This window comes from Nostoc sp. CHAB 5836, assembly GCF_020829445.1.
Classification (GTDB): Bacteria; Cyanobacteriota; Cyanobacteriia; order Cyanobacteriales; family Nostocaceae; genus Nostoc.
In genome coordinates, this window is record NZ_JAIVFV010000029.1 from 1 (window position 1) to 56,829 (window position 56,829).

Here is a 56,829-nt window from a genome sequence, read left to right on the forward strand (position 1 = left end):
CACGGTTTAATCATATCTTCTCTTATTTCAACATCCGTTAAGACCCCTGAGAGATTAGACAAGGAGCTAGAAACCTCGTTTTGATGTTTCAAAACAAAAGTTGTTGACCCAGCTTCCCTGGTAAACCATTCGTAACTAATGAGAAATCCTACCCGTCTAACAGCATCTTTTTTTGGTTCAAACGCCATTTTGCTGATTCCTATAGATTGCGATATTCAAGCTTATACTTAAATCATCTCAAACTTTATATGTTTTGTCAATACACGCTACTCAATGAAAATATTGTCATCTTCCCCCGCTAAACACTGCCTTGGCTACCACATCATATTTTGCCCAAAGTACCGCAATCAGGTACTTGAGGGGGCAATAGAGGTAGAGTTGAAACGAATCCTTGGTGAAACCTGCCAAACCTACGGATGGACGCTTCACGCGATTGAGATCATGCCTGACCATGTTCATGTATTCGTACAAGCAGACCACACCACAGCACCAGTGGAGATTGCAAAAACAATGAAATCAATCTCTGCTGTGCATATATTCAGCACGTTTAAAGATTTGAAAAAACGCCGCTTTTGGGGATCTGGTTTGTGGAGCGATGGAACGTTTTACTCTTCTGTTGGTGGTGCGTCGGAGGAAGCAGTTAAACAATATATTGCAACACAGAAGCAACGCGGATAGTGTTAAATTAGGGGGCATTGAACCCCCTAATTTAACCGCGCTTACATCCCCCCCCACAAGGGGACGGGGTTTTACGCACGTTCAATAAACTTTTGCACTCCAGCTTTAACTGCTGCATCGATCAGATTTTTATTACCAGGATAATCTGCTCTTTCTCCATCTGTTGGTAAACCGCCAATTGTACTAATAACGGTGTGAATAGGTTGATCTGTTAGCATTGCGCGTTCTACATCGCTAACATTCAAGGCATCTCCCAGAACTACCTCAATACCAATTTTTTCTAGTTCAGTAGCAACTACTGCTGTTCTCAGGAGTGCTTTGACCTTTAGTTCTTGCGCTGTGAGATATTGAGCAATTTCTCGACCAACACCGCGACTTGCTCCAGCCAGAAAAATATCAGATGCACTTGTCATAAAAATACTCATTTACGCTCAAAGGATTTTATCAGAGGATTGGCAGTATTTAATAATTGCTCAAGGGACTGAGATGCTTCTGGTTGGTGGCGAACATGAGTGTCAATAAATAAACTAATGATTTCAGCCATCAGCAAACGGAAGCTTTCTTGGGGTTGGGTGGCGGGAAAGTCCAACAAGAGTGTATCTAGGGTGGAGTCTGGCTGATCAACTATGGAAAAGTGATTTGCCCCATCCAAAAGTACTAGATAGCTGTCATTTCGTCCGCCAGTCATTGCTTCTTGGAATGTACGGATGACTGGGGTGGTAGTATTTCCAGGACTTACACCGTAGCGATCGCTATTATTCGCAATTACTCCATCGCAGGTTCCTCCCATCAGTAGAAGTGGTAAGGATTCTGGTAAGGGCAAAATAGTGTCTGCTTTGTACCCCAATGATAACGTTGCCATAGTGTGTACACCATAGCCAAAAGATGCTGCAACTTGAGGGAAAAAATGAGGATCAGCATTTTCGATTGCTACTCTACCACCTCCGGAATGTCCACCTAAAATTATTCGTTGCAGGTCAAGCATTCCAGCTAAAATACCCTCAGACTGTAACTGTTCCACTTTTGCTAACAGTGTTGGCAAAGCCGAAGCAGTGGGAACAGTACGATAAATTGTTGATTTGCTCTTTTCAAAATCAACCCCTGGAGTCAAACTAATTATTCCTGGTATAATTTCCGCAATCCAGTTAAAGAGAATCACCACTAGTCCACGTTCAGCGAGTTTAACTGCCAACCATTGATATTGTTGAGCATCACAGTTAAAGCCGTTGAAGAAAATCACTACTGGAAAAGGTGCTTTTTCTAAATCAACTGGCAGAAGTTCCCTATTTCTTTCTACCTTACCCCTCGACATGTGTACTGGATAAAAAACTTTTAGGTGAATGGTATCGTAAGGAGACTGGAAATCCTCGATTTTAGCAGCTTGGAAAAAAGCACGAACTGTCATCTAGTTTTCCTAATATCATTTTCAGAAAATTTTCTTTAAGTACCATATCCAGAGAACCAAAACCCAAAGGTTAAAATTAGCCAATATTAATCACTTATGTCAATTTCAGATGATTTACCCGATAATGTTTCTAGAGAAACAGTATCTCGTTCTCCATCCCCGTTAGAATTAACTGACAACAATTAATTCTATAGGAATCGGGTTTGATTTTTGAACAACATTAAGTATTTGTAGGGTGCGTTAGCGACAGCGTAACGCACCATTCTTAAGGATTCGGTGCGTTACGCGAAACGCACCGAATCCTACGTATCTGTTCAGAAATCAAATAGTAGTCCTATATATACTTGAACTGCATCAGTTAATCAAATGTCTGAGTGCTATACATTTATCTATTTTAGGACTTACGCAAGTGTCACAAAAAATAAAAGCTTTTAGTTTGTAGTCAGGGCTACCCTACGGGAACGCTTCGCGAACAGCCCTGATGAAAGAGGACTAAAGTCCTGACTACAAACTCCAAATAATATGCCAGTTGCGTAAGTCCTATATTTCTTGGAAACATCTGTTAATAGCTGTGTTTTATTAGACTGCTAACATTACTGAATTTTTAATTAACTAAGGTTATAAACTTGAGTAATTGCATTGGTATAGCTTACCGTAGGTATGCAACAGTTTGCCGTAGGAATGCAGATGGATTGGATTAGCTTACTCAAAGCTCAACAAAGTGACTTCCTTCAACGTGTGAAAAAACCTAAAACTTATGACTTATCTTTACTGGAAAGTCAAGTTAAAGGTTGTCACACTGAGATTATGGCATTTTGGGGTGAGCCTTTGGCTAGACTTCAGGAGCTTTCTCGCCAACAAGCAGAAGTTATCGCCAAAAATCCGCCGCCGACACCGCCTGAATATCCTGAACCTCCTGACTGGACGATACCTTTTCCCAAATACTTTGAACAACAAGCCCAAGATTATCTTTTGCGAGAGCATATTGTTGATCGGGTAATAGCTGAACGCTTGGGCAAATTGGTCAAAAAGGTGTCACAAGATACCTTACAAAATATGATTTTAGATGATGAGGGAAATTTATCCAGCGAAAGCAAATTCTCTTATTTACTCAAAGATCATCCTCAGCTAAGTGTCCGAGTTTACGTTGCTGATGGCGAAAGTTTTAATGGTATTAAGAAAGACAAAATTAGGTGGTCGATTACTCAAGAAGATTTGAAAAATCACCAAGTATTAATTTTTCTATGTTTGTTTTATCCCTCTACAGGTAATTTAGGTTACGAGAAGCAAAGCATAATAACAGGTTTTTTGCCGACAAATATACTTGAATTGACTGAACCAAAACTGTATGTAACTCCAAGCAACTTGTTGTATGCAGGGGGGTTAAGTTGGTATTTAGAATCACTTATTGACAAAAAAGACACGTCGCCAGTAATTAATCAGAGGGCGATCGCAGATACAATACAAACTTTACCATCAGAGCATTGCCTCAAGGATATAGTCGGTGACTGGGAATGCTGGCAGACTTTGCAAGGACACAGCAGAGGGATTAATTGTCTAGCTTTCAGTTCTGGGTGTAACAATGGCAAAGCCTTACCCATATTGGCAAGTGGTAGTCGTGGAGAGACAAAACTCTGGGATTTAAGCAAGGGTGAATTAATAGAGACATTATCAGAATATCCTTGGGTGATATCTGGGGTGGTGGATGAAGTGAATTCCCTGGCTTTTAGTTCCGATGGACAAACTTTAGTGAGTTGCGGTGCAGATTCGACAATTAAGCTTTGGCACGTAGGCGCTTTAGACTTAATAGATATTTTGCACAAACATAATGGGGTAGTGCGGTGTGCTGCCTTTACCCCAGATGGCAGAATGTTAGCTACAGGCGGAGATGACAGAAAAATTCTCTTTTGGGATTTGATGCAACGTCAGGTTGCGATCGCACTCTCTTTAGATGATACAGCAGCTCATTCCCTGGTTTTTAGCCGAGACGGGGAAATTCTGGTGACAGGTAGCTACCGCAAAATCAAAGTTTGGCGCACCTCACCCCAAACGGGAATCAAAAGTTTAAAGGATGCACAACCGCTACATACCCTCATGGGTCATTCTCACATCGTGCGTTCCTTAGGAATCAGTGCAGATGGTAAACTGCTGGTGAGTGGTAGCTGGGATCAAACAATTAAAATTTGGCAATTGGAGACTGGGGAATTACTGCATACTCTTAAAGGACATCGAGATAGAGTATATGCGATCGCGTTAAGTCCCGATGGACAAATTATCGCTAGCGGTAGTGCTGATAAAACCATCAAGTTGTGGCATCTACAAACTGGGGAATTGCTGGGTACTTTTACAGGTCATACTCATATAGTCACAGCATTAGCCTTCACAGCTTCCGGTGAGATGTTGGTAAGCGGGAGTTTGGATAAGACTATTAAAATTTGGCAACGGAGTTAGGGGTTAGGAGTTGCGAGTTAGGAGTTAGGAGTTAGGAGTTAGGAGTTAGGAGTGAGGAGTTAGGAGTTAGGAGTTGGGAGTTTTTGTCTCCCCTCCCCGCTTGCGGGGAGGGGATTAAGGGGTGGGGTGCAATGACTGTGGGAATCATAACTAATTATGCGGACATGATATCAGATAACGATCGCACTTTCTGCCAAAATCTTTGTAACTTAGCAATCAACTAAAATCAAACTAAAGCTATTGTCGAAGCGGTAGAAAAAAGGCGGCTATGACGGTAATTACCTATAAATGGACAATTGAACGCTATCACCGAGCAATAGAAGCAGGGATTTTTGATGACCAACCTATTGAACTATTGCGCGGCGACCTCATAGTTATGCCCCCAGAACGAGAACCCCATGCCTACTACAATACCGAAGCAGCTGATTATCTTCGCACACTGCTGGGTGAACGGGCAAAAATTCGCGATGCCAAACCCATCACCCTACCCAACAATTCAGAACCCATCCCGGATGTTGCTATTGTCAAACCTCTCGGCGAGGTCTACTTAGAACACCACCCTTACCCTGAAGACATATTCTGGATTATCGAATTTTCTAAGTCCACCTTGAGCAAAGATTTAGGTGATAAAAAAGACATCTATACAGAAGCAGGCATTGCTGAATATTGGGTTGTCAATCTCAAAAATTCTCAGTTGCTAGTATTTCGAGACTTAAAAAATGGGCAATACACAACAGAATTGACACTAACCACAGGTACTATTGTCTCCCTAGCTTTTGGTGATGTATCAGTCCAAGTTCAGCGCCTCGTGGGTTTCCAAAAATAAAACCATCCCCTTTATGCTATTTGCTTATGGCGATCGCAATTCGACCCGAACTAACTTTAGATGAGTTCCTCAAACTGCCAGAAACTGAACCAGCATCAGACTTTATCAACGGAGAACTCATTCAAAAACCAATGCCCCAAGGTGAACATAGCCGACTACAGACTAAATTTTGTAATGTCATTAATAACGTAACTGAAAGCCAAAAAATTGCTTACGCTTTCTCAGAACTGCGCTGTACCTTCGGCGGTGCTTCTATTGTCCCTGATGTGTCTGTGTTTCGCTGGGATAGAATTGCTAAAACTCCATCTGGTAGAATTGTTAATCGCTTTGATATTCATCCTGACTGGGCAATTGAGATTCTTTCCCCAGACCAAAGGTTAAAAAAAGTATTGAGTAAATTATTCCATTGTTCGCGCAATGGTACTGAACTTGGCTGGTTAATCAACCCAGAAGACGAAAGTGTGCTAGGAATTTTTCCTGGACAGCGAGTGGAATTATACGAAGGTACTGATAAATTACCTACTCTTGAGGGTATCGAGTTGGAATTAACAGCTCAAGAGGTTTTTGGTTGGCTGAGTTGGATGTAATCTTACAAGGGACTTCTAAATATTAGGAAGGAAGGATGAGACGCAAGCTAATAGACATCTGCGAAAAGGAATTGTTTTGACGTAGCAGTGCTACGTCAAAACAAGAATTCTGGGTAACGCATATTTAATTTCACTCCTATAGACATCTCCGGAAATTAGGTTTTAACCTAGACAGAGTAAGCGTTTGAGATTCTTTTTCGGAGATGTCTTATGTCTAATGCACATAATTAAGATATTCCCTTCTATGCTATTTGCTTATGGCGATCGCAACTCAACCCCAACTAACTTTAGACGACTTTCTCAAATTACCAGAAACTGAACCAGCATCAGACTTTATCAAGGGAGAAATCATTGAAAAACCAATGCCTCAAGGTGAACATAGCTTGCTCCAGGCTACTCTTTGCGAAACAATTAATGGCATAGCTAGAAGTCAAAAAATTGCTTTGGCTTTCCCAGAACTGCGTTGCACCTTCGGCGGTGCTTCTATCGTCCCTGATGTCTCTGTGTTTCGCTGGGATAGAATTCCTAAAACTCCATCTGGCAGAATTGCTAACCGCTTTGAAATTCATCCCAACTGGGCAATTGAGATTCTTTCTCCAAACCAAAGGTTCAAAAAAGTATTGAGTAAATTATTCCATTGTTCGCGCAATGGTACTGAACTTGGCTGGTTAATCAACCCAGAAGACGAAAGTGTGCTAGGAATTTTTCCTGGACAGCGAGTGGAATTATATGAAGGTGGTGATCAATTACCCATTCTTGAGGGTATGGAATTAGAACTGACTGTAGAACAAGTTTTTGGCTGGTTAAGTTTGACGTAAAAAAGCGATCGCATTTCCTAAAGAAAGTTGAAAACGATTGTATCTGTAGGTTTATTGTAGAAACTGGACGGTACAACGCAAATTCGTACCACAAAAACTTGTATGGCGTACTTTTATGGAAAATCAACTAGGACTTGTTCTGAAACTGCTGTTACTCTCGGCTTTGTTATCGCTATTAATTAAATATGCAGCGCCAAGTGTATCAATTGCGGCAACAGCAACCAACGCGTTGATTATAGTATTGTTGCCGATTGTAATTATAGCGATCGCACTACTGTGGCGATTCCAAGCACAGAAACAAAATTAACTCAAACATCCACGCACAAGTTCCTAAAATCAGCTAACCTAGCTGAATTAACAGAAAATTGCATATCGCCAACCGTTGGGAGTCAGCCTGTGAACCTCGGTCAATGGATCGGCTTAATCGCCATACTTCTTTCGTTATACATCCTGTGGCAAATTCGGGAAGTGCTTTTGCTAATGTTTGCCGCAGTTGTGTTAGCTACCACCTTAAATCGGCTAGCAAAACGCTTCCAACGCTTTGGGATAAAGCGTGGATTCGCCGTCCTCCTAGCAGTAGCTATATTTTTGGCAGGCGTTGTGGGTTTTTTCTGGCTAATTGTGCCGCCATTTGCACAGCAGTTTCAAGAACTAACCAATCAGGTTCCTAAAGGGTTTGGACGCTTTAATAGTTGGCTTGATGCCCTGAGAACTCGTATTCCTGACCAGTTAGTTCCTTACATCCCGGATATCAATGGCCTCATCCAACAAATACAGCCCTTCGTCAATCGGCTACTCGGAAACTCCTTTGCCTTTGTATCTGGCTCTTTGGAAGTCGTTCTCAAGATTTTGCTAGTGTTGGTTTTAACAGGAATGCTATTAGCCGACCCCATAGCTTATCGCAAAGTATTTGTGCGGCTTTTCCCCTCATTCTATCGGCGGCGGGTAGATGGGATTTTAGATCAATGTGAAGTCTCCTTGGAGGGATGGATTACAGGCGCTTTTATTGCCATCTGTGTAGTGGGGCTGATGAGTTTCGTTGGCTTATTAATTTTGGGTGTCAAGGCAGCACTAGCTTTAGCGGTTTTAGCGGGATTTTTTAACTTGATTCCCAATCTGGGCCCGACGATGAGTGTCATACCAGCAATGGCGATCGCCTTCTTGGATGAACCTTGGAAAGCGATCGCTGTCTTGATTCTCTACTTTATCATTCAACAGATTGAGAGTAATTTCATCACGCCCGTTGTCATGGCGCATCAAGTTTCATTGCTACCAGCCGTAACCTTAATAGCTCAACTATTATTCGTGACTTTTTTTGGATTTCTCGGATTATTTCTGGCGTTACCTCTAACTGTTGTCGCTAAGATTTGTTTGCAAGAAGTGTTGATTAAAGATGTTTTAGATGAATGGGGGAATAACCAGAGAAAAGAAACTGAATTGGTGATAGTTTCTGAATCTACCGATGATAATTGGACGTCAGAAAATCCAGACATTAATCAGGAGCAATCGATTGACGATGATATCTTGAAACAAGAGTAAGCAAGTTTGTAGTAAGAACTTCAGTCCTTATTTTCTCAGCACTAAAGTCCTAACTGCAAACCCTAAAAACTAGCTTTACAAAGTACTATGAGCATTGACAGCGTCGGAATTACTGACATCATTAAAAGCTTGAGTGATTTACAAACTCGCTGTAAATTGCATCAAGTAGATGACGATTGCTTCTTCCATTCATCAGCTACAAGTCAATACACTTGGGTTAAGCATTTCCTCCTTCTCTCTGTGTTCTCTGCCCCTCTGTGGTTCGTAAAAAAAAGAGTTTCAGCCCTTTTGTGAACCGTATTGAGCTATAAGTCAATACGCTTGGGTTAAGCCTAAAACTCTCAGTAAAAGTCAGTTTTTTTAACGAACCGCAAACGCGAGTGCGTCTCCCCCTGGGAGAAGGACGCCAAGGACGCAAAGAGAAGAAAGAAATGCTTAACTGAACTGTATTGAGCTATAAGTAAGTCGGGAAAAATAAACTAAACTAGATTACGAAACGTAAATACACTTGAAACCCTTACAACCCACATTCCGCACTTCAAAATGTATTATCTCTATTTTCAATAAAAATTCCTAATAATGTTCAAATTATTAAGTATTAATATTGAATCCTATTGGCAACTTATGTTGTTGTTTTAACCATCATTAAACAGGTTTCGGAAATCTACGCGTATTACACAATGAAGTGCGGAAAGCCGGTTACAAATGACCAATACTTCGACTCCCTTCGACTGCGCTACTTCGGCTGCGCTCAGTACAAGTCAGGGCGAGTCGCTCAGTACAAATGACAAATGACAAATGACGATCGCCACTAGTTAGCTTTATTTGCGTCCTTCTACTTCATTACCTCTGCTGCTGCTTTATTTGACTCATTAGATGAAGCTGATTCTGGCTTCTCTGATTGTGTCTCACTCGTTTGTTGCAATTGGTTGAGATGAATATTATTCACTTGAACAATAAAGTATTCTAGAGCCTGACTAGCCTTTTGTTGCTGTTGGGTTTCCTCAGACAGATCATAGCAACGATAAGCCGGAGTCACGCCCAATATAAATTTCTCTTGTTCAGCTTCTAATAATTCAACGGCTGTATTAGCAGCAAGGGAATTCTTCTGAAAAGGAAAAGAAGTAACTATACTAGCAACTATAGAAGCAATAGCTGGGCAAAGCACAGGAAGCCACTTCAGCCAAGCTTGTCCTGCTTCTAATTTGTCTACCAGAACTAAAATTGGTGTGACTCCTGATAAAATCACTGTCGCAATTTGCAAACTATAGTAAAGATTCCTTGATACACTCCTAAGTTTTTTATAATCGTCAATTAAATCTTGGCAGTATCGTAAAGCCTTCCCTCTTGTCAGAGTTAGCGTATCTTTGTCCCAGGAATTAGGATTGGTCAATAGATAACTATAAAGTTCAGCTTTTTTGGTGAGTTCAGACTGATAAGCGGCCTTCTTATAGTTCTGAAATACTTGTCTATTGAGGAGCAACAAAAAAAACAAAAAAGTTAGAGATACCGCCCCAGAAATTACAATTCTTTTATCATCTGAAAGAAAAATAATCACTAGTCCAGCAGAAACAAAAGCTGCAAGTAATAAATACTCAATCACCTTCAAATTAAACAATTTTTTCTCATCTAATGGAGAGGATAAAATTTCAATTCTATCAGAAACCTTATTTTGTTTTTGTTGCTCAAAATTAGTTAATTCCGAAGTAGTCATTGCCTCTTATTCAATTCGTTATTGGGTGAAATGTAGCAATAAAATGAATAGCAACAAGGAAAATTGCTTTGATCAGGTAGCTGAGAATTCAGGTTATGTGGAAAAGTCCACCAAAAACCTAACCCCCTAACCCCCAACTCGTCGCGGGAAGGGGGAAATTAAACCAATTCGCAATTCGCTTTTTCGCCCATTCGCAATTACGTTTTGTGATGGGGATTTAGACCCCGACACAAAACGCGCTGCCTATATTGCTGGGGACTTAAACCCCCAAAGTTCGTTCAAAGTCTCTCTCCTTTTAGGAGAGAGATTTAGAGAGAGGTTTTCCAGATGCCGTGAAAATTCAGGATCAGGTAGAAGTCAAGATAAGTTTGTCAGAGAGCAGCTTCACTATGGCATCTCCTTTCATCTCCCATTTTGCGATTGACTAGTTGGCTTAAAATGTTTTCCCAAAGCCAGAAATGTTTATTTTGGTTGAGGTAAAATCATTTAAATTCAACAAGTCTAGTCAATGCTAACCATACATACATCTGATTGACAATACCAGACTTGTTTTATAGTAATTTTACGTAGACAAAAAAATCTTTTAGACAAAGTTAGCTTGCTTGCCCCAAAAAATATATGATTTGCTAAAACCAAAACCTCACAAACCTAACCCCTAGGGCGTGTTTTCAAACTGGTTGTATCCTAAAAAATAGGTGATCGCAGGCATAGTGTGTTAATGAATCGAGGCGAGTTAAGTAACGAACAGTGGGAGAAGTTAAAACCGTTACTTCCACCCCAAAAACCCCAAACTGGTAAACCAAATCATGACCACCGCTTGGTTGTCAATGGCATCCTATGGATACTCAGAACTGGGGCACCGTGGCGAGACCTGCCAGAACGCTATGGAAAGTGGGAAAGCGTGGCTACACGGTTTTATCGATGGCAAAAAGCTGGGGTTTGGAATCAAATCTTAGAACAGCTTCAAGCGATCGCTGATCAGCAAGGAATGCTTGATTGGGAGATTCATTATGTCGATGGAACAGTTGTACGCGCCCACCAACACGCCGCAGGTGGAAAAAAAGGGGCGATGAAAACGAAGCTCTAGGACGTTCTCGTGGTGGATTCAGTACAAAAATACACATACGTTGTGAGGGGAAAGGCAAACCAATAACTTTTATTCTTACTCCAGGTCAGCGTAACGAGTCGATTTTTCTTGAACAATTGATGGAACAAGGAGCAGTCAAGCGTTCTGGTCGGGGTCGCCCACGCATTCGCCCTTTGAGATTAGTCGGAGATAAAGGTTACACAGGTCGTCGAATACGCAATTATTTACGTCGTCGCGGTATCCGTTTGACAATTCCACGACTCTCTAATGAACCACGTCGCGGTTCGTTTAACCGTGAAATCTACCGACAACGCAACATTGTTGAGAGAGCTATAAACCGACTCAAACAATTCCGGCGCATTGCCACCCGATATGAAAAACTTGCAGCAAATTATACAGCTATGATTACGATCGCCTCCATTCTTTTGTGGTTATAGTTTGAAAACACGCCCTAGCCCCCCTTCCCTACAAGGGAAGGGGGGTTTCAAAGCCTCTCCCCGAAGCGGGGAGAGGAATGGAAGGGGGGTTTCTAGTACAGACGCGATTAATCGAGTCTCTCCCCATTCCCCATTCCCCATTCACCAGGAAGCGCTAGCACTGATAAGATGCGAACAATTGCAGAAATTAACGAGAAAATCAGCCGCCAACGTGCGGTAGTGTTGACAACTGAAGAATTAAAAGCGCGAGTTGTAGAAATCGGTGTTACTAAAGCTGCTAAAGAAGTTGATGTAGTTACCACTGGGACGTTTGAGCCGATGGAATCAAGTGGTGCAATTATCAATCTGGGACACACTGACCCGCCGATAAAAATTCGTCGTTGCTGGTTAGATGGTGTACCAGCATACTCTGGTTTTGGGGCAGTAGATTTATATTTGGGTGCGAGTAGTGCTGTAGAGACGATGGACGGGGAAGAAGTCCGAGAACGCGGCGGCGGTCATGTAATCGAAGATTTGATTGCTGGTAAATCCATACACGTAAAAGCCCAAGGACAAGTAACAGATTGTTACCCCAGAGCAACTTTTGAAACTGCTGTCACCAGTGAAACGATTAATCAGTTTTATTTATTTAATCCGCGCAATCTTTATCAAAATTTTATTGTTGGTGTAAATGGTGGCGATCGCCCCCTCTTTACCTATCTCGGCCCTTTACAACCACGTTTGGGGAACGCCGTTTATTCTAACCCAGGTGCGATTTCTCCCCTACTCAACGACCCCGATTTGCAACTCGTTGGTATCGGTACTCGAATTTTTTTAGGCGGCGGTATTGGCTATGTAGCTTGGGAAGGTACTCAGCACTTCCCTTTACAAAAGCGTTTAGCTAATCGCACACCGATTGGCCCTTCCGCCACTTTAGCTTTAATTGGTGATGCCAAGCAAATGAATGCCCATTGGGTAAGGGGTTGTTACTTCAAAAGTTATGGGCCCTCATTGATGTTAGGCGTTGGTGTCGCACTTCCTGTATTAAATGAACAGGTAATTGAACACTGTGCCGTCCAAGATCAAGACTTAGTAGCCCCAATAGTAGATTTTTCCATTCCCCGGCGTGTCCGTCCCACCTTTGGTTTAGTGAGTTACGCCCAACTCAAATCTGGGCGGATCACCATTGAGGGCAAAGCTGTACGCTCTGCCCCCTTAGCGAGTTTGTTTTTTTCTAGGGAAGTTGCCCTAGAGTTGAAAAAGTGGATCGAAGCAGGTACTTTTACCCTTACAGAACCAGTTTCGCCAATTCCGATGGAGCGATCGTTCCTACCCCAAGATCGGCGGACGGATTTTTGAGGGGGATGAGGGGGATGAGGGGGATGAGGGGGATGAGGGAGTTAATTTTTTTCTCCCTACTCCCTCATCTCCCCCTACTCCCCATTCCCTACTCTTGAGTCGGTTTTGGTCGCTTTATCGGCTTAGGAGCAGGCGTTTTTGGTATAGGCTTTGACACCACAGAGGGGTCGCCACTTGAGCCTGTTTTCTTGATGGGACGAGGGGTTTCGCCACTGCGTCTGGGGGGGAATGGTTTTCTACCACCAGCACCAGCACCACCGCCAGCACGAGGGCCACCTTTGAATGGTGGTCTGCGTTTTTTGGGCAAGTCAGCGATCGCCTCAGCTTTTTCTACCACCAAAACGTCAGCTTCTCGCTTAGCTTGGAAGTCCCAGAATTTTCCCACTGCTTTGGTGGTCAGCACACCCCTCAATTTCAACTTAAAATACTTAGGTTTATCAGTTGATTTGCGTGGAGCCTGCCTAATTTTAACTACCAAGCTTTTAGCGTCAAAAGACTGGTAGACTACTTCACCACGAACAGAAAAACCACCATCTGCAACCTCTGATGAGGGGATCAGGGCAGTTGTACTTAGTTCAGAGTTCTCGGATAAGCCATCATCAGGTGTCTGTAACTCTTGCAACTCAAAATCTGACTCGTCCTCATCTGTTGAGTTTTTAGCCAGATTTTCTGGCTCCCAAACTCCGACGATTTGGATGTGCAAGGTATCATTTTCTTGTCTTGTACGTGGATACACTACCCACAAGTGTTCTTTTTCTAAGTCTAGATGATTCTTGACTAAGCTCATAATCCGGCCTAGGAGGACGGCATTGAGTTCTACACCATCTGCGGTCAGCAGCGTACCTTGAGTAAATTGTTCGCTACTAGCATGATAGCGACCCCGGACTAACCCGATCGCTCGATATTGCATCGCCTCACTGGGGGGCGGAATCGGTTGCTGTCGATTGATTAAGTTCCCATTTGAGTCAGTCTCAATGGAGTTGACAGGCGAGTTTTCAGATTTAGAGGAGTGGGCTGCTGCTGTATGAACATTAGCGGCTGCCTCTATGTTAGTTGGGCCCTGGTTAGAGGCAGAAGAATTGGAAGATTCAGGCAACGGCATCAGGTCGGAATTCATAAAAACTCCTTGCGGCGGAGACACATCCCATTGTGGGATTTTATAAAGGCATCTGGAAAGAGCATTTGTGCGACTGATGAAAGTATATTGGCTTTTCACAAAGTCACACCAGGGTACTCTGGACAATCCTAAAGGCGCTACATTTAGTGTATAAACACTAAATGTCTAATTTAGCGGCTTTACACTAGTTTCGGAAGCATATCATAGGTACAATTCTGACGGCTCCTCCTAAAGTCATCACTTACTTTAGCAGTCTAAATAGTTAATTGTTATAAAATTCACAGGCAATTGGCGGTATTCCGCAAAGTTTTGGAAATTTTTAACTTTACGACTTGTGTAAATGATCATGTCATTAAAATTCAGGAGAAAGACAAAACTGTGTCTCAAACACGCAATCGCTGGATAGTTCAAGTCATCTTGGTGCTGGCAATTCTTGCTTTTGTGGGTGTTTCGGTGATTCCCATCATTGGAGCATTTAATAATACGCCACCCTCAAACCAGAATACTGCTAGCACCAGAGGCAGTTTGACCCCCTCTGACCAAAAATCCAAATTGGAAGACGAAGTCCGGGGTTATGAACAGGTTTTGCAAAGAGAACCAGAAAATCAGGCGGCGCTTAAGGGCTTATTACAGGCGAGGTTGCAACTACTGAATCAAAAAGAAAAAACTGAGGTTAAACCAGCTGATATCCAAGTTGTCATTGAACCCCTAGAAAAGCTAGCGAAGCTGAATCCTCAACAATCAGAATATTCAGTGCTACTAGCTCAAGCCAAACAGCAAATTGGCGATCGCGAAGGAGCTGCTCAAGCTTATCGCTCGATTTTGGAGACAAAACCAGGCGATTTGAAGGCTTTGCAAGGAATGGTGGATCTGTTGATGAGTCAGCAACGCCCCGAAGCAGCCATTGGTTTGCTGCAAGAAACCCTCTCTAACGCAGCCCAAGCAAATACAATTCAGCCTGGAAGTGTAGATACAGTAGCCGTGCAGGTGCTGTTAGGTTCTGTTCATGCTTCCCAGAAACGGTACGATCAAGCTAGCTCTGTATATGACCAGGCAATTAAGAAAGATCCCAAGGATTTCCGCCCCGTTATGGCAAAAGCCATGCTCCTGAAACAACAGGGCAAAGAGGCAGATGCAAAACTTTTATTTGATAGCGCCGCAGCTTTAGCACCTGCTCAGTACAAAGACGTAATTAATAAGGCAGCAACGGTTTCCCCCGTTCCAAGTCCTGCTGCATCTCCCACGCCTTCACCTAAATGATGGGTATTGGGCGTTAGGAGTGCTGAGTGCTGAGTTAGGAGTTAGGAGTTAGGAGTTAGGAGTTAGGAGTTAGGAGTTAGGAGTTAGGAGTTAGGAGTTAGGAGTTTTGTTTATCTCCTTGTCCCCCTGCTCCCCCTGCCCCCCTGCCTCTTCCCTCACACTCCCTCAATGGCAGCAACGACACCAAAGACTAAAAACAGGCATCCGCCAATAAAGGTGAGTTGACGCTCAGAAATGCGTCCGGCAATCATTTTACCGCCGATAACTGCGATCGCAGCACAAATGGCGTGTCCTAAAATTGCACCTATTGTGACTCCAACTGGGTCATTACCTGCTGCTAGGGCAATGGTGGCAATTTGCGTGCGATCGCCCCACTCTGCCATAAATGTCAACGCAAAGGCTTCTATGACTATTGCCAACCCAGTCTTTTGCTTTGGCAATTGCAAATCTGCTTGTTTCACCGCAGCTTCGGCTTCTTCTACAACTTCTGTATCACAAGCAGCAGCAGACATCTTGCTGGCGTCATACAGCAGCTTTATCCCAAAGGCAATAAATAAAGCTATTTCAGCATAATGAATATAAACTTTTGGTAAAAAAGATACCGCTTGTCCAAATAGCACCGAAAGGATTGTCATCGCCGCTAAAGCAGCTGTCACACCGATAAATACCAGCCGGCGCGGGTGGTGCATCGCCAAAATCACAGCAATAAAAAATGTTTTATCGCCTAGCTCTGAAACTGTAATTAATAATAAACCTGCGGTAAAAGCTGTTAACACTCTCTCAAGCTCCTAAAGAATCGTTTCCCGATGTGAAGCTTGATGAGAACCAAAAGACCTCACCAAGTTTACACTTTTCGGTGTGAACTTAGTGAAGGTCTCGCTTTCAAATATTGATTATTTGCCATCTGAACCAGGCTCATCGCCAGTATGTTGATTCAGATGTACTGGCTTTTAAGTTTTTTTGCCAGCAGCTACTCCCCTTCTACGTGAGTAGAATTATACATTTTTTATAGGTAGAAGTCAAGGAAGTAGGAGATGGAGAGCCATTAGTGTCAACTTAAGCTAAAAGTAGCTTAACTCACACACCTCGAACTAAAGTCCTTTGGCTTTTGGCTAAAGTCTACTTCAGTAGACTAAAGATTTTTGGCTATATTTATAGGACTTACGCAATAACTCTAATGAATGTAGAGACGTAGCACTGCTACGTCTCTACAAGGGTTCTGGGTAACGCATATTTAACTCAATTCTGTGGGTTAAAGTCCCTCAGTTCTATAATCGGTAAATTTTATGTTGGGATTATATTTCGACTTACTTCGACTAGCAAGAGTACAAGTCGCTCAATAACCAATCCCCGTTACAAAACTTAATTTACTTTCCTTGTGCCGTCCTTCCCTGCGGGACGCTACGCGAACGACTACGCTCAGGAACCGCGTAGTCGAGGTACGAATTATTTTAATTTGTACCAGATGTCTATTAAAGCAGAGTTGCGAACTGGGGAAGCATTTATCAATCTCAATCAGTTTTCCACCACTGCTTCCTAGCTTGTAGGCTAAAAAGTTAGTGAAGAGTCCATTGAGGGTGGGGAGTTCCACAATTCCGTTAAAATTGCACGATTTCTGCATAGCTTAAAACTTTTCTTCGTACCATTCGATTATGAGTGAGGTTCCCATCTAAAAATGTGATGACTGGGATCACACTTTGTGGCCTCCCTGTTTAAAGATTTAATGTACAAGTAGGTTATAACTGTATTCTTTTGGTTAAGAGTTATCTATGATGATGATACTTCAGAAAACTTACAGTAAAAAACCTATAGGCTCTTCAAATTTTAAGTTGATCAGTGTAAGCTAATTACATACATGTAAGAATCCTATTTGATTTCGGAAAAAAATGCAGTACATATGCATTGCCTTCTTTTGTGTTCCCTGTTCCCATGTTTGCTCTGTACGTAAGTAACTTCAAGAATCAAATCGGATTCCTACACGTCTGTGACCAAACTCTTTGAAAAACTCGCGATCATTACGCTCTGGGAGGTTGTAACAAAAATTACATAATTGTTTGAAGTTACCTCAAAGATGCTAGACACGGCTAGAAAAAGATGAACTTTTGTATCTTGCAAGGAAACCAAGCAATATTATGTTGTTTAACTGAGACTTTGATTGACATTAATAAGATCTGAAAAAAATCATGTATTTTCGAGTTTTTATCATCTCTTTAGTCTAGATTTATCGAAGCCAGCTTTTTAATCCTGGAGGTTACGCCCTTGAGACTGAAGCTACCCCCGGAGGTAGCAGAGCTGTTTAATTGGATCACGTAAAGATTTCGTCAATAGTATCAGCGTGAAATTTGAAGAAGTGGGAAAAAGAAAAATTACCCCTTCAAAAAATTTAAGTGCTTTTCCATAGGGTTTCGTAGAGAAGCCTTGCCTTACCATAGGCTGTTAGAGACTTAGACGGCTAAACTAAAAACTAGTGCCTCTCAGGCAATTAAACAGCCCTCCTGGAAGTAATATCCAGTATGCAAGAATGGCGAAAATATCGGCTCAAACCGGGGCACTAAATCCATGCTGTGTAAACCTCAGATTAACCTTGTAGGGTTAATCTAAACTATGTAGTCGTGATATTTTTTCTGTCAGACTTTGATCACACAACTGTTACTGTTATAGCTTCCGTCTGCTCATAATCTACGAGTTAATCCAAGGTGGACACGATTATGTCAGAGCATTTTAGTAACGGCAAGTATTGATTCTGATTTATATAAACAAACAAATATGCATTTGACAAAGCTTTTTCCTGCCACCCTCAGTATTACTAAGCTTAGGGTTTCCTCGCCGCAAAAATGGTATTAAATAATACTGTTTGCTGTTTTTTTTCAATTTAGATAGGGAGATTAGAAAATGCCACCAGTGCTTCCTGAGCAATATGTAGGCGAAAAGCTGTTGCACACCTTGGGTGCAAAGCTTTCGGAAAAAGAATTACAAAACTTGCTGGCAGAAATGGAAATTGTGGAGCCATCAGTAGCAAAGGAGTTCTGGCAGTCTGCACAAACGAATCCCGGTATCTACATTATCCTTACAGGTAAAGTCCGACTGTTGGATGGCTCTGAGAATTTAATCACTAGCTTTAGTGCATGGTCTATTTTCGGCGAATTGACTCTGTTTCCCCAAGCTAACTTTAGTCCTTATGTAGTTAGAGCTTCAACGAGCTTAAAACTTGGCTATTTCAGGCAAGATGTATTGCAAACATTGATAGACAAGTATCCTAACATTCGCGATCGCCTTTTTGCCCGTGCAGAACTCTGGGATTTGCTGTTGTTATGTCGTCAAACTTCACAATTTCCCTGCCATACATCACAAGTTCCAGGGATGCTCACAGCTTTATCTCTGTTTGAGCGACACCAGCTAGAACCTGGCTCTGTAAGTCCACAAATATCCGAAGATTCGCAATTGTGGCTATTGTACAGAGGTCAACTGCGGCATTCTCAAGGCCATTCTTTGACACCAGGCACAATCTTTGCTCAACCAAAACAAGGTGATTGGCAAGCAACGCAACCAACCATTGCTTACATTCTGAAAAACGAACATCGGCAAACAGCATTAGAATACTTCCCGGAGTTGGGAGAGTGGGGAGTGGAAAGAGACGCCATTAATCCGGTTTCTACTGGAGAGTGGAAAGAGACGCCATTAATCCGGACTCTACCAAGAAGTGGGGAAAAAACTTCCCAATCTCCAAAAGCGAAAATTATTCCTTTTCCCCAAAAAGAGAAACAGTCAGAACAACAGGCAAAAAAGTCAACTTTTTACTTTCCCAGCCCGAAAGTGCAAGTGAGGCATTGGTGGAAACGCCTTACCAAGAGCTATCCCTTCTATGCTCAACAAAGCGCTGCTGATTGTGGCTCTGCTTGCTTAGTAATGATTGGTAACTATTGGGGCAAGCATTTTAGTATCAATCGCCTCCGGGATATGACCAACGTCAACCGCAACGGTGCATCTCTCAAGGCGATGGCAGCAACAGCAGAAAACCTGGGTTTTGCTACCCGTCCAGTGAAAGCCACTCTTGATAAATTAACAGAACAACCTTTACCTGCAATTGCCCACTGGCAAGGCAAACACTTCATTGTTGTCTACGAAATCACGAAAAAGCGCGTGATTGTATGTGACCCGGCTCTTGGTCAACGCAGCCTGACAAAAGCTGAATTTCAAGCAGGTTGGAGTGGTTATGCATTGTTACTACAACCTACAGCCCTATTAAAAGATACTAAAAACGAAAGTAGAAGCTTCTGGAAGTTTTTTGAGTTAATCAAACCTCACTATCGGACACTATTAGAAATATTTATAGCTTCGATATTAATCCAATTATTTGGTCTGGTAACGCCAGTATTTACCCAGCTTTTACTTGACAGAGTACTTGTGCAACGCAGCGTTACAACCTTAAACGCCGTTGGTTTGGGAATGATTGTTTTTGGGTTGTTTGGTGTCGCTGTCAACGCTCTACGGCAATATCTCTTATTTCATACTGCTAACCGCGTTAGCATCGCCCTACTTGTAGGTTTTATCAAACATACCTTCCGCTTACCTCTTTCCTATTTCGAGTCGCGTTACGTTGGAGATATAGTCTCGCGCATCCAAGAAAACCAGAAAATTCAGCAATTCCTCACTGGTCAGACACTCTCCATCTTGTTGGATATGCTGACATTGGTGGTTTATCTGGCCTTGATGTTCTCCTATAGCTGGCGGATGTCATTATTCGTGCTGTTTACTGTCCCGCCATTTTTTATCTTGGCCTTCGCCAGCACAAATATTTTGCGCCGCATCTCCAGAGAGATTTTTAATGCAGGTGCCAAAGAACAAAGCTATCTGATCGAATCTCTAAGCGGAATTCGTACCGTCCGCTCATTGGCAATTGAGCAGACTGTGCGCTGGCGTTGGGAAGAGCTGCTAAATGACTTGATTAAAAAAGCTTTTAATGCTCAAATAATTGGTAATCATCTGCAAATTATCAGTGGCGTTATCCAAATATTTGTGAATACTGCATTGCTGTGGTACGGAGCGACTCAGGTAATTAATGGCGAACTCACCATTGGACAATTAGTTGCTTTCAATATGTTGGTGGGTAACGTCTTGAGTCCTTTCCAACGGCTGTCTATGCTCTGGAATCAATTGCAGGAGATCGTGATTTCCACCGAACGGATTAATGATGTGTTGGAAGCAGAACCAGAGGAAGACTTAGAAACTAAACCTCGGAAGTCGTTGGGTAAACTCCACGGTCATATTCGCTTTCAGAATGTCACCTTTCGCTATCACAAAGAAAGTGAGACTAACGTCTTAGAAAATCTTAACTTTGAAATCCAGCCAGAACAGATGGTAGCAGTGGTGGGGCGCAGTGGTTCTGGAAAAACAACCCTGAGTAAGTTGATTTTAGGTTTATATCCACCCACAGATGGCAAAGTACTCATTGATGGTTCCGACATTACGACTGTTTCCTTGCGATCGCTCCGTTCTCAAGTTGGCGTTGTTGACCAAGATACTTTTCTATTTGGTGGGACTGTTAGTCAAAACATTGCGATCGCTCATCCCGATGCTTCTTCAGAAGAAATTATCCAAGCCGCTAAATATGCCGGAGCCGATGATTTTATTCAAAAACTACCGATGGGTTACGAATCCGAAATTGGTGAAGGCGGCGGTATGCTCTCTGGTGGACAGCGCCAACGACTAGCGATCGCTCGTGCTTTGCTGGGAAATCCTCGGTTATTACTGTTTGATGAGGCCACCAGTCACCTAGATTCGGAATCAGAACGAATTATTCAAAATAATCTTAAAACAATTCTTCAAGGACGCACAAGTGTCATTATTGCCCATCGCCTCTCTACAGTCCGCAATGCTGACTTGATCTTGGTTTTAGATCAAGGCATTTTGATAGAGAGCGGTACTCACGACGAATTAATCGCGAAAAAAGGTCATTATTACTACCTGAATCAACAACAAATGGCTCAAGTTAGTTGAGATGGGGCATATGGGGTATGAGGCATTAATCATTAATCAATTAAGTACGTTGGTGCGAAAAAAGTCAACTATGTTACGAAACGCAAATAAGCTTAAAACCTTTACTAATGACAAATGACCAATGACAAATGACCAATGACAAATGACAGCCTTAGCCAGTTAACTTTAATTGCGCCAACCTACTTAATAGTTCTCTTCTTCCCCCATTACCCCTTATCCCCTCCAGAGGCCCCACCTTCTCCACTCCCATGTACTATCGGAAACAAAACCATGCCAAATTCCAATAGGTCATCCCCACTTACCGAAGATGAGTCAGATGAGTCTCAAAGTTACACACAGCAAGAGGAATCGGTAGAGCTGAAAGAGCAGATAGAGGCAGAAAACAACAGTCAAGATTTGTACTACGGTACTGAAGGATTGCTCAATGCCTTACCTCAAATTTGGACTCGTGGTTTGTTGTATGCACTCATCGCCTTTGCTGGTCTGTTCTTACCTTGGGCAACTCTCTCGAAAATAGATGAAACTGGTAGTGCCAGAGGGCGTATAGAACCTAAAGGTGCAACTCAAAAATTAGACTCTCAAGCTGGTGGAAGTGTCAAAGCAGTTAGGGTCAAAGAAGGAGATACAGTCAGAGCTGGACAGGTTCTAGTGGAGTTGGAGTCTGATGTCTTACAAACGGAACTACAACAAGTTCAGAGTAAATTGCAAGGGCTACAAAATCGGCAATCCCAACTCGAACTGCTCAAAAATCAACTATTAATGTCAACTAACCTCTTAGAGCAACAAAATAAATCCCAAGAATTAGAAAAAATAGCTCAAGTTAACCAGGCCCAGCAAAACCTGGATGCCAAACTCAGTAGCTATAACCTGCAAAAGTTAGAAAAACAAGCATTAGTTAAGCAAGCAGAGCAGCAGATTTATACTACTCGTGATGATCAGCAATCAGCTAAAACCCGTTTGAGTATAGATTCTAGGCAAATTGAACGCTTTAGCAAACTCGTTAACGATGGCGCGGTTTCTGCAACCCAAATTGATCAACTGAAAAAAGAAGAACAAGAAAGTAAACGACTCTATAAGAGGGCTATATCAGATATCAAACAAGCACAATTGCGCTTGGGGGAAGAGCAAAATAGTTATCAGATAACGATCAAAATGTTGGAGTCTGATATCAAACAAGCAAAACTCCGACTGCAAGAAGAACAAAGTAGCTATAAAAGTGCCATGCAAGCCGGAAAACTGGCTGTAATGAAAAATCAGGAGCAGCTAAAAGACCTACAGACGCAAATCACAGCAGTGCAATCAGAAGTGGCTCAAACTAAAAGCCAGATTACATCTATAAGAGTTCAAATTCAGCAACGAATCGTGCGATCGCCGACTAATGGGGTGATTTTTGAATTACCCACCACTAAGCCAGGAGCGGTAGTTCAACCTGGTCAAAGGATTGCCCAAATCGCGCCCAAGAATGCAGACTTCGTGCTTAGAGCAAATATTCCTAATCAAGATAGTGGTTTTTTGAAGGTCGGACTGCCAGTTAAAGTCAAGTTTGATGCCTATCCCTTCCAAGAATATGGCATTGTGCCAGGGAAAGTTACTTGGATCTCTCCTGACTCGAAGGTTAACCAAACACCTCAAGGGAACATCGAAACCTATGAGTTAGAAATCACTTTAGATCACCAGTATGTCGAAAATGGCAACAAACGTATTCCATTAGGTGCCGGTCAGACAGCTAATGCTGAAGTGATCATTCGCCAACGCCGGGTGATTGACTTTGTTTTAGATCCATTCAAGAAACTGCAAAAAGGCGGTTTAGAGATGTAGTTGAGAGAGAGCGATGCTAGGTTAGCAATTTCTTTCTTTCTTCTCTTTGCGTCCAACTCTTACGAGGCGCACTCGCGTTGGCGTCCTTCTCCCAGGGGGAGACGCACTCGCGTTTGCGGTAGCCTGCGGCAAGCCGAAGCGTCTACGTTAAAAAAACTCAATGCCCAATACCCTTAATTATTGGAGATATCATGTTATGCCCCACAATCTGACCATTTCCAGTTCAGATATTATTCACAGTCTCAAACTTTCCTGTCAGATACCTGATGTGGTGGAAGCGATCGCATCACAAAGCATTATTGCTGAAGCAGTTCAAGAGGCTGGAATTGCAGTCACACCAGAAGAATTACAACAAGAAGGAGATGATTTACGGTTCGCCAAGAAGCTTGTCAAAGCTAAAGATACTTGGACATGGCTAGAAAAACACCACTTGTCTGTGAATGAGTTTGAACAATTAGCCTACAAAAACATCCTTTCGCGGAAGTTAGCGAATCATTTATTTTCTGCTCAAGTGGAAAAGCACTTTTATGAACACCAACTAGATTATGTCGCCGCCGTTACCTACGAAGTCGTTTTCGAGGATCGAGACTTGGCTTTAGAGCTTTTTTATGCCCTAGAAGAAGGCGAAATCAATTTTCCTGAAATCGCTCGTCTATATATCTTAGAACCAGAACTCCGCCGTGCTTATGGATATCAAGGACTCCAATACCGCAAAGATTTTCGTCCCGATATTGCAGCAGCTGTATTTGCTGCTGCACCACCAGCAGCTCTCAAACCGATTACGACACCCAAGGGAGTGCATTTAATTTGGGTGGAAGATATTATTCAACCTCAATTAGATGAACAGTTGCGCCAAAAAATCATTACAGAATCATTTTCTGATTGGTTAAAGCAACAAATAAACGCGATGAAAATAGTTATTCAGATTGACTCTGATGGATCACAGGAGGAATTGGTAGATATTTTATTCACAAAGACTAAATAATTTAGGAATTTCTAAATGTTTTTGTAACTAAATGCTTTCTCTGACTTAGGGTAGATGTTTCTGCCTTTAAAAAATGTTAAAGGTAGTGGTATCCCTCGCTTAAAATGTTAAGATTTTACCTTTTTCGGATTTTGTAAATACATCCGCAGAATGATCTTTTCGTAATAACAAAAAAGAAGTTAAATACCTAAAAACTTTTCTGGACAGCAATAAATTCAATCATTGCTTCAATTTGTCATGAGATGTTTGACAATTTTTATTAATTATATTTGCGATGAGTTTTACTGCAATAGATTAATTATTCTAATCAAAAAAACATTGACTTATTCAAGTAATAAAGTATAGTGATGATGTGGCAGCAAAAAAGGATTTCTTTGCGCCAAAGATACCCAAAAAAGTTACAAACTTCGGGAAGAAATCAAATGATCATTTCTGATCTCAACTACTTGGAAAATACCTCCGAAGAAATTTTCGGTGGTCGTGGAACTAACATCAACAACTTCTACACTGCAACCAAGACAGTTACAGCAGATGTTAATGAAGCGTTCACCAAGACAGTTGACACTAACTTGGATGGTTTACTAGGTAATGTTGCAGAATTAGTTGTTAGCTCTGATGCTAGTGGTCCCAATACCTTCACCAGCGTTATTGGTGGTGTACAAACCGAACCTGGTCGCTCTGAGACCTTCGTTAACGCTATTTCCGCTAACCTAAACTGGTGCTTAATATTTGATCCAACTGGATTAATTAAGCCCAAGCCTGAAAACAAAAACAGGCTCATTAGAGCAAACATACCCAAAAAAGTTACAAACTTCAGGAGAAACTCAAATGATTATTTCTGATCTCAACTACTTGGAAAATACCTCCGAAGAAATTTTCGGTGGTCGTGGTACTAACATCAACAACTTCTACACTGCAACCAAGACAGTTAGAGCAGATGTTAATGAAACATTCACCAAGACAGTTAACACTAACTTAGGTGGTTTACTAGGTAACGTTGCGGAATTGGTTGTTAGCTCTGATGCTAGTGGTAACAATACCTTCACCAGCGTCATTGGTGGTGTACAAACCGAACCTGGTCGCTCTGAGACCTTCGTTAACGCTATTTCTGCTAACGTCTAACATAGACTAGTATTTAATCCAACTGGATTAGTTTAGCCTAAAGCGAAAGCAGGTTAGAGAGAGTATGAAAACCAACACTCCATAGCAATTGTTTTGTTGGGTTATTTCGTACTCTACTCAACCTACTATTTAATGTTAAACAATTGCTGAAAACTATAAGTAGTAAAAATAGTTTTCAGCATTTCTCTCAATTCAAGTCAATGCTAACACAGCTAATCAGATAGTTGCAAGACTTAGGTGTTTATTGCAGGTTATCTCTTTTTGCTTAACTAATTTTGGGGGTTTAAGTCCCCTGCAACCATCAAGCAGCGCATTTGGTATCGGGGTCTAAATTCCCGTCACCAAACGTAATTGCGAATTAGTTTACATAGACATCTCCAAGAAAGTAGAGACGTAGCAGTGCTACGTCTCTACAAGGGTTCTGAGTAACGCATATTTAATTTCTACCAGATGTTTAATTGGTATTAGGAAACGCTATAACACCTATAAAGTTCAACATCTAATCACAACTGCCATATTTGAGATTTAATATTCTGCTAAGTGGGTGGGAAAATTTATAAGTATATCATTGCGAGTGTAACGTTCGCGTAGCGTCTACTAGAGAAGCAATCACAAGGACTTTGATGGGTTTACATTTTGTTACATAGTTAGGTTAATTCCTGCCTACCTACTTGTCTCTAAAGTCAGTATGCTATAGCTAGCACGATAAAGAGGAAATGTCATGATCAGTACTTTTGTCACAGGTCTCTCCTACGTCAATACAAGTGGTGCTGGTGGTAGCATAAACGTCAGCAGTACTTCCCCTAGAGGTTCGAGGATTAATAGGAGTCAACAAATTTTCCTACCTGGAGGAACATCGAATAGAAGTATCGTGGTAGCGAGAAATTCCTTCACTACAGATGATGGCAACGATTTGCTATTGGGAATTCAAGGTAATGGTACTTTCGTCGGCAACTTAGGCACTGATATAACTACTAGAGATGCTGATGGCAGTTTATTTCTAGGTAGAGCAACAACTTCTGCTTCCGGGCGTGCTAATGTAATCAGTGATTACAATGTATCTTTAGGTGATAGTTTTGGCATCATAGACAACAACAACCTGCTAAACAGCTTCTCCTTTGTAGCCTCCAATTCCATAGGTAATGACCAATTTAACTCCAGTGTCCAATCCCAGAATAGTTTCTTCCTGGGAGGGGTTAGTTTCATCGATTTTTAGGACAGTTTTTACAAATATTTTTGGTGAAAACAATAATTTAATAATTTAGCAACGCAGTTACTCATCAAAAATAGGATAGAGGATGTTTTAAAAGTTCTACTGTAGGTATCAAAACATTTTAGATTGCCCTAAATCCACGCCACTTGCTCATGGTGGAGACTCGCAAGACCACAGTGGTTCCCCTTAAAAAGGGCGGTAGGGGGGATCAATAAGTGCCTAAAATCACAGCCAAATACTTTTAAAACATCCTCTTTTTTAGATGATTATCCACTAGACATTGCCAACTTCAACCAAGAATTTGTGAAATAAAAAATATGGCAACTTTACAACAAACTAGCAGGAACGGTTCATTAAATGTCTCAAATGGAGACATTAATAGTGATAGGATCAGGAATCTTTTTGATCGTACTAACGAGATCTTGAACAGGAGAGACAGGAATGAAAATACATCTGGAGATACTAGTGGCATTTTACAAGGAACTAGTGGCAATGATGTATTAACTGCCCCAGAAGAAGAGACTAATACTGTTAATTACACGATTTTTGGTATTGGTGGTAGCGATATTTTGACCGGGGGAGGCGGTGATGACAAAATATATGCAGGTATCAGTGGTAATTCCTTATTGGATGGGGGTATAGGGAATGACAACTTGTTTGGAAGTCTTGGCAATGACACCCTGAATGGTGGAGGCGGTAATGATCTGCTGAGTGGAGGTCTTGGTAATGACTCGCTAAACGGAGATAGTGGCGATGATACCCTCCTTGGAAGTCTCGGTAATGACATCCTAAGTGGTGGAGGCGGTGATGATAGTATCTCCGCAAGTGTAGGGGATGACTTGGTTTTTGGGAATGTTGGCAATGATACCCTCGATGGAGGTCAGGGTAGTGACGTAATATTTGGAGGCGATGGTAATGATAATTTGACTGGAGGCCCGAGTGGATCTCCCGATGCTCCTGAAGGATTCTTTGAGGATCAACTCGTTGGGGGTGCTGGGAGTGACACCCTGAATGGATTTGGCGGTGGTACAGAAGGCCCAGGTGGTAAAGGAAAATTATTTGAGAGAGATCAGTTGGTAGGTGGCGGTGCGGTTAACAGAAAGGGCGACCTCATAGATATTTCTGGCGATGGCGTGAAAGATGTATTTGTGCTTGGGGATGCAAAAGGCTCTTATTATACAGATGCTGGCGACAAGGATTATGTTAGGATTTTGGGCTTTGAGAAGGGTATTGATCAGTTGCAATTTAGTCCAGCTGTGAAGTATAGACTTAAAACTGCATCTGAGATCACTGATCTTGATACTTTGATTTTCGCTCGACTTCCTAGCGGTAATGACCTGATTGCGATTGTGGTAAACGTTGACCTGACTAGATCCTGACTAGATAAGTATGCCTCGTCATCAATAGAGGATGAAATTAATAATACCTTGTTTGTGGTCAAGAATAATCTAGATGCCTTTGCAGACTTCAACTAAGAATATAAATATTTAAGAGTATATACCGAATGGCACTAAGTGAAGATATAGACCTTGCTGTGACTGCTTTCCAGCCAGCAGCCGAGGAACTCATCCTGGGAGGCTCCGCCTCCAGCAGCTTGATGAAAGGCAGCAACCCTCTGGTGATACATTCCCATTAAACCTGGGAACGAAACTAAACAAGGCTTTGGACTGATCTTAGTGCCACTCGGTACATATTAGTAAAAGTTACAACTTGTTTGGAGACAAAAAATATGGCAACTTTACAAGGAACTAAGGGTAACGATAACCTTAAGGGAGGTATTGGTGATGACTTGATTTTTGGGGATGCTGGTAATGACACCCTCAATGGAGATCAGGGTAGTGATGTAATATTTGGAGGCAATGGTGATGATAGTCTGATTGGAGGTCTGAGCGGCTCTCCTGATGCACCGGCAGGATTCTTTGAGGATAATCTGGTTGGGGGTGCTGGTAGTGACACCCTGAATGGATTTGGCGGTGGTAAAGGAAAATTATTTGAGAGAGATGTGTTAGTAGGTGGCGGTGCGGTTGACAATAAGGGGGTCGTCACAAATATTTCTGGCGATCGCGTGAAAGATGTATTTGTGCTTGGGGATGCGAAAGGCTCTTATTATACAGCTGCTGGCGACAAGGACTATGCTACTATTTTGGGCTTTGAGAAGGGTATTGATAAGTTGGAACTTAGTCCAGCTGTCAATTACAAACTTGAAACTAAATCTCAGATAAGTCAGCTTGATACTTTGATTTTCGCCCAACTTCCTGGCGGTAATGAGCTAATTGCGATTGTGGTAAACGTTAACCTGATTACCTAGGTATGCCTCGTCATCAATAGAGGATGAGATTAACAATACCTTGGTTGTGGTTAAGATAATTTAGAGGATGTTTGAAAAGTAGTTCTTGGTGATGTATCAAAGCTAACTACTTTTCCTACAACCTTTTTAGGTACGATCGCCTACGTTCAACCAACATTATTGTTAAAGTAATGAGATTATGCGATCGCGACTCAACTTCACAAGATAGTATTGCATATACTCATACATCTTTCTATATAAAGCACATAAATAGGAGAAAGGGAAAATATCATGGGCCCACAAACACTATTTTTAAAACCAACTGTAAATCCAATTCCTAATCCCAAGCCTAACTCTGCTAACGCTAAAGGAGTTGCTTTATTCTCCAACTATAGTCAAAAGCCTTCAGGATCTTTGACTACCTCAGATATCAGCACCTTGGTTGAAGGTGGCGTTGCTACTGTTATGGTTCAAGCCGGAGCGGTTTTTAACACTGACCCGGCTTTTTCTTCGCTCTTTAGTAACACTAGTGGCATTGGATTAGATGGTTCTTTCTCAGGAACTGCTAAGAGTGTAATGAAAGTGATTGCTAATTTTCAAGTTCATGCCCATCAAAGCTTCTCTTTTGATTTTTCCGCAGATTTAGGACTAGAAGCTAAAGAAATTGAAAATCCCGCTATTGAATATAACGAGGCTAACGGAACAATTGCTTTCTTGGTGCTAGACACTACAAATTATCATCAACCTAGAGCATTAGATTATTTTGGTATTAAAGGCAATTTAATTTCTTCTGATCAAATTGCTCATTTGCACTATGGCAGCAGTCATAATGTTAGTATCGAAAGTCGCAAGCGAACTACGGATATTGATGGTAATAATGGCGAGGACTCCCTCATTGGAAAAGCCATCGGTAGTTATTATAACACCTTGAGCCATGACACTCAGATCACAATAGTACAAATTAATGTGACGGATATTACTTTATTAGCAGATAATTTAATCAACAATTTAGGTGAAGATGTTATTTACGGCACAATTGGAAAAGATAATATTAAAGGAAGTAATAGTGAAGATAAAATTTATGCCAGCTTTGGGGATGACAAGGTGGATGGAAGAAAAGGCGATGACACCCTCGAAGGAGGTAAAGGTAATGATACTCTAAATGGAGGTGACGGCAATGATCAACTTTATGGCGGTTCGGGTGATGACGTTCTGATTGGTGGTGAGGGAAATGATGTTTTGGTTGGTGGTGAGGGCTATGACAAATTTGTTTTCAACCCTAGCAATCCCTTGTCCACAAATCACTATTATGACAACAACTATAGCTTATTAGGAACTGGGGTTGATCTCAGTAACTTATTAGGAGGTAACTATGATCTCAGTGGTTTATTGGGAGGTAACTATAATCTCAGTAGCTTATTAGGAGATGAGTTGGATGTGCTTCAAAATTTGCAAGTTGGTGTAGATCAAACTTTCAACGGTGGCGATAACTTGTTGAAAGGTGAGTTTTATGCCGTAATTAAAGATTTTCAAGTTGGTGTGGATCAGATTGAATTGGCGGGTTGGGATGATATTGATCCTCAGACTTGGTTAAATGATGGCTTTGATCAAGGAAATATAACCAACACTAAAGATGGTCTCCTTTTCAATTTCGATGATGGAGGCATTCAAGGAACATTACTACTATCAGGTGTGACTTATAAGCAGTTTAGCTCTGAATCCCTAATATTTTCTTAAAGGTTGTTTGAAAAGTATTGGACTATGATTTTACGTACTTTCAGATCCATCCTAGCCCAATACGGTTCACAAAAGGGCTGAAACTCTTTTTTTACGAACCACAGAGGCGCAGAGAACACAGAGAGAAGAGAGAAAGAGAAGGAGGAAATGCTTAAATGAACTGTATTGCACCCTAGCCCCCCGAAAAAAGGGGAGAACCGGAATCTAAATCCCCCTATTGATGCGAGGTATTAAGAGCGACAATAGGACTTTTCAAACATCCTCTAAGTTGTATACAATTTTACTATTAAGTTATAAAAATTCGCAAAAGGTTGCATTACTTGATTAGCAATGAACACGAAAAATATATCAAATTCACAACTTAACTATCTCCTGAAAAAAGCGGTGCAAAAACACCGATCATTTCAATGGAATGAAGCTGAATTTTTATATAAGCAAATATTAGAAATTCAGTCCAAATCTGTAGATGAGAAAGACGAGACGAAAAAGGAATATCAAGCTTTAGTAATTAATAATTTAGGAAATGTATTTGAGCATCAAGGCAAGTTAAAGGCAGCTTTAGAAGCATACGAACAAGCTTTAACTCTGAAGCCGGACTACGCTGAAGCTCATTATAATTTAGGAAATTTTTTTCTGCAAAAAGGTAAGGTAGATGAAGCTGTAGAACGCTATCAGCAAGTATTAAAAATTAAACCTGATCATGTTGACGTTTATCATAAACTGGGTCATGCATTCAAGCTACAGTGGAAGTTAGATATTGCTGTCAAATATTATCAGCAAGCTATAAGCTTAAACCCTGATTATGTTGACGCTCATAACAACTTAGGACATACACTCTATGAACAAGGCAATTTAGATGCAGCTATAGAGTCGTACCAGCAAGCTTTAAGGCTTAACCCTGACTGTGCTTCAGCTAAATTTGGAATTGCTATTGGACAATTACCTATTATATATTCAAGTTTTGCCGAAATAATCTCTAAAAGAAATAGTTATCAAAAGGCACTTCAAGATTTAGCTGAAAATTATAACAAAGCTACCCCAAAAGTCTTAAAAAAGGCATTGGAAGGTGTAGGTTCAGTACAACCTTTTTATCTGGCTTATCAAGGTTTGAATGACCGAGATTTGCAGGAAACTTATGGGATAACGATAGCTAAAATTATGGCAAGTTGTTATCCTCAATGGAGCCAAAGGATTAATATACCAGAGTTAAAAGCTAAGGAAAAAATCCGGATTGGTTTTGTTTCTAGATTTTTTTATAATCACTCTAATTGGAAAATCCCTATTCAAGGTTGGGTAGAAAACCTCGATAGAAGTGAGTTTGAATTATTTGGATATTATACTGAAGCACAAAGCGATCGAGAAACTGTCAAAGCAGCGAAAATATTTGACAAATTTAGCCAAGGAACACTGTTACTAGAACAATGGGTTGAGAACATTCAGCAAGACAGGTTACATATCCTGATTTTTCCCGAATTTGGGATGGATCCAATGACAGTAAATTTGGGTTGTCTGAGACTAGCTCCGATTCAAATGACATCTTGGGGACACCCAGATACTAGTGGACTACCAACAATCGACTATTACTTGAGCAGTGATTTAATGGAACCAGAAAATGCTCAAGAACACTACACAGAAAAGTTAGTCAGATTGCCCAATTTATCAATATATTACACCCCTTTAGCAATTCAACCGCAAAGGTTGAGCAAAGAAGAAATTGGCATCAAAAATGATCAGATCATGTTTTGGTGCTGCCAATCTTTATACAAGTACTTACCGCAGCATGATGATGTATTTGTGCGAATTGCTCAAGATTTAGGTAATTGCAAGTTTGTATTTATTAAATATGAAAAAGGCAACTATGTGTTGAAAGTGTTCCAGCAGCGTTTAAGCCGTGCTTTTGGGGAATACGGGTTGAACTATCAAGACTACTGCATATTTTTGCCACGTATGGATACTAATAAGTTTGCAGGTACGACAGCGATCGCAGATGTTTTCTTAGATAGCATCGGCTGGTCTGGATGTAATTCTACCTTGGAAGCGATCGCTCACAATATACCAATCGTAACTTTGCCCGGAGAGTTGATGCGGGGACGCCATACTTTGGCTATCCTCAAAATGATGGGCATAGAAGAAACCATTGCGGCGACGAAAGATGAGTACGTGAAAATTGCCGTCCGTTTGGGACAAGATGCTGGATACCGTCAGCACATCTCCCAACAAGTTTCGGAAAATAAGTATAAGTTATATGATGATTTAAAACCAGTCAGAGCATTAGAAGACTTTTTCTTAAAGGTAGTCAACAAACCTCGCAGATTTACTGCATCAGAAGTAGCTGAAATCCTCCAGAATGCAGTTCAATATGAACGAGCTAATCAGCTAGCCGAAGCAAAGCAGCTATATCATCAAATTTTGGCAAAACAACCCGATCACTCTGAAGCCTTATACAGACTTGGGATATTAATGCAACGACAGGGACAAATCCAAAGTGCTGAAGAGTTGCTGAGTACTGCTTCCCAATATCAGCCTGATTCTGCCAAAATTTGGTTTAGTTTGGGTAATTTGCATCTAGACCAAGGACGGTTATCAGAAGCAGAATCAGCTTATAAAAAGGCTATTGCTCTGCGACCAGACTCTGTAACAATTTGTAATAACTTAGGCTACACCTTGCAACAACAAGGTAAACTTAATGAAGCGATCGCATCCTATCAAAAAGCTCTGGAATTTCAGCCCAACTGCACAGAAGCGGAGGTGAATTTAGGCAATGCGCTTTTTGCTCAAGGCAATCTCTCAACAGAGAAACAAGCTTATTATGCTGAGTTGAATTATAAGCTCGGCATTGCCCGCCAGCAAGGAGCTGATTGGAAAACTGCTGTTCTTTACTATCGGCAGGCGATCGCACTACAACCTGATTTAGTAGAAGCTCATTATAACTTGGGAGTGGTACTCCAACAACAAGGGCAGATTGAAGAAGCGACGCCGATAGCCTTGGCCTAGCGTCTCCAAGAGTTGCGGTAGCTAGTCATGTACCCCTCCGGGGAAGCAAGCTACGCTTTTAGCGTCTCGTAGAGAGCGTCATCGCTCGTCGTAGTCATCGCTTGCGATCAAAAAGCTTTGAAGTTCAACACCCAACACCAAGAAGCGAGCATAAATTTAGCGCAGATTTACCAAACCCAGAATCAACAAATTACACAATTTGTTTGACTGACTAAAAATTTGTGATTAAAGGGGTCGTCTCACCTGAGACGATGTTTGAAAAGTCCTATTGTAGGTATCAAAACGTTCCAGATCCCCCTAAATCCACGCCACTTGCTCATGGGGGAAACCCCCAAGACCGCAGTGGCTCCCCGATAAATTGGGGGACTTTGATTCCGATTCCCCCCTTTTTAAGGGGGGTTATGGGGGATCAACAAGTGCCTAAAATCACAGTCAAATACTTTTCAAACATCCTCTGAGGGCAAATATTTACTTAGGTAGAATACCAATTCAATAAACCCAGAAAAACCTCTCCCCTATCCCTGATTTTTTAGTTAGGGAAGGAAGCTGGGGAGTTAGATTTTTAATTACTGAATTGATACTGTACTAGAGAAAAAAAAGTTTCTCGCAAGGACTTTAGTCTGACTGAAGTCCCTACTCCAAACTTTTTCTGATTGACAAAAAGAATCATGTTCAACGAGAAAACAAGAATATGTCCCTAGAAATTTTAGAAAAAGTCAAAAACTTCCTCACCAGACTCGTCAAAGACGAAGCTTTTCGCACTCAATTAATGAGTGATAAAATTGACGAAGTGATAAAAGTCATGGAAGAAGGTGGCTATAATTTTTCTCAAGAAGAATTTGAAACAGCCTCCATTAAAATATTGGAATTAAAAGAATTAGGTCAGTTTGAAGACCTCAGCGAAGAGGAGTTAGTGGGAGCCTTTGGTGGGCTTACAAGCACAGCCGCTCAGGCACTGTATGGTGTTGTAGTCCCACCTCACGAAGAACCGCCAATTCTGCCAATTAAGCCAAATCTGCCAATCTACCCAATTCACTGGATTCCCAGGCCACGTCCGCCACGTCCAACAAAGCCATGGCCACCACATCCACAGCCCATGTATGGCATAGTAATAGATCCAAATCCTCAACCATTTCAACCAGCATACGGAGTAATTGTCTCAGACTATGGGACTCATATTTGATTTTTGAAAAGATACGTAGGGTGCGTTAGCGTTTCGCGTAACGCACCATTGGTCAGGATTTGGTGCGTTACGCTGTCGCTAACGCACCCTACAAATACCTAATTTTGTTCAAAAATCAAATCGGATTCCTATAGTTGCCTGAACAGATACCGAATGATACTACAGCTAAGGTAGTTGCTTTTGTGAGGGTGTTTGAAAAGTATTTTTAGTAACATCAAAGCCTCAGAAACCTAACCCCCCTAGCCCCCCTTCCCTACAAGGGAATGGGGGTTTCAAAGCCTCTCTGGGCTTGTCTAACGACAGGCTGACGCCAACGGGGAGAGGAATAGAAGCGGGGTTTTTAGTATACTTTGCGACTTTTCAAACATCCTCTAAGGGAATTTTAGACCCCAATGGTTCCTGAGCCTATCCTAACCCCACTGAAAAGCAAGCTACGCCTAGCGTCCAGCAGGGAAAAACTCAAACAAATCCACCTGTATTAAAGTCACTTTTAAAATCGAAATTGAGAGTTAACCTATGGCATATCAACGCAAAAGCTACGCAGTTTGGGAAATTACCTTAAAGTGCAATCTAGCTTGTAGTCACTGTGGTTCCCGCGCCGGACATGAGCGCACCAAAGAACTGACTACACACGAAGCTTTAGATCTTGTTAGGCAGATGGCAGAAGTTGGAATTAAAGAAGTTACTCTTATTGGTGGTGAGGCATTTCTGCGTCCAGACTGGCTAGAAATTGCCAAAGCTATCAATGATGCAGGGATGTTATGTGGTATGACTACCGGCGGCTATGGTATTTCCTTAGAAACTGCACAAAAAATGAAGTCAGCAGGGATTCGTACTGTCTCTGTTTCTATTGATGGCTTGGAAGCAACTCATGACCATCTACGGGGAAAGAAAGGCTCTTGGAAATATGCATTTAAAACCATGAGTCATCTGCGAGAAGTGGGTATTTATTTCGGTTGCAATACCCAAATTAACCGCTTGTCAGCGCCAGAGTTCCCGTGCATCTATGAGTGTATTCGTGATGCAGGTGCCCGTGCTTGGCAAATTCAGTTGACTGTACCAATGGGGAATGCAGCCGATAACACAGAAATCCTTCTTCAACCCCATGAACTGTTAGATATCTACCCGATGCTGGCCCGTGTTGCGCGTCGTGCTTACCAAGAAGGTATGCAACTGCAAGCGGGAAATAATATTGGTTACTACGGCCCTTACGAACGCCTGTTGCGGGGACGGGGAAACGAGCATGACTTCTCATTTTGGCAAGGTTGCGGTGCGGGACTCTCCACCTTGGGAATTGAAGCTGACGGAGCAATTAAAGGTTGTCCCTCACTGCCGACTACTGCCTACACAGGTGGTAATATTCGAGAGCGATCGCTCCATGACATTATTGAAAATACGGCAGAATTGAATTTCAATCTGGGAGCCGGAACACCTGAAGGCACAAAACACCTGTGGGGTTTCTGTAAAACTTGCCAATACGCTGAACTTTGTCGTGGGGGTTGCAGTTGGACTGCTCATGTTTTCTTTGACAAGAGAGGTAATAATCCTTACTGTCATCATCGCGCTCTTACTCATGCATCACAAGGTATTCGAGAGCGTGTAGTTCCCAAAGTGAAAGCCCAAGGTTTGCCCTTTGATAATGGTGAATTTGAGCTAATTATCGAGCCGATAGACACTCCTTTGCCAGCAAACGACCCATTACACTTTACTGCTGACAGCATTCAATGGTCAGAAACTTGGCAGCAAGAACCTGAACCTTCTTACTCACTAACGAGGCAATAAAATCTGATGGCAGAAAATTCCGAAAATACCACAATCCCAGAAAAAAAAGCTGACATTGAGTCATCTTCATCCGAAGAATTAGAGAAAATCCCCCTGCTTCCACGTTCAGCTTGGAATAGTCAAATCACCTATTTGAAAGTGCTGCTAAAAGCAAAGCAAGTCCTAGATCAAAGCTGACAGTTCAACACAATTAGTTACTAATACCATTTCTTTGTGAGGCTGCGCCAAACTCTTTTAACTTCTTTCTTTGTGTCCTTCTCTAACAAGACGCACTCGCCAATGCATCCTTCTCTCTACAGAATATTCGTAGGTTGGGTTGAGGAACGAAACCCAACATTTTCTTTCTCTTTGTTCGGTAACGCAAAGCTCAACCCAACCTACACATTTTTATTTTTAGTCTTAACCGAACCGTATTGGACGCACTCCGGTTTGTGGTTCGTTTTTCTTTTTTGTACTTATGGTTTAGCCCATCTTCATACAGAATTCGTATAAGGAGGTAGATATGTAAATTTAAAATTATTTTATTTCTCTTAGCAATACTGTTTTTATGGGGGTATGAATCTACTTAGATAAAGTAAATATGAATTATTAAATCTGGATAGGTAAGTAATACTGAACAACACGATGAAATTTGGATAAAGTGGGATATTTATAATATAAAAGCATAGTATTCTATGACAGAAAACCCATACAACAACCTAAACATAGGTTTTTATGTCATTAGAAACTATATTTTTGCAATCAACTGCTCCCAGTCCCAATCTTAATTTTGCTAACGCTCTAGGATTTGCTGTTTTCTCCAACTATAGTCAAAGTGCTTCAGCAACTTTGAGTGAAGCGCAGACTGAAGCATTAGTTAAAAATGGCGTATCTATAGCTATTGCTGAAGCTCGATCGACTATTAATAACAATGAACCAACTTCCTCAACACTTTTTTCTGACACTATTGGCATTGGATTTGATGGTTCTTATTCGGGAAGTGCCAATAGCCAAACAAAAGTGGTTGCTAATTTTGCAGTTGGCGCTAATCAAACCTTATCTTTCGATTTTTATGCAAATTTATCACTTTTAGCTAAAGAAATTGAAAATAGTGATGCTGAATATAACCAAGCTCAGTCGAAAACCGCTTTCTTAGTACTAGACACCACCAATCCCAATCAACCCAAAATATTAGATTATTTGGGCATTCGGGGTAACTTAATTTCTTCTAAAAAAATCGGCAATTTGAAGCTTGGTAGTAGCCGCAATGTTACTTTGAGCTATCAGGATCGAACTTATGATATTGATGGTGACAATGGACAGGACTCCATTACCGTCAGCGTTATTGGTCGTTATCAAAATAAGTTTAAGCAAAATACCAACATCACGATAATAGAAATTAACACCAGCGCCATTAGTTTTATAGGAGATACTTTAATCGGCAATTTGGGTCAAGATGTTATTTATGGCACGATTAAAAATGATTCGCTTAAAGGAAGCAAACTTGCAGACAAAATTTATGGCAGTCTAGGTAATGATACCCTAAATGGACGAGGAGACAATGATATCCTCGAAGGTGGTCAAGGTAATGATTGGCTATATGGGGGCCAGGGTAATGATAAACTTCATGGCGGTTGGGACAATGATATTTTGATTGGTGCTTCTGGTAGTGATGTCTTGGTTGGTGGCGGTGGTAATGACAAATTTGTTTTCAACCGTGGCGATAGCTTGTTAAGAGGTGAGTTTGATGTAATTCAAGATTTCGAGGTTGGTATGGATAAGATTGTATTTCAGGGTTGGGGCAATATTAATAGTGCTAACTGGTTAAATAGAATGTTTTCTCAAGGTCACATAACCGATACTAGTGATGGAGTTATTTTCAATTTTAATACTAGACAAACTCAAGGCTCATTACTACTTTCAGGTGCGAGTTCCAACCTGATTACCTCTGAATCAATAGCGTTTATTTAGGACTCATTGTACGGGAAAGGGATCTAAAGTAGAAAGATACTTTCCCGGCAAGGGTTTTAGCACTCTTTAGAAGGTAAATATCAAATGCAAGCAAACGACTGTGAGGCTTTGTACAACTTAGGGATGGTGGCGCAGCAAACAGGAGACTTCCAAGAAGCTGAAAAACTCCTGAGTCAGGCTGCACAAGTTCAACCAGACTCTGTGAAAACTTGGTTTAGTTTAGGTAATCTGCGTCAAGTTCAAGGACAGTTACCAGAAGCAGAGTCAGCCTACAAACAAGCGATCGCCTTACGCCCAGATGCAGCGCCGATTTATAATAACCTGGGCTACACCTTGCAACAACAAGGCAAGTTTGATGAAGCAGTTGCCTGCTATCAAAAAGCTCTAGAAGTTCAACCTAACTGCACAGAAGCAGATGTCAACCTCGGAAATGCCCTCCACACCCAAGGGAAACTCTCCCCAGAGAAACAAGCCCATTATGCACAATTGAATTACAAATTGGGTTGTGGTCGGAAAAATGCAGGTGATTTGAACACTGCTGAGGCTTACTTCCATTCGTCTCTAGAACTCAATCCCAACTACAGCGAAGTATATATTGCTTTGGGAGGGATTTACCAAACACAAAAGAAATTCTCAGAAGCAGCAGCAGCTTTTCGGGAAGGCTTAAAGCAGATGAATCCTCACTATGCTAAAGCTGTAGAAGCTAGCGAAGAGAGTAAAATTCCTCAACAAATACCAGTAACACCTCTAATTGCTCTAGGAGAGGTAATTGTAGGCAACCATAGTTTTCCCACTATTCCAACCGTCGCCGATGGTACAGGCAAGCGGCCTTTCTGGAGTGTAGTGGTAACTGTATATAACCGTATTGATTATTTACTCGAATGTCTTGCCAGTGTGTTAGCACAATGGCAGGGAGAAGAGCAGATGGAAATCATCGTCATGGATGATGCTGGTAGAACGCCAGTGTTTGAAGTCGTAAATAGTATTGGACAAGGAATAATACACTACTATCGCAACTTTGAAAATCTCGGTTTGCCAGGAAATTGGAATGCCGGACTTGCTCTAACTCGTGGTCGTTGGATTCATTTACTTCACGACGATGATTATATTCTCCCAGGTTTTTATTCCCGGCTGCAAGAAAGTCTAGAAGAGTGTTCAGATTCTGTGGGGGCAGCTTTTACGGGTTATCAAAATATTAACGAGACAGGGAAAGTAATTTTCCACCAACAAGTCTATGGAGAGCAGCGAGGAATTGCTAACAATTGGCTGCAACGCATTGGGGTTAGTAACTCATTGAATATGCCTGCGGTGGTGATTCGTCGAGATGTGCATGAGCAATTGGGCGTATATCATCCCGAATTGATATATACAAGTGATTGGGAAGTTTATAAACGTATTGCTGCTGTTTACGATTGGTGGTATGAGCCAGAAATTTTAGCTCGTTACCGCCGACATGATAATAACGTCACCAGCGAACTTTTATTGACTGGGAAGCAGATGATATCCATCCGCCGTGCAATTGAAATTTCAGAGAGTTATTTTCCCCCTGAACACTCGGCACAGATTACGGCTCAATCCCGGAGTCATCATTTTCTTTATTGTCTACAATACGCCCTAATTCCTCTAGAAGCTGGGAATCTGGCTGGAGCTTGGCAAGTGTTGCAAGAAGCTCTCAAAATTGATCGGTCAACTGAAGCAGTAGCAAAGTTATTCGCCTGGTTGCAGCAGGATGAAGCGGCTTTGTTGCGCAATGAGATTACCTCAAAATTATTCTTAGAGGATGTTTAAAAAGTGTTTCGCTATGACTTTAGACACTTTTTAATCTTAATGTGAATAAATCATAATTTGTGTTTAAAAGCTATGACAATTATCCAAGTTAAGCATCCAGTTATTAATCAATCTTCCTTTGAACCAGAAACCCGACAAGATGGTATCAGTGGTGTGATGCTAATTCATAATGAAGCAGAATTTTTAGCACAGGTTATTGATACTTGGATTGATGCTGTAGATGAATTAGTTATTGTTTTTAATAATTGTACAGATAATTCTCCTCAAATTATTGAAGAATATGAGAAAAAGTTTTATCCTAAAATCAGAGCTTTTCATTACTTGCCACGGGTATATTCACCAAACACAAAAGAGCAATTAGAATTAGATATAAATAATATCAATTCTTTTACTTTTTATTCTAATTTTAACCTCAGTCAAACGCGATATAAAATATGTGTTGAAGTTAACGGAGATCATGTTGGTATTCCTGAACACCTCAAGAATATTTATCAGTTTTTGAAGACAAATCCGCTTCAAAATACTGCCTTGTTTTTTTCAGGACTTAATCTTTGGAGACAGCCAGATGATCGTCAGTATTACATTAGTTTAAAAGACATTGCCCTTGGTGACGGAGACCTAGCATATTGGACTGTTTCACCCAATCATATTTTTGTGAAGAATCCAAACAATCCGCTATTTACTATAGTTAGATGGCAGGGTCTACAATCCTATTATTTAGGTTTTATTTTCTGGCATACACGTTTTTTGAAAAAAGACCACGGGCAAGGGAATTATGGCACATATTCAGAAAAAATAAACCCATTTTTAGAGAGTAAAATTAGAGAAGAAAACCTGGTTCCATTATCTCCACAATTAAAACAAAAAAACAAAGAGTTTCAAAATATTTCTTTACAACGTTTCCCACTTTATTTTGATTTAGGATCTTTGCCTGAAGTTGTAGGTGTTTACAGTGTAATTCAAATTCTGCAACAAGCTGTTCAACATTGCCAAGCTAATCGCTTTACTCAAGCTGAAGAGGCTTGCCGTCAAGTTTTAGATATTCACCCCGAACACCCAGAAGCATTGTACAGATTAGGTATTGTGACTGAACAGATGGGGAATCCTCAGAAGGCTGAGGAGTTTCTGAATAGGGCATTACAAATCCAGCCAAGTTCAGCAACAATCTGGTTTAGTTTGGCTAATTTACAGCAATCACAAGGACAATTTACCGCAGCCGTAAATGCATATCGTCAAGCACTGAAACTACGTCCAGATTCAGCCCCAATATATAACAACCTGGGCTATACTCTTGATCAACAAGGTGAGTGGGATGAAGCGATCGCCTGTTATGAAAAAGCTTTAGAGCTAAAACCCCAATTTACTGAAGCAGATGTGAATTTAGGTAATGCCCTCCATGCTCAGGGAAAACTCTCACCAGAGCAGCAGGTTGAGTATGCCATGTTAAACTGCCAATTGGGAAAGAGGCGCTCCCAAGTAGGTGACTGGCTGACTGCGATCGCTTACTATCTTCAAGCAATTCTCCTTCAGCCTGATCTTGTAGAAGCACACCATTACCTGCACCTTGCACTACAACAAAGCATTCCTACTGAATTAGAAGCTTCACGAAGTGCGATCGCAGCTTAGGATTTGACACTCTCAGCACTAAACTTACCTTCAGTAATCAAATCCGAGTCCCATAAGTAAGTCGGTGAAAATAAATCAAACTATGTGACGAAACGTAAATAGGCTTGAAACCCTTACCAAGGACGAATGACAAAGGACAAATAACAGCCATTACCAGTTATTTTTAATTGCGCCGACCTACTTATCTGATTTTTTATGAATACAAAATATCAATTATGAATTTACCAAAACCAATAAATAATCAATCAACAACTGGTAACTGTCTGTTCTGTGGAACAGGGTTACGCCATACCTTCGTAGATTTAGGTATGTCTCCTCCCTGCGAAAGCTATCGCAGTCTCAAACAACTCAATGAAGTCGAGCCTTTTTATCCTCTGCGTGTCTATGTTTGCGAGGAGTGTTTTTTAGTTCAACTCCAAGAATACATTAGCCCGGAAAATATTTTTAGCGACTACGCTTATTTCTCTTCTTACTCTGATAGCTGGTTGCAACACGCCAAGAATTATGTTGATTTAGTAGTAGAGCGTTTCCAATTAAACCAGAAAAGTCAGGTAATAGAAATTGCTAGTAATGATGGCTACTTGCTGCAATACTTTGTTGCCAAAAGCATCCCAGCGTTGGGAATAGAGCCAGCAGCAAATATTGCTGACGTAGCAATTAAAAAAGGTATTCCCACAGTTGTCAAATTTTTTGGACACGAGACAGCCCAAGAAGAGGTTACTCAGGGCAAACAGGCAGATTTATTAGTAGGAAACAATGTCCTTGCTCACACACCTTATCTCAATGATTTTGTCAAAGGGATGAAAATTATCCTGAAACCGTATGGTGTAATTACTATGGAATTTCCCCATTTGATGCGGTTAATTCAGGAAAATCAGTTTGATACTATTTACCATGAGCATTTATCTTATTTTTCATTTATTACTGTAGAAAACGTTTTTGCTGCTCACGAGTTGACAATTTTTGATGTAGAAGAATTAACTACTCATGGTGGTTCTTTGAGAATTTATGCCCGCCACAGCGAAGACTCTTCTAAACCAGTTAGCCAGCAAGTATCAGAACTTAAATATAGAGAAGAAGCGGCTGGGTTTAGGCAATTAGAATCCTATTTTTCATTTGGTGAACAAGTGAAAGAAACCAAACGCAAGTTATTAGATTTTTTGATCAAAGTTAAGCGAGAGGGAAAATCAATTGTTGGTTATGGTGCGCCGGGTAAGGGAAATACTCTTTTAAACTATTGTGGTATTCGTACAGATTTTATTGATTATACAGTAGACCGTAACCCTTACAAACAGGGTAAATTTTTACCAGGAACTCATATTCCGATTTTTCATCCTGACAAAATTGCAGAAACCAAGCCTGACTATGTATTGATTTTACCCTGGAATCTGAAAACTGAAATTATGACACAAATAACTTATATCCGGGATTGGGGAGGCCAATTTATTGTACCAATTCCTGAAGCTAATGTCTACTCTTAAATGTTGAAAGCTAGTATTTTTTTATTATTAAACATAGGTAAAGCAAATGAAAGTAGTTTTATTTTGTGGTGGTTTAGGAACTAGAATGAGAGAGTATTCAGAAAGTATTCCTAAGCCAATGGTGAATATTGGTTATAGACCAATATTATGGCATATAATGAAATACTATGCTCACTATGGGCACAAAGATTTTATCTTATGTCTTGGTTACAAAGCTGACCTAATTAAAAGTTATTTTTTGAATTACAATGAATGGCTTACTAATAATTTTAGTCTTTCTAACGGTAGTCAAATTCAGTTATTTAATCGGGATATTCAAGATTGGAATATTACATTTGTAGATACAGGGTTAACTGCCAATATTGGACAGAGATTTAAGGCAGTAGAAAAGTATTTGGAAGGAGAAGAAGTATTTTTAGCTAACTACAGCGATGGTTTGACAGACTTGCATCTACCAACATATATTAACAATTTTTATCAGCGTGATAAAATCGGTAGTTTTTTGTGTGTCAGACCAAGCCAAAGTTTCCACCTAGTTGACATGGATGAGGATGGTTTGGTGACGAGTATCAAAGATGTCAAGCAACGTGATCTTTGGATTAATGGAGGATATTTCATTTTTAAAAAAGATATTTTTAACTATATTAATTACGGTGAAGAACTTGTCCTTGAGCCTTTTCAGAAATTGATTGCTAAACAAGAACTTTTTGCATATAAATATACTGGCTTTTTCGGGGTAATGGATACGTTTAAAGAGAAGCAAGAGTTGGATGATATGTATGCCCAAGGGCAAAGACCTTGGGAAGTATGGGCAAATAAACAATTAGAAGTAAACTATATCGTTAAATAGTTGAGAAAATTCTCAACTATTTTCGAGATTCCAAAAAACCTACCCTTAGTAGGGAATCGGGAGTGACGCGATTAATCGCGTCTGTACTGGGCAATAGGGAAATGAGCATTTTGGAATTTTAGGGAGTTTTTTCAAAAATCAAATAGGAGTCCTATATGATCCAACTGAGCTTAAAAAAGACAGATGAATCTGAGTACAAAATCCTTTGTCTAGGTTCTCATTGTGATGATATCGAAATTGGTTGTGGAGGTACAATTTTAAAGCTGATAGAGAATTACCATCATGTTATCATTTATTGGGTTGTCTTTAGTTCTAACGAGCAAAGAGCAAAGGAGGCAACGGCAAGTGCTAGTTTTTTCTTAAAAGAAGTACCGATAAAGAAAATTATCATTAAAGATTTTCGAGATGGTTTTTTACCTTTCCAAGGCATAGAGGTGAAGGAATACTTTGAGCAGTTGAAGGATGAATTTTCGCCAGATATAGTTTTTACTCATCATCGAGACGATCGCCACCAAGATCACCGCTTAATTTGTGAACTTGCTTGGAATACCTTTAGAAATCATTTAATTTTGGAATATGAGATTCCGAAGTATGATGGTGATCTGGGAATTCCTAATTTCTTTGTACATTTAAATGAGGAACTTTGCCGGCGAAAAATCCAATATATTTTGGATGCGTTTCCCAGCCAGAATCATAAGCAATGGTTTACAGAAGAAACTTTTCGATCGCTCCTCAGAATTCGGGGAATTGAATCCAATTCACCAAGTAATTATGCTGAGGCATTTTACTGTCGAAAAATATTTTTCTAAAAAATTAGATATATATTTAAAATCAAACAGAAAACTTATGTCTTTGATTAGCTTTACAACTTTAAATAAACAGTCTTTTGAACAATCACAAGCGTTACAACAAAAAAGTCATTCTCTGATTCCTGGTGGTTCTCATACCTATGCTAAAGGTGATGACCAATTTCCAGAAACTGCACCAGGCTTTATTGTCAAAGGTAAAGGTTGCCATGTGTGGGATTTAGATGGCAATGAATTTATTGAATATGGAATGGGGCTACGTGCTGTTACTTTAGGACACGCTTACCCACCCGTCGTAGAAGCAGCTTATCAGCAAATGCTCCTTGGTAATAATTTCACGCGACCGGCAACCATTGAAGTGGAATGTGCTGAGGAATTACTCAGTTGGATTCCCGGTGCAGACATGGTGAAATTTGCCAAAGATGGCTCAACAGTAATTACCGCAGCTATTACCCTTGCAAGGGCTTATACCGGAAGAGATATGGTTGCCATTTGCGCTGACCATCCTTTTTTTTCGTACAATGACTGGTTTATTGGCAGTACTCCTATGTCTGCTGGTATTCCCCAAGTGATTCAAGATTTGACGGAGAAATTTAATTTCAATAATATTCAAACTCTAAAAAACGTTTTTGCTCAACATCCAAATAAGATTGCTTGTGTCATTTTAGAACCAGCTAAATATCAAGATCCATCCGATAATTTTCTCCATGAAGTACAAAAACTCTGCCAAGAAAATGGGGCAATTTTTATCTTGGATGAGATGATTACTGGATTCCGTTGGTCTAGCGGAAATGCTCAAACCTACTATGGTGTTGTTCCTGACTTGTCCGCATTTGGTAAAAGCATGGGAAACGGTTTTGCCGTTTCGGCATTAGTTGGTAAACGAGAAATCATGGAGTTAGGTGGAATTTATCATGATCAAGAGCGAGTATTTTTACTCTCCACTACTCATGGAGCAGAAAATCATGGACTAGCGGCGGCGATCGCCACGATGAAAATTTTCCGAGAACACCGAGTAATTGATAATTTATATCAACAAGGAGAAAGATTACGCCAGGGAATTAATCAGGCGATCGCAGCCAATGAACTCCAAGATTACTTCCAAGTTGTTGGTAAAGCTTGCAATTTAATTTACGTAACCCTTGACGAAAAAAAACAACCATCCCAGGCATTTAGAACTCTATTCCTACAAGAAACTATTAAACGAGGTTTACTCATGCCCTCTTTAGTTGTCAGCTTTTCTCATAGTAATCAGGATATTGATTTTACAATTGATGCTATCAGTGAATCTTTAAAGGTTTATCACAAAGCTCTAGAACAGGGAATTGAAAAGTATTTAATTGGTCGTTCAGTCAAACCTGTATTTAGGAAATATTGTTGAACAGGATGAATAATTGAGAATAGAGTCAAGCAATTTTGGATTTTAGATTTTGGATTAAAAATTATTGCGGTTCATGGGCCGCACTTCTCTACGAGACGCTACCGCGAACGTGGGTAGAACAAATCCAAAATCCTTCGGCGATCGCTCAGTCAAGCCGCGCTCCCGCCCAAGTCCATAATCCAAAATTGATCGCCCTCGCCCACAAGGGCACAAGGGCAGGGCTATTTCATTCTCACCTAGCCCGCCTCAGAATTAATTCTGAGTCTAATAGCGAAAGTCGTCTAAAGACGACTGAGAAAAGCATCACTTACGCAAAATCATGAAAAAACGAACCGCAAAGGACGCAAAGGAATAAGATTTTAGACAGTTATTGCGTAAGTCCGAAAAAGGTTACAAGTAAGTCGGCGCAATTAAAGATAACTGGTGATGGCTGTCATTTGTCCTTAGTTATTCGTCATTGGTAAAGATTTTAAGCTTATTTACGTTTCATTACATAGTTTAATTTATTTTCACCGACTTACTTAGTCCGTTTTAACGGACTTTAGCTATTAGCCCGGAACTTAAGTTCCGGGTGGTTTATGTCTAGAATGAAATAGCCCTCGCCCACAAGGGGACGAAGCTTTGAGATTTTTGACGGCGATGTCCCGATTAAGTTGTACGATAGAAACAAACTTATCCAAAACATTTCTTCCCGCACTGCTATCGATAGAGTTTATGAGTGTAAACCACGTATTTCGGTAAAATCAGGGTATTATGTTCGCCTTTCTAGCTGGAAAGACCAGAACATTTTCGGGCGGTTGCAATTGTAATAAAGGTCAGCGCTGTTTTTAGCGGTGCGGAATGGGAAAATGAAATGGATAACTAGCTAAACGCAAACCTCTCAACAAGGTTGACGGTGTGGCAGTGATCGGAATTGTTATCGTTTCTCACAGTAAACAACTAGCCCTGGGTGTGCGGGAACTCGCCGCGCAGATGGTTCAGGGCCAAGTTCCCATTGCTGTTGCAGCAGGTATTGAAGATCGTGAAAATCCATTGGGTACAGATCCGATTCAGGTTTATGAAGCGATCGCTTCTGTATTTTCTGATGATGGTGTCTTAGTATTAATGGATTTGGGTAGTGCTTTACTGAGTGCAGAAATGGCAATAGAGTTTCTACCAGAAGCACAGCAGCAAAAAGTGTATTTATGTGAAGCACCTCTAGTAGAAGGCGCGATCGCTGCTGTAGTAGCGGCGGCGGCTGGTAGAGATATTCACCAAGTAATGGCGGAAGCACGCGGCGCACTCCTAGCAAAAGCAACTCAATTGGGTGTAGTTAGTAGTAGTTTGTCAGTTGCCACCCCAACAACAACCAATGTCGAATCACCAACGCGAGAAATTCGGCTGATTGTGAGCAATCGCTTAGGATTACACGCCCGCCCCGCAGCGCAGTTTGTGGCAACCGCAGCTCGGTTTCAATCTCAAATTCTGGTGCGGAATTTAACCAGAAATACTCAGCTAGTCAGGGGCGACAGTATTAACCAAGTCACAACTTTAGGAGTGCGTCAAGGACACGAACTAGTAATTACTGCCACTGGTTCTGATGCAGATGAGGCATTGGAGGCATTACAGGCATTATTCGCAAATAACTTTGGTGAGGCAGCCCGGTCTTGTTGTTCCAACAAAGAGGGACTGCCGAACCCGGAGGGTGAAGATAATGTTGCTTTGAATTCTCCACCAGCATTTCAGCATCAAGTTACCCCAGCAACTCACGGCGAACTTTCGGGAATTGCTGCTTCTGGTGGAATCGCGATCGCACCTGTTGTTCATTATCAACCCACTCACATTGCTATTACGCAATACCACGTAGATGATGTTGAAGCAGAGTGGCAACGAGTACAGACGGCAATCCACACCGCCCGACAAGAAATTCAAGCAGTTTTCTCACAAGCATCTCTTCAAATTGGTGATGCTGAAGCCGCCATCTTTGATGCTCAACTACTATTTTTAGAAGATCCAGTACTATTGGAAGCAGCTAAAGAGCGCATCTTACAACATCATCTCAATGCTGAAGCCGCTTGGCAAGCCGTAGTCGATGAAGTAGCGACTGACTACCGCACACTTGAGGATTCTTACCTACAAGAGCGAGTTGAGGATGTTGTAGATGTCGGGCAAAGAGTGCTGCGATTACTAGCTGGAAATGCTGCTGCTAACTTACACCTTGAGGAACCGGCGATTTTAGTCGCGACTGATTTAACCCCCTCAGATACCGCTAGACTAGACCCAAAAAAGGTGTTGGGAATTTGTACTACTTCTGGTAGCGCCACCTCCCACAGTGCAATTATCGCCCGCACGTTGGGTATTCCCGCAGTTTTAGGAGTAGATGGGCAGGTATTGCACTTGGCAGATGGTACACTGATGGCACTTGATGGTGAAAGTGGCAAAGCTTGGGTAGAACCAGAATCACATATCCTGGATTTACTGGCAGCAAAGCGGGAAGCTTGGCAAACTGCCCAACAGGAAGCACGAGGTACGGCACACCAGCCAGCAATTACTCTTGATGGTCGGCAAGTTAGCGTCTTCGCCAACATTGGTAGTATAAGTGATGTACAAATTGCTGTGGCTAACGGTGCCCAAGGGGTGGGACTACTCCGCAGTGAGTTTCTATATTTAGATAGGACAAGCGCCCCCACAGAAGAAGAACAACTAGCAGTGTATCAGGCGATCGCTCAAGTTTTAGATCATCGTCCGCTAGTTATTCGTACCCTCGATGTCGGTGGTGATAAGCCGCTTCCCTATCTCAGGGTAGGGTTTCCAGAGGCTAACCCTTTCTTAGGTTGGCGGGGAATTCGTTTTTGTTTAGGTCATCCAGAACTCTTCAAAACTCAGTTACGGGCAATTTTAAGAGCCAGTGTCGGACACCAAATTAAGATCATGTTGCCGATGATTGCTACTGTAACTGAAGTACGTGCAGCTAAGGTAATTTTGGGTGAAGTGCAAGCTGAACTAAGTCAAGCTGGTATTTCCTTTGATGCAGCGATGAAAGTGGGGATTATGGTGGAGGTTCCGTCAGCAGTTGCGATCGCAGATCAGTTAGCTGCTGAAGTAGACTTCTTTAGTATAGGTACTAATGACCTGAGTCAGTATGTCATGGCTAGCGATCGCACTAATCCCCGCGTCGCAAATTTAGTTGATGCGCTACATCCAGCAGTGTTGCGCATGGTGCAGCAAACTATCCAAGCTGCCCAGACGGCGAGGATTCCGGTAGGATTATGTGGAGAATTGGCAGCAGATACATTAGCAACACCAATTTTATTAGGTTTAGGGCTGGATGAATTGAGCGTCAATCCCCAAGCCATAGCTGGAGTGAAGCAAGCGATCGCTAGGTTAAGTATAGTTGAAAGTGAAGCGATCGTAATATCAGCATTGCAACAAGATTCCGCACATCATGTCAGAGAAATAATCTCAACTTCAGTTACTCCCCCAGCCTAAATTCGGTGTCCTGAGCAAATATCTTCTCGATATCCCGCGCCCCATGCAAGACACGCATAATTTCAAGTATGTTACAAAACGTAAATAGCCTTAAAATTTTTACTAGTGACCAATGACAAAGGACAAATGACAGCCTTAGCCAGTTAGTTTTAATTGCACCGACCTACTTACTCGAAAGTGGACACATCTCGCAGCAAACTAGGAATTTCCCCTTGAGATAAAGGAAACTCCAGCAAAGTTTCTCTAAGACCCAAATACCCAGATTCCGCAAAGGACAAAAGCATTCGTGAAAGCGCTAGCCAAACCTCCGGTTCGTATTCCCAATCACGATAACGCGAAGCTTGACCAGCAATTGAACGTAGCGCCCAAAAATAAGAGTTCCGCACAACTGAACCACCCTTCTTAAACTCTGGCAAATCTTCGTGGTGGATAAAAAGTATTTTATTTTCAATTCTCGCTCTCATCGCAATTTTAGATTTTAGGTAAGAATTCAGCACCCAGGAGTCAGAAATCAGAATTTATAAGGAGTTCAGTATAATTGGGATATTCATTTATCAAATCTTCGCCTGATTCTTTAACTATTCTGATTCCTGAATTCTTACGATTTTAGATTTTATATTAAAAGTAAATTTTAAGTAGGGTGCGTTACGGCTTCAGCCTAACGCACCATGTTCTATGACGGTACATCGTCTCTACCAAAAATCTCTACATTTATTTAATACCTGTAATCACCCGAACTTCATATGACTTTTGAATTATTGTTTCATCATACATTTTCCAGCTACACCAAAAAATTAAATCTCATCACAGTTTTAACAACTATTTTTAGTCGTAACTCTAATTAGAAAACGTAGAGCTTCATTTACTGCTTCCGAATTAGGAAACATTTCTGCAACATCAGGTTCTAAAAAAACTGTCAGTTTTTCAAACTTATTGAAATTATCATCACCATTGATCACATGAGTGTATGCCAAACTTTCATTTGATTGAGGTTTTTTCTGTATTATGGTTGTTTGAGAAGATGCAGCATTTAATTTATTAACTAGTGATTCCCAACTAATAACTTTCAGGTTAAAGTGAGCCTTTGCATTTCGTAATGCTTTAAACTGTTGCTTCAGAATATCAACAGTATAAATATACTTCTGAGATACCTGTTTCTCTACATTCAGGTCTGACTCAACCATATCAACCACTTCACTAATAAGTCGGTCATGATTTTCGGCAATTTGAGCAGCAGCCCCTAAAATTTTAGAAGTTACTTTTATCTGTACATCAGTCTCTTGTTTCAGGCGATCGGCAATACTGCGAATTTGATCTCCCAGCCCCGCTTTACCTTGTTTTTGCGTGGTTGGGAGTGATTTTTTGCTCATAAGTATGCTTATTTATTCAGAAAGTATATCTTTAATAGCCAGCCAGATACGTTTAAACTTTTGTACCAAACCCATAGGATTGTTAGTTGTTTCTTCTTCCACCGAATCAACTAAAGATTGAATCCGATCCATACGCTCTGCTACAACGTAAAGACTGTTTACTGCTTCATCCTTGCTTTCTAAGGATTCACGCAGTAGCACAACCATCTGGGCAATTTCTCGTTTTAGTCGTTCGTTCTCGGCTTTCCGGCGAGTTTCCCATCCCTTAATACTAGCTTTGGAACGTCGCTCATACTTGAGTTCTGTTTTAGCTTCATTGTATAAAGTCAAATACATTTCTCGTTCAGAGTTTACTGACTCATATTTTGTAAGGAATTCAGTGGCTCTCGCTTTTTCTTCGTTGTAAAGACAGAGCGTTTGTTGATGGCTTTGTTGTTCATCAACATAAAGCTGGTAATTTTGAGTTACTCGCTCTTTTAACTGATTAGCTTTTGGGCTTCATAAGGTTGCTAGGCTTTAAAAATTGAAGGGGAATAAGCCTCACAGCTTCACAAACACAATAGAAGACAATAATTTATGATTCTAGGACTTACGCACTATACAAATTAACCACAATATGTACTACGCAAAATCAAGGTTTCAGGCGCAGAACATAACCCTAATTTGGCCGCATATTGACTGTTTTGGGTGTTAGATTTGGCTCAAAAGCCCAAATTTCGTGTAGTACATATGTATGATGCGTAAGTTCTGGATTCAAGCCTTACGTAAACTATAGGAATCATATTTGATTTCTGAAAAAATCTAAATATTTGTAGGGTGTGTTAGGCGTAAGCCGTAACGCACCAAAAGCTTGAGATGGTGGGTGCGTTACGCTTCGCTAACACAACGCCAGTTCGCTCAAGTCGGGAAACCCGCCCAAACGACTGGCTCCCCTACGTATATTTCAAAAATCAAATACTAGTACTATAGATCAATACCGCCAGTTGCTACCACGGCTGTCAATAATTATTTGTGGCTTTCCCAAAGACTTTTAACTGATGCAGATTTGGATGGTAAAGACGGGTTTGAACTAGATATCATGGGAAACTCGATTTTTGCCAGTCACGGTCGCCGTTTTGATACTCCTGAATTACAAGATTACTTTAATAACCAACCTTGGTATCGTCCTATATATTCACCAAAAGCGTTTCCACTTAAATTGCTGTCAAAATTAGAGCAAGAGAATGTAGACTATATCAGCAAATATCAAGCTCGTTACGACTTGAGATATTTTAAGAAATAAGCTTTTCATCATCATTTGATTTGACAAAATACCTGATATATATTACCTGGGGCGTAGTGCTGTACCCCCTTACACCTGATATATTTGTTGCAAATATTCTTGTAAATGCTATACTTTCTAAGTATCTTAGCTTGGAGTTATCAAAGGATTAGTTATTACTTATTAGATAAGATCTGGGTTAGGCAGTATAACATATTGGACGGATTACTAGATATTTAATAGCCTAATATCCCTGGATATTAGAGCCTAATTCTAGCGAAGTCTATATGGAGTAAAAGCTAAACTGTTTTTTCTACCCCAAAGTCCATCTCTAGATACTAGGCAGTTTTAGAACCAAGCATTTATATTTGGTATATAAAATTGCTATTTACAAGATTAGCAATCCATAAGTAAAAGAAATGCAATTTTAATATTTTCTTTGTTATTTTGTATTTAACGGGACAGTTATTCCTGATTTGGTGGGTTTAAATAACAATTAGTTAGACCATTTCCCTCCAAAGATGCATATAAATTGTTGACATTATGCTTACTTTGCTTCTTAACTTGTAAGCACAATGCAAATTGACCAGACAGATTAGATGGTAATGTTACCAATCAGCAAATAGTTCATCTACACAAGGAAAACCTTGCTCACAACCATGCTTAAAACAAAGAATCAGCGTATTTTTCTGCCTGCTTTTATTAAACCTTTAGAAGAAAAGAATCAAGCAGGTAGTAATAAGCGATTTGCTAAACCTAAATTAGATTTACTGCAACCATTGCGTCAATGGCTCGACAAAATTGAGATTCAGAATCGGAAATTGGCCAAATTTATTGCTAAACTGATTCCCGCCCAGTGTCCATTCGAGCGCGATATCATGCTTTTTGGTCGCACAATATGCCACATTCCGCCAATGTGCAAACTCAATCCGCTTTATGACGAGCTTGTCTACTTGCGTTTTCGGGCTTTGTGTTATCTAGTAGATCAATGTGGGGAGGATATTCAATCCTACTGCTGAACATAACTAGAGAAAACACAATATGGAAATTAAAATTGAGCATCAACCCAGTCAAGAACGTCTCAATGAATTGGGTGTCCATAAATGGGAAATTTGGAAAAGAGAAGTTTCAAAATTTCCTTGGACTTATGATTCTCAAGAAACTTGCTACTTTTTGGAAGGTAATGTAGTTGTTACTCCTGATGGTGGACAACCAGTGCAAATGGGTAAAGGCGATTTGGTAATTTTTGCTGCTGGCGTGTCTTGCACATGGGAAATTACAACGGACGTAAAAAAGCATTATTACTTTGATTAAGTAGGTCGGCGCAATTAAAGTTAACTGGCTAAGGTTGTCATTGGTCATTGGTCATTGGTCATTTGTCATTAGTAAGGGTTTTAAGCTTATTTACGTTTCGTAACATACTTGAGTTTTTTCGCGCCAAGGTACTTAGTGAATAAACAAAAGTGATCCCCTTTATCTACTTGATGAGCCAGAAGACCAAAAGCTCACAATATCTCATAGCTTAATTTCGATTTCTATTATGCAAAGGTTTGCAGCGAGTGTCGTGGAAGAAAGCCGCAGAATCGGTAAATTGCTTATAGAAATAGATAACGCGATGTGCAACTTAATATTTTGACCTCTCTCTTTTTAGGAGAGAGGTTTTGAGTTTTCCCCATTCTCTACGTGAGAGTCGTAGCGATGCAAGATCTTGTGCCTCTACCGCAAGGTCTAGTTACCTGAAAATAGCTGTAAGACAATTGCGATCGCCCTAAAGAAACGCAAGTCTGACTAAAGGTGCTGGAGATGTGAGTTAAAATCCTGATATCTTCAATAACTACTCACGCAGACAGCCACCGAAAAAGCGATCGCTATGCTTCAGTATGCCCATCTCGAACAAGCGCTAAAATATCACTTCGGTTATGACCAATTCCGCCCCGGACAACGGCAAATTATCGAAGATGCGCTGCAAAATCGAGATTTAATGGTTGTGATGCCGACTGGTGGGGGCAAATCTCTGTGTTTTCAGCTACCAGCGTTGTTAAAAAATGGACTAACGGTGGTGGTGTCGCCGTTAATTGCTTTGATGCAAGACCAAGTAGAAGCACTGCGAAATAATAATATTAACGCCACATTTCTCAATAGCAGTTTGAATCCTTACCAAGTGCGATCGCGGGAAGAAGCCATCCTTAACGGGAAAGTAAAATTACTCTACGTCGCCCCTGAACGTCTTTTGAGTGAGAGGTTTCTCCCATTTCTTGATTTAGTTAAAGAAAAAATCGGTATTTCTAGCTTTGCTATTGATGAAGCGCACTGCGTTTCGGAATGGGGACACGATTTTCGTCCAGAATATCGCCAGTTAAAATCTCTGCGGAAACGCTATCCTGATGTTCCTACGGTCGCCCTCACCGCCACAGCGACCGATCGCGTCCGCAGTGACATAATTCAACAATTAGGGCTGAAGCAACCTAGCATCCATCTTGCTAGTTTTAACCGGGAAAATCTTTATTACGAAGTTCGTCCTAAAACTAAATATGCTTACGCTGAATTGTTAGAACTAATTCGAGAAACTGAAGGTTCGACAATTATTTATTCTTTAACTCGCAAAAAAGTTGATGAACTCACTTTTAAACTGCAAAATGATCAAGTTATTGTTCTACCTTATCACGCCGGATTAACTGACGAGGAACGTAGTAGTAATCAAACGCGATTTATTCGAGATGATGTCCGGGTTATGGTGGCAACAGTCGCCTTCGGGATGGGAATTAATAAACCCGATGTGCGGTTGGTAGTTCACTTTGATATGCCCAGGAATATCGAAAGTTATTATCAAGAATCGGGTAGAGCAGGTAGAGATGGAGAACCATCTCGGTGTACAATATTTTTCAGTTTTGGTGATGTTAAAACAATTGAATGGAGCATTGATCAAAAAACTGACCCTCAAGAACAGTTGATTGCTAAACAACAACTGCGGCAAATGATCGATTACGCTGAAGGCACTGATTGTCGGCGAACGATTCAACTGGGTTATTTTGGCGAAAGGTTTCCTGGGAATTGCGGGAACTGTGACAATTGTCGTCATCCCAAACCCATGCAAGATTGGACAATTGAAGCTATGAAGTTTTTATCTTGTGTGGCGCGTTGCAAAGAAAGATTTGGGATGCTACACATAATTGATGTGTTGCGGGGAGCAAAAAAAGACAAAATTATCCAGTACGAACACGATAAACTTTCTACCTATGGTATTGGTAAAGATAGAACTCTAGATGAATGGCGAATGTTGGGGCGATCGCTATTACATCAAGGGTTAATAGAACAAACTAGCGATGGTTACTCAGTTTTAAAACTAAATGCTTTAAGTTGGGAAGTAATGCGAAAACAACGCACAGTTGCGCTAGCTGTAACCACAGTCCAAAAGATTACCTGGGAACAGGGAAGTGAAAAAGCAGAAGTTGCAGAAATATTATTACAGAAGTTGCGATCGCTACGTAAACAATTAGCTGATGAGCAATCTGTACCACCTTACGTCATCTTCCACGATTCCACTTTAAAATTGATGGTACAGGTACAACCCCAAAACCTAGCTGAATTTGCCAAACTTTCTGGTGTAGGTAGTCACAAACTCGCTCAATATGGCGAAAAGTTTATTACAGAAATTCGCGCTTACCGCCAAGAAAAAGGTTTGCAAAATAAATCGGTGAATAATAATTATGTATCTTCTCCTAGCTCATCTTCTTACACAGAATTACAGACATTACAATTGCATCAACAAGGTTTAAATATTGCTCAAATTGCCCAAAAGCGGAACCTTAGTCCAGCAACAGTTAGCAGTCATCTAGAAAAACTCATTGAGAAAAATCAGTCAGTTGATTTAAATCAATTAGTACCTATAGAACATCAACAAAAAATTTGGCAAGTTTTAGAAGTACTCGGTGACATTTCCCTCACTCCCATCAAAGAACAACTAGGTGAAAGTTACAGTTTTGATGAAATTCGCTTAGTGCGGTGTAAGTGGCGGCGCGAAAATCGCAAATAAAATTTACTTAGAGGATGTTTTAATAGTCAATACGGTTCAGTTAAGGCTAAAACTCTCAGTAAAAGTCAGTTTTTTTAACGAACCGCAAAGGCCGCAAAGGACGCAAAGGAAGAGAAGAGAGAAGGAAGAAATGCTTAACTGAACTGTATTGTTTTAAAAGTGGTCGGCTGTAATTAATTTTAGGCACTTCTAGATTCCTCCTAACCCCCCTTAAAAAAGGGAGAAGAATCAAAGTCCCCCAATTTATCGGGGGATTTAGGGGGATCTAAAACGTTTTGCTACCGACCAGAGGACTTTTAAAACATCCTCTTACCTCGACTTTATCCAAAATTAAGAACTTGGCTCTCTTGATATGACCAAAGCCTAGCTTTTTGGCAAAAACTTTTTCCATGTCACTGATTATCGGTGAAATCGAAAAAGTAGAACTACCGTAGCACAGA

Annotated in this window: 44 protein-coding genes and 2 pseudogenes; 37 read left to right on the plus strand and 9 right to left on the minus strand. The window is 40.9% G+C overall.

The genetic code is table 11. The annotated features are described in order from the left end of the window. Nucleotides 1–188, minus strand: a 188-nt coding sequence (locus LC605_RS08590; protein WP_229547145.1) for a hypothetical protein, incomplete at its 3' end; no start/stop codon positions are given. Between the two features lie 85 nt (nucleotides 189–273). Between LC605_RS08590 and tnpA the strand changes: the two genes are divergently transcribed. Then, nucleotides 274–678, plus strand: a complete 405-nt coding sequence (gene tnpA / locus LC605_RS08595; RefSeq protein ID WP_229547146.1) for an IS200/IS605 family transposase — start codon at nucleotides 274–276, stop codon at nucleotides 676–678. Nucleotides 679–761: 83 nt separating this feature from the next. On the opposite strand, the pseudogene LC605_RS08600 reads toward tnpA, so the two are convergent. Together LC605_RS08600 and LC605_RS08605 are read right to left on the minus strand one after the other, a co-directional pair. Further along, a pseudogene (locus LC605_RS08600) lies at nucleotides 762–1,091 on the minus strand (NAD(P)H-binding protein); the annotation flags it as partial. Nucleotides 1,092–1,099: 8 nt separating this feature from the next. Next, the gene (locus tag LC605_RS08605) at nucleotides 1,100–2,083 is read right to left on the minus strand and encodes a dienelactone hydrolase (RefSeq protein WP_229547147.1); all 984 of its coding nucleotides are present in this window, start codon (nucleotides 2,081–2,083) and stop codon (nucleotides 1,100–1,102) included. 660 nt (nucleotides 2,084–2,743) lie between these two features. Here LC605_RS08605 and LC605_RS08610 point away from each other — a divergent pair. From LC605_RS08610 to LC605_RS08635, 6 genes are all read left to right on the plus strand, one after another. After that, nucleotides 2,744–4,534, plus strand: coding sequence for a WD40 repeat domain-containing protein (locus LC605_RS08610; protein ID WP_229547148.1), 1,791 nt, complete (start codon nucleotides 2,744–2,746; stop codon nucleotides 4,532–4,534). Nucleotides 4,535–4,802: 268 nt separating this feature from the next. Beyond that, nucleotides 4,803–5,360, plus strand: coding sequence for a Uma2 family endonuclease (locus LC605_RS08615; protein ID WP_229547149.1), 558 nt, complete (start codon nucleotides 4,803–4,805; stop codon nucleotides 5,358–5,360). Between the two features lie 26 nt (nucleotides 5,361–5,386). Beyond that, nucleotides 5,387–5,947, plus strand: coding sequence for a Uma2 family endonuclease (locus LC605_RS08620; protein WP_229547150.1), 561 nt, complete (start codon nucleotides 5,387–5,389; stop codon nucleotides 5,945–5,947). Nucleotides 5,948–6,204: 257 nt separating this feature from the next. Beyond that, nucleotides 6,205–6,765, plus strand: a complete 561-nt coding sequence (locus LC605_RS08625) for a Uma2 family endonuclease (protein ID WP_229547151.1) — start codon at nucleotides 6,205–6,207, stop codon at nucleotides 6,763–6,765. A 115-nt stretch (nucleotides 6,766–6,880) separates the two neighbouring features. Beyond that, nucleotides 6,881–7,072, plus strand: a complete 192-nt coding sequence (locus LC605_RS08630) for a hypothetical protein (protein ID WP_229547152.1) — start codon at nucleotides 6,881–6,883, stop codon at nucleotides 7,070–7,072. Between the two features lie 89 nt (nucleotides 7,073–7,161). Then, nucleotides 7,162–8,304, plus strand: coding sequence for an AI-2E family transporter (locus LC605_RS08635; protein ID WP_229547183.1), 1,143 nt, complete (start codon nucleotides 7,162–7,164; stop codon nucleotides 8,302–8,304). An 835-nt stretch (nucleotides 8,305–9,139) separates the two neighbouring features. On the opposite strand, the gene LC605_RS08640 is transcribed toward LC605_RS08635, so the two are convergent. Further along, nucleotides 9,140–10,018 carry a DUF4231 domain-containing protein gene (locus LC605_RS08640; protein ID WP_229547153.1) on the minus strand — a complete coding sequence of 293 codons (879 nt, stop codon included), beginning with the start codon at nucleotides 10,016–10,018 and terminating at the stop codon, nucleotides 9,140–9,142. Nucleotides 10,019–10,736: 718 nt separating this feature from the next. Between LC605_RS08640 and LC605_RS08645 the strand changes: the two genes are divergently transcribed. Together LC605_RS08645 and LC605_RS08650 are read left to right on the plus strand one after the other, a co-directional pair. Then, a protein-coding gene (locus LC605_RS08645; RefSeq protein WP_229547184.1) for an IS5 family transposase occupies nucleotides 10,737–11,542 on the plus strand; the annotation gives its coding sequence in 2 pieces (ribosomal slippage) (nucleotides 10,737–11,073 and nucleotides 11,073–11,542; 807 coding nt in all). Nucleotides 11,543–11,710: 168 nt separating this feature from the next. Next, nucleotides 11,711–12,880 (plus strand): homocysteine biosynthesis protein, encoded by a 1,170-nt coding sequence (locus tag LC605_RS08650; RefSeq protein ID WP_229547154.1) that lies wholly within the window; start codon nucleotides 11,711–11,713, stop codon nucleotides 12,878–12,880. 88 nt (nucleotides 12,881–12,968) lie between these two features. Here the strand turns inward: LC605_RS08650 and LC605_RS08655 are convergent, their stop codons facing one another. Then, a complete protein-coding gene (locus LC605_RS08655) occupies nucleotides 12,969–13,997 on the minus strand; it encodes a hypothetical protein (RefSeq protein WP_229547155.1) in 1,029 nt (342 codons plus the stop codon). Nucleotides 13,998–14,375: 378 nt separating this feature from the next. On the opposite strand from LC605_RS08655, the gene LC605_RS08660 reads away from it, so the two are divergent. Further along, entirely contained in the window at nucleotides 14,376–15,257 is an 882-nt protein-coding gene (locus LC605_RS08660; RefSeq protein WP_229547156.1) for a tetratricopeptide repeat protein, read from the plus strand. 155 nt (nucleotides 15,258–15,412) lie between these two features. Here the strand turns inward: LC605_RS08660 and LC605_RS08665 are convergent, their stop codons facing one another. After that, nucleotides 15,413–16,033, minus strand: a complete 621-nt coding sequence (locus LC605_RS08665; protein ID WP_229547157.1) for a TMEM165/GDT1 family protein — start codon at nucleotides 16,031–16,033, stop codon at nucleotides 15,413–15,415. A gap of 2,116 nt (nucleotides 16,034–18,149) precedes the next feature. On the opposite strand from LC605_RS08665, the gene LC605_RS08670 reads away from it, so the two are divergent. The 23 genes from LC605_RS08670 to ptsP all read left to right on the plus strand — a co-directional run bounded on the left by LC605_RS08670 (nucleotide 18,150) and on the right by ptsP (nucleotide 49,725). Next, the gene (locus LC605_RS08670; protein ID WP_229547158.1) at nucleotides 18,150–21,254 is read left to right on the plus strand and encodes a peptidase domain-containing ABC transporter; all 3,105 of its coding nucleotides are present in this window, start codon (nucleotides 18,150–18,152) and stop codon (nucleotides 21,252–21,254) included. A 270-nt stretch (nucleotides 21,255–21,524) separates the two neighbouring features. Further along, the gene (locus LC605_RS08675; protein WP_229547159.1) at nucleotides 21,525–23,072 is read left to right on the plus strand and encodes an HlyD family efflux transporter periplasmic adaptor subunit; all 1,548 of its coding nucleotides are present in this window, start codon (nucleotides 21,525–21,527) and stop codon (nucleotides 23,070–23,072) included. Nucleotides 23,073–23,268: 196 nt separating this feature from the next. After that, nucleotides 23,269–24,057 carry a peptidylprolyl isomerase gene (locus LC605_RS08680; RefSeq protein ID WP_229547160.1) on the plus strand — a complete coding sequence of 263 codons (789 nt, stop codon included), beginning with the start codon at nucleotides 23,269–23,271 and terminating at the stop codon, nucleotides 24,055–24,057. Nucleotides 24,058–24,479: 422 nt separating this feature from the next. Continuing rightward, complete coding sequence (locus LC605_RS08685) at nucleotides 24,480–24,899, plus strand: hypothetical protein (protein ID WP_229547161.1); 420 nt, start codon at nucleotides 24,480–24,482, stop codon at nucleotides 24,897–24,899. Continuing rightward, nucleotides 24,886–25,179, plus strand: coding sequence for a hypothetical protein (locus LC605_RS08690; protein WP_229547162.1), 294 nt, complete (start codon nucleotides 24,886–24,888; stop codon nucleotides 25,177–25,179). Before LC605_RS08685 ends, LC605_RS08690 begins: the two co-directional genes overlap by 14 nt. A gap of 721 nt (nucleotides 25,180–25,900) precedes the next feature. After that, nucleotides 25,901–26,395, plus strand: coding sequence for a hypothetical protein (locus LC605_RS08695; protein WP_229547163.1), 495 nt, complete (start codon nucleotides 25,901–25,903; stop codon nucleotides 26,393–26,395). Between the two features lie 419 nt (nucleotides 26,396–26,814). Further along, nucleotides 26,815–27,771, plus strand: coding sequence for a calcium-binding protein (locus LC605_RS32865; RefSeq protein WP_267868474.1), 957 nt, complete (start codon nucleotides 26,815–26,817; stop codon nucleotides 27,769–27,771). A gap of 125 nt (nucleotides 27,772–27,896) precedes the next feature. Next, nucleotides 27,897–28,028 carry a hypothetical protein gene (locus tag LC605_RS32870; protein ID WP_267868475.1) on the plus strand — a complete coding sequence of 44 codons (132 nt, stop codon included), beginning with the start codon at nucleotides 27,897–27,899 and terminating at the stop codon, nucleotides 28,026–28,028. A 93-nt stretch (nucleotides 28,029–28,121) separates the two neighbouring features. Beyond that, nucleotides 28,122–28,700, plus strand: coding sequence for a calcium-binding protein (locus LC605_RS33270; RefSeq protein WP_306426851.1), 579 nt, complete (start codon nucleotides 28,122–28,124; stop codon nucleotides 28,698–28,700). A gap of 270 nt (nucleotides 28,701–28,970) precedes the next feature. Continuing rightward, on the plus strand, nucleotides 28,971–30,416 hold the full coding sequence (locus LC605_RS08720) for a calcium-binding protein (protein WP_229547164.1): 1,446 nt from the start codon (nucleotides 28,971–28,973) through the stop codon (nucleotides 30,414–30,416). Between the two features lie 384 nt (nucleotides 30,417–30,800). After that, nucleotides 30,801–33,410, plus strand: coding sequence for a tetratricopeptide repeat protein (locus LC605_RS08725; RefSeq protein ID WP_229547165.1), 2,610 nt, complete (start codon nucleotides 30,801–30,803; stop codon nucleotides 33,408–33,410). 691 nt (nucleotides 33,411–34,101) lie between these two features. After that, nucleotides 34,102–34,593 (plus strand): Nif11-like leader peptide family RiPP precursor, encoded by a 492-nt coding sequence (locus LC605_RS08730; protein WP_229547166.1) that lies wholly within the window; start codon nucleotides 34,102–34,104, stop codon nucleotides 34,591–34,593. Nucleotides 34,594–35,109: 516 nt separating this feature from the next. Further along, nucleotides 35,110–36,375, plus strand: coding sequence for a nif11-class peptide radical SAM maturase 3 (locus tag LC605_RS08735; RefSeq protein ID WP_229547167.1), 1,266 nt, complete (start codon nucleotides 35,110–35,112; stop codon nucleotides 36,373–36,375). Nucleotides 36,376–36,381: 6 nt separating this feature from the next. Beyond that, entirely contained in the window at nucleotides 36,382–36,552 is a 171-nt protein-coding gene (locus LC605_RS08740; RefSeq protein WP_229547168.1) for a hypothetical protein, read from the plus strand. A gap of 537 nt (nucleotides 36,553–37,089) precedes the next feature. After that, nucleotides 37,090–38,325, plus strand: coding sequence for a calcium-binding protein (locus LC605_RS08745; RefSeq protein ID WP_229547169.1), 1,236 nt, complete (start codon nucleotides 37,090–37,092; stop codon nucleotides 38,323–38,325). An 84-nt stretch (nucleotides 38,326–38,409) separates the two neighbouring features. Continuing rightward, complete coding sequence (locus LC605_RS08750; protein WP_229547170.1) at nucleotides 38,410–40,113, plus strand: tetratricopeptide repeat protein; 1,704 nt, start codon at nucleotides 38,410–38,412, stop codon at nucleotides 40,111–40,113. Nucleotides 40,114–40,185: 72 nt separating this feature from the next. Continuing rightward, complete coding sequence (locus tag LC605_RS08755; protein WP_229547171.1) at nucleotides 40,186–41,739, plus strand: tetratricopeptide repeat protein; 1,554 nt, start codon at nucleotides 40,186–40,188, stop codon at nucleotides 41,737–41,739. A gap of 215 nt (nucleotides 41,740–41,954) precedes the next feature. Beyond that, nucleotides 41,955–43,220, plus strand: coding sequence for a class I SAM-dependent methyltransferase (locus LC605_RS08760; protein WP_229547172.1), 1,266 nt, complete (start codon nucleotides 41,955–41,957; stop codon nucleotides 43,218–43,220). A gap of 46 nt (nucleotides 43,221–43,266) precedes the next feature. Beyond that, nucleotides 43,267–44,070 carry a glucose-1-phosphate cytidylyltransferase gene (locus tag LC605_RS08765; RefSeq protein WP_229547173.1) on the plus strand — a complete coding sequence of 268 codons (804 nt, stop codon included), beginning with the start codon at nucleotides 43,267–43,269 and terminating at the stop codon, nucleotides 44,068–44,070. Between the two features lie 155 nt (nucleotides 44,071–44,225). Continuing rightward, the gene (locus LC605_RS08770; protein WP_229547174.1) at nucleotides 44,226–44,879 is read left to right on the plus strand and encodes a PIG-L deacetylase family protein; all 654 of its coding nucleotides are present in this window, start codon (nucleotides 44,226–44,228) and stop codon (nucleotides 44,877–44,879) included. 37 nt (nucleotides 44,880–44,916) lie between these two features. After that, nucleotides 44,917–46,257, plus strand: coding sequence for a glutamate-1-semialdehyde 2,1-aminomutase (locus tag LC605_RS08775; RefSeq protein ID WP_229547175.1), 1,341 nt, complete (start codon nucleotides 44,917–44,919; stop codon nucleotides 46,255–46,257). Between the two features lie 35 nt (nucleotides 46,258–46,292). Next, the gene (locus tag LC605_RS08780; RefSeq protein ID WP_229547176.1) at nucleotides 46,293–46,580 is read left to right on the plus strand and encodes a hypothetical protein; all 288 of its coding nucleotides are present in this window, start codon (nucleotides 46,293–46,295) and stop codon (nucleotides 46,578–46,580) included. Nucleotides 46,581–47,160: 580 nt separating this feature from the next. Continuing rightward, nucleotides 47,161–49,725, plus strand: coding sequence for a phosphoenolpyruvate--protein phosphotransferase (ptsP, locus tag LC605_RS08785; RefSeq protein WP_229547186.1), 2,565 nt, complete (start codon nucleotides 47,161–47,163; stop codon nucleotides 49,723–49,725). A 167-nt stretch (nucleotides 49,726–49,892) separates the two neighbouring features. Here ptsP and LC605_RS08790 read toward each other — a convergent pair whose 3' ends face one another. From LC605_RS08790 to LC605_RS08800, 3 genes are all read right to left on the minus strand, one after another. Further along, on the minus strand, nucleotides 49,893–50,189 hold the full coding sequence (locus tag LC605_RS08790; RefSeq protein ID WP_229547177.1) for a hypothetical protein: 297 nt from the start codon (nucleotides 50,187–50,189) through the stop codon (nucleotides 49,893–49,895). A gap of 348 nt (nucleotides 50,190–50,537) precedes the next feature. Beyond that, nucleotides 50,538–51,095 carry a hypothetical protein gene (locus tag LC605_RS08795; RefSeq protein ID WP_229547178.1) on the minus strand — a complete coding sequence of 186 codons (558 nt, stop codon included), beginning with the start codon at nucleotides 51,093–51,095 and terminating at the stop codon, nucleotides 50,538–50,540. A 12-nt stretch (nucleotides 51,096–51,107) separates the two neighbouring features. Continuing rightward, entirely contained in the window at nucleotides 51,108–51,425 is a 318-nt protein-coding gene (locus LC605_RS08800) for a hypothetical protein (RefSeq protein WP_229547179.1), read from the minus strand. Between the two features lie 661 nt (nucleotides 51,426–52,086). Here LC605_RS08800 and LC605_RS08805 point away from each other — a divergent pair. The 4 genes and pseudogenes from LC605_RS08805 to recQ all read left to right on the plus strand — a co-directional run. After that, nucleotides 52,087–52,377, plus strand: a pseudogene (locus LC605_RS08805) (YARHG domain-containing protein); the annotation flags it as partial. Nucleotides 52,378–53,015: 638 nt separating this feature from the next. Further along, a complete protein-coding gene (locus tag LC605_RS08810) occupies nucleotides 53,016–53,375 on the plus strand; it encodes a Mo-dependent nitrogenase C-terminal domain-containing protein (protein ID WP_229547180.1) in 360 nt (119 codons plus the stop codon). 22 nt (nucleotides 53,376–53,397) lie between these two features. Further along, nucleotides 53,398–53,670, plus strand: coding sequence for a cupin domain-containing protein (locus LC605_RS08815; protein ID WP_229547181.1), 273 nt, complete (start codon nucleotides 53,398–53,400; stop codon nucleotides 53,668–53,670). A gap of 556 nt (nucleotides 53,671–54,226) precedes the next feature. Then, a complete protein-coding gene (recQ, locus tag LC605_RS08820; protein WP_229547182.1) occupies nucleotides 54,227–56,389 on the plus strand; it encodes a DNA helicase RecQ in 2,163 nt (720 codons plus the stop codon). Nucleotides 56,390–56,829 lie beyond the last annotated feature (440 nt).

What these genes read in the sequence shown, in the direction of transcription:
- LC605_RS08755 (WP_229547171.1), top strand. Translation starts at nt 40,186, where the DNA reads ATGACAATTATCCAAGTTAAGCATCCAGTTATTAATCAATCTTCCTTT.
- LC605_RS08670 (WP_229547158.1), top strand. Translation starts at nt 18,150, where the DNA reads ATGCCACCAGTGCTTCCTGAGCAATATGTAGGCGAAAAGCTGTTGCAC.
- LC605_RS32870 (WP_267868475.1), top strand. Translation starts at nt 27,897, where the DNA reads ATGGCACTAAGTGAAGATATAGACCTTGCTGTGACTGCTTTCCAGCCA.
- LC605_RS08730 (WP_229547166.1), top strand. Translation starts at nt 34,102, where the DNA reads ATGTCCCTAGAAATTTTAGAAAAAGTCAAAAACTTCCTCACCAGACTC.
- LC605_RS08625 (WP_229547151.1), top strand. Translation starts at nt 6,205, where the DNA reads ATGGCGATCGCAACTCAACCCCAACTAACTTTAGACGACTTTCTCAAA.
- LC605_RS08795 (WP_229547178.1), bottom strand. Translation starts at nt 51,095, where the DNA reads ATGAGCAAAAAATCACTCCCAACCACGCAAAAACAAGGTAAAGCGGGG.
- tnpA (WP_229547146.1), top strand. Translation starts at nt 274, where the DNA reads ATGAAAATATTGTCATCTTCCCCCGCTAAACACTGCCTTGGCTACCAC.
- LC605_RS08690 (WP_229547162.1), top strand. Translation starts at nt 24,886, where the DNA reads ATGATTATTTCTGATCTCAACTACTTGGAAAATACCTCCGAAGAAATT.
- LC605_RS08650 (WP_229547154.1), top strand. Translation starts at nt 11,711, where the DNA reads ATGCGAACAATTGCAGAAATTAACGAGAAAATCAGCCGCCAACGTGCG.
- LC605_RS08655 (WP_229547155.1), bottom strand. Translation starts at nt 13,997, where the DNA reads ATGAATTCCGACCTGATGCCGTTGCCTGAATCTTCCAATTCTTCTGCC.
- LC605_RS08695 (WP_229547163.1), top strand. Translation starts at nt 25,901, where the DNA reads ATGATCAGTACTTTTGTCACAGGTCTCTCCTACGTCAATACAAGTGGT.
- LC605_RS08750 (WP_229547170.1), top strand. Translation starts at nt 38,410, where the DNA reads ATGCAAGCAAACGACTGTGAGGCTTTGTACAACTTAGGGATGGTGGCG.
- LC605_RS08745 (WP_229547169.1), top strand. Translation starts at nt 37,090, where the DNA reads ATGTCATTAGAAACTATATTTTTGCAATCAACTGCTCCCAGTCCCAAT.
- LC605_RS08610 (WP_229547148.1), top strand. Translation starts at nt 2,744, where the DNA reads ATGCAACAGTTTGCCGTAGGAATGCAGATGGATTGGATTAGCTTACTC.
- LC605_RS08630 (WP_229547152.1), top strand. Translation starts at nt 6,881, where the DNA reads ATGGAAAATCAACTAGGACTTGTTCTGAAACTGCTGTTACTCTCGGCT.
- LC605_RS08685 (WP_229547161.1), top strand. Translation starts at nt 24,480, where the DNA reads ATGATCATTTCTGATCTCAACTACTTGGAAAATACCTCCGAAGAAATT.
- LC605_RS33270 (WP_306426851.1), top strand. Translation starts at nt 28,122, where the DNA reads ATGGCAACTTTACAAGGAACTAAGGGTAACGATAACCTTAAGGGAGGT.
- LC605_RS08740 (WP_229547168.1), top strand. Translation starts at nt 36,382, where the DNA reads ATGGCAGAAAATTCCGAAAATACCACAATCCCAGAAAAAAAAGCTGAC.
- recQ (WP_229547182.1), top strand. Translation starts at nt 54,227, where the DNA reads ATGCTTCAGTATGCCCATCTCGAACAAGCGCTAAAATATCACTTCGGT.
- LC605_RS08675 (WP_229547159.1), top strand. Translation starts at nt 21,525, where the DNA reads ATGCCAAATTCCAATAGGTCATCCCCACTTACCGAAGATGAGTCAGAT.
- LC605_RS08775 (WP_229547175.1), top strand. Translation starts at nt 44,917, where the DNA reads ATGTCTTTGATTAGCTTTACAACTTTAAATAAACAGTCTTTTGAACAA.
- LC605_RS08790 (WP_229547177.1), bottom strand. Translation starts at nt 50,189, where the DNA reads ATGAGAGCGAGAATTGAAAATAAAATACTTTTTATCCACCACGAAGAT.
- LC605_RS08615 (WP_229547149.1), top strand. Translation starts at nt 4,803, where the DNA reads ATGACGGTAATTACCTATAAATGGACAATTGAACGCTATCACCGAGCA.
- LC605_RS08620 (WP_229547150.1), top strand. Translation starts at nt 5,387, where the DNA reads ATGGCGATCGCAATTCGACCCGAACTAACTTTAGATGAGTTCCTCAAA.
- LC605_RS08720 (WP_229547164.1), top strand. Translation starts at nt 28,971, where the DNA reads ATGGGCCCACAAACACTATTTTTAAAACCAACTGTAAATCCAATTCCT.
- LC605_RS08810 (WP_229547180.1), top strand. Translation starts at nt 53,016, where the DNA reads ATGCTTAAAACAAAGAATCAGCGTATTTTTCTGCCTGCTTTTATTAAA.
- LC605_RS08765 (WP_229547173.1), top strand. Translation starts at nt 43,267, where the DNA reads ATGAAAGTAGTTTTATTTTGTGGTGGTTTAGGAACTAGAATGAGAGAG.
- LC605_RS08760 (WP_229547172.1), top strand. Translation starts at nt 41,955, where the DNA reads ATGAATTTACCAAAACCAATAAATAATCAATCAACAACTGGTAACTGT.
- LC605_RS08605 (WP_229547147.1), bottom strand. Translation starts at nt 2,083, where the DNA reads ATGACAGTTCGTGCTTTTTTCCAAGCTGCTAAAATCGAGGATTTCCAG.
- LC605_RS08640 (WP_229547153.1), bottom strand. Translation starts at nt 10,018, where the DNA reads ATGACTACTTCGGAATTAACTAATTTTGAGCAACAAAAACAAAATAAG.
- LC605_RS08735 (WP_229547167.1), top strand. Translation starts at nt 35,110, where the DNA reads ATGGCATATCAACGCAAAAGCTACGCAGTTTGGGAAATTACCTTAAAG.
- LC605_RS08770 (WP_229547174.1), top strand. Translation starts at nt 44,226, where the DNA reads ATGATCCAACTGAGCTTAAAAAAGACAGATGAATCTGAGTACAAAATC.
- LC605_RS08680 (WP_229547160.1), top strand. Translation starts at nt 23,269, where the DNA reads ATGCCCCACAATCTGACCATTTCCAGTTCAGATATTATTCACAGTCTC.
- LC605_RS08815 (WP_229547181.1), top strand. Translation starts at nt 53,398, where the DNA reads ATGGAAATTAAAATTGAGCATCAACCCAGTCAAGAACGTCTCAATGAA.